General features: G+C 67.2%; 53 protein-coding genes, 2 tRNA genes and 1 pseudogene (2 of these 56 cut by a window edge). 41 read left to right on the forward strand and 15 right to left on the reverse strand.

From position 1 onward, the window contains the following. The 3 genes in view from AC5Y39_RS05475 to mnmA are tightly spaced (at most 46 nt apart) and all read left to right on the forward strand, a layout consistent with a single transcriptional unit that may run on beyond the window. On the forward strand, positions 1 to 551 hold the 3' portion of the coding sequence (locus AC5Y39_RS05475) for a lysophospholipid acyltransferase family protein (RefSeq protein WP_500016244.1). 247 nt of this gene lie to the left of the window's left edge; only the last 551 of its 798 coding nucleotides appear in the window; its start codon lies off the left edge, out of view; its stop codon occupies positions 549 to 551. Between the two features lie 46 nt (positions 552 to 597). Then, the gene (locus AC5Y39_RS05480) at positions 598 to 1,785 is read left to right on the forward strand and encodes a cysteine desulfurase family protein (protein ID WP_500016245.1); all 1,188 of its coding nucleotides are present in this window, start codon (positions 598 to 600) and stop codon (positions 1,783 to 1,785) included. Continuing rightward, the gene (mnmA, locus tag AC5Y39_RS05485; RefSeq protein WP_500016246.1) at positions 1,782 to 2,846 is read left to right on the forward strand and encodes a tRNA 2-thiouridine(34) synthase MnmA; all 1,065 of its coding nucleotides are present in this window, start codon (positions 1,782 to 1,784) and stop codon (positions 2,844 to 2,846) included. The genes AC5Y39_RS05480 and mnmA overlap by 4 nt, the downstream gene beginning before the upstream one ends. On the opposite strand, the gene AC5Y39_RS05490 is transcribed toward mnmA, so the two are convergent. Next, a complete protein-coding gene (locus AC5Y39_RS05490; RefSeq protein ID WP_500016247.1) occupies positions 2,839 to 3,480 on the reverse strand; it encodes a sensor domain-containing protein in 642 nt (213 codons plus the stop codon). The genes mnmA and AC5Y39_RS05490 overlap by 8 nt on opposite strands. 43 nt (positions 3,481 to 3,523) lie before the next feature. On the opposite strand from AC5Y39_RS05490, the gene AC5Y39_RS05495 reads away from it, so the two are divergent. Beyond that, on the forward strand, positions 3,524 to 4,534 hold the full coding sequence (locus AC5Y39_RS05495) for a uroporphyrinogen decarboxylase/cobalamine-independent methonine synthase family protein (protein ID WP_500016248.1): 1,011 nt from the start codon (positions 3,524 to 3,526) through the stop codon (positions 4,532 to 4,534). Here AC5Y39_RS05495 and AC5Y39_RS05500 read toward each other — a convergent pair. Further along, entirely contained in the window at positions 4,531 to 4,926 is a 396-nt protein-coding gene (locus AC5Y39_RS05500; RefSeq protein WP_500016249.1) for an MmcQ/YjbR family DNA-binding protein, read from the reverse strand. The genes AC5Y39_RS05495 and AC5Y39_RS05500 overlap by 4 nt on opposite strands. A gap of 58 nt (positions 4,927 to 4,984) precedes the next feature. On the opposite strand from AC5Y39_RS05500, the gene ligA reads away from it, so the two are divergent. The 9 genes from ligA (at position 4,985) to AC5Y39_RS05545 (ending at position 15,156) form a co-directional block, all read left to right on the forward strand. Continuing rightward, positions 4,985 to 7,066: an NAD-dependent DNA ligase LigA gene (gene ligA, locus AC5Y39_RS05505; protein WP_500016250.1), complete on the forward strand. Its 2,082-nt coding sequence runs from the start codon at positions 4,985 to 4,987 to the stop codon at positions 7,064 to 7,066. Between the two features lie 271 nt (positions 7,067 to 7,337). Then, the gene (locus tag AC5Y39_RS05510) at positions 7,338 to 8,426 is read left to right on the forward strand and encodes an Rv0361 family membrane protein (protein WP_500048188.1); all 1,089 of its coding nucleotides are present in this window, start codon (positions 7,338 to 7,340) and stop codon (positions 8,424 to 8,426) included. A gap of 19 nt (positions 8,427 to 8,445) precedes the next feature. Next, positions 8,446 to 9,684, forward strand: coding sequence for a hypothetical protein (locus AC5Y39_RS05515; RefSeq protein WP_500016252.1), 1,239 nt, complete (start codon positions 8,446 to 8,448; stop codon positions 9,682 to 9,684). 9 nt (positions 9,685 to 9,693) lie between these two features. Then, positions 9,694 to 10,695 (forward strand): AAA family ATPase, encoded by a 1,002-nt coding sequence (locus AC5Y39_RS05520; protein WP_500016253.1) that lies wholly within the window; start codon positions 9,694 to 9,696, stop codon positions 10,693 to 10,695. 5 nt (positions 10,696 to 10,700) lie between these two features. Further along, on the forward strand, positions 10,701 to 11,573 hold the full coding sequence (locus AC5Y39_RS05525; RefSeq protein WP_500016254.1) for a DUF58 domain-containing protein: 873 nt from the start codon (positions 10,701 to 10,703) through the stop codon (positions 11,571 to 11,573). Further along, a complete protein-coding gene (locus AC5Y39_RS05530) occupies positions 11,563 to 12,042 on the forward strand; it encodes a hypothetical protein (RefSeq protein ID WP_500016255.1) in 480 nt (159 codons plus the stop codon). The genes AC5Y39_RS05525 and AC5Y39_RS05530 overlap by 11 nt, the downstream gene beginning before the upstream one ends. Beyond that, positions 12,033 to 13,127 carry a vWA domain-containing protein gene (locus tag AC5Y39_RS05535; protein WP_500016256.1) on the forward strand — a complete coding sequence of 365 codons (1,095 nt, stop codon included), beginning with the start codon at positions 12,033 to 12,035 and terminating at the stop codon, positions 13,125 to 13,127. The genes AC5Y39_RS05530 and AC5Y39_RS05535 overlap by 10 nt, the downstream gene beginning before the upstream one ends. Further along, positions 13,124 to 14,191, forward strand: a complete 1,068-nt coding sequence (locus tag AC5Y39_RS05540) for a vWA domain-containing protein (protein WP_500016257.1) — start codon at positions 13,124 to 13,126, stop codon at positions 14,189 to 14,191. The genes AC5Y39_RS05535 and AC5Y39_RS05540 overlap by 4 nt, the downstream gene beginning before the upstream one ends. Beyond that, positions 14,188 to 15,156, forward strand: coding sequence for a hypothetical protein (locus AC5Y39_RS05545; RefSeq protein WP_500016258.1), 969 nt, complete (start codon positions 14,188 to 14,190; stop codon positions 15,154 to 15,156). The genes AC5Y39_RS05540 and AC5Y39_RS05545 overlap by 4 nt, the downstream gene beginning before the upstream one ends. A 4-nt stretch (positions 15,157 to 15,160) precedes the next feature. Here AC5Y39_RS05545 and AC5Y39_RS05550 read toward each other — a convergent pair whose 3' ends face one another. Continuing rightward, on the reverse strand, positions 15,161 to 15,820 hold the full coding sequence (locus AC5Y39_RS05550) for an ACT domain-containing protein (protein ID WP_500016259.1): 660 nt from the start codon (positions 15,818 to 15,820) through the stop codon (positions 15,161 to 15,163). A gap of 71 nt (positions 15,821 to 15,891) precedes the next feature. On the opposite strand from AC5Y39_RS05550, the gene gatC reads away from it, so the two are divergent. The 3 genes from gatC to AC5Y39_RS05565 all read left to right on the forward strand — a co-directional run bounded on the left by gatC (position 15,892) and on the right by AC5Y39_RS05565 (position 18,800). Then, a complete protein-coding gene (gene gatC / locus AC5Y39_RS05555; RefSeq protein ID WP_499907993.1) occupies positions 15,892 to 16,194 on the forward strand; it encodes an Asp-tRNA(Asn)/Glu-tRNA(Gln) amidotransferase subunit GatC in 303 nt (100 codons plus the stop codon). After that, positions 16,191 to 17,672, forward strand: coding sequence for an Asp-tRNA(Asn)/Glu-tRNA(Gln) amidotransferase subunit GatA (gene gatA, locus AC5Y39_RS05560; protein WP_500016260.1), 1,482 nt, complete (start codon positions 16,191 to 16,193; stop codon positions 17,670 to 17,672). The genes gatC and gatA overlap by 4 nt, the downstream gene beginning before the upstream one ends. Positions 17,673 to 17,768: 96 nt before the next feature. After that, positions 17,769 to 18,800: an ATP-dependent 6-phosphofructokinase gene (locus AC5Y39_RS05565; protein WP_499907995.1), complete on the forward strand. Its 1,032-nt coding sequence runs from the start codon at positions 17,769 to 17,771 to the stop codon at positions 18,798 to 18,800. Positions 18,801 to 18,822: 22 nt separating this feature from the next. On the opposite strand, the gene AC5Y39_RS05570 is transcribed toward AC5Y39_RS05565, so the two are convergent. After that, positions 18,823 to 19,539 carry an NAD(P)-dependent oxidoreductase gene (locus tag AC5Y39_RS05570; RefSeq protein WP_500016261.1) on the reverse strand — a complete coding sequence of 239 codons (717 nt, stop codon included), beginning with the start codon at positions 19,537 to 19,539 and terminating at the stop codon, positions 18,823 to 18,825. Positions 19,540 to 19,595: 56 nt separating this feature from the next. On the opposite strand from AC5Y39_RS05570, the gene AC5Y39_RS05575 reads away from it, so the two are divergent. Beyond that, complete coding sequence (locus AC5Y39_RS05575) at positions 19,596 to 20,069, forward strand: MarR family winged helix-turn-helix transcriptional regulator (RefSeq protein ID WP_500016262.1); 474 nt, start codon at positions 19,596 to 19,598, stop codon at positions 20,067 to 20,069. A 24-nt stretch (positions 20,070 to 20,093) separates the two neighbouring features. Then, complete coding sequence (gene gatB / locus AC5Y39_RS05580; RefSeq protein WP_500016263.1) at positions 20,094 to 21,596, forward strand: Asp-tRNA(Asn)/Glu-tRNA(Gln) amidotransferase subunit GatB; 1,503 nt, start codon at positions 20,094 to 20,096, stop codon at positions 21,594 to 21,596. On the opposite strand, the gene AC5Y39_RS05585 is transcribed toward gatB, so the two are convergent. Then, positions 21,593 to 22,714: a PQQ-dependent sugar dehydrogenase gene (locus AC5Y39_RS05585; protein ID WP_500016264.1), complete on the reverse strand. Its 1,122-nt coding sequence runs from the start codon at positions 22,712 to 22,714 to the stop codon at positions 21,593 to 21,595. The genes gatB and AC5Y39_RS05585 overlap by 4 nt on opposite strands. Positions 22,715 to 22,860: 146 nt before the next feature. On the opposite strand from AC5Y39_RS05585, the gene AC5Y39_RS05590 reads away from it, so the two are divergent. Then, a complete protein-coding gene (locus tag AC5Y39_RS05590; RefSeq protein ID WP_500016265.1) occupies positions 22,861 to 23,721 on the forward strand; it encodes a DoxX family protein in 861 nt (286 codons plus the stop codon). 9 nt (positions 23,722 to 23,730) lie between these two features. Here AC5Y39_RS05590 and AC5Y39_RS05595 read toward each other — a convergent pair whose 3' ends face one another. Continuing rightward, entirely contained in the window at positions 23,731 to 24,135 is a 405-nt protein-coding gene (locus tag AC5Y39_RS05595) for a PH domain-containing protein (protein ID WP_500016266.1), read from the reverse strand. Positions 24,136 to 24,357: 222 nt separating this feature from the next. On the opposite strand from AC5Y39_RS05595, the gene AC5Y39_RS05600 reads away from it, so the two are divergent. From AC5Y39_RS05600 to ilvC, 3 genes are all read left to right on the forward strand, one after another. Next, complete coding sequence (locus AC5Y39_RS05600) at positions 24,358 to 26,208, forward strand: acetolactate synthase large subunit (RefSeq protein WP_500016267.1); 1,851 nt, start codon at positions 24,358 to 24,360, stop codon at positions 26,206 to 26,208. 66 nt (positions 26,209 to 26,274) lie between these two features. Continuing rightward, positions 26,275 to 26,778: an acetolactate synthase small subunit gene (gene ilvN / locus AC5Y39_RS05605; RefSeq protein WP_500016268.1), complete on the forward strand. Its 504-nt coding sequence runs from the start codon at positions 26,275 to 26,277 to the stop codon at positions 26,776 to 26,778. 41 nt (positions 26,779 to 26,819) lie between these two features. Further along, positions 26,820 to 27,821, forward strand: coding sequence for a ketol-acid reductoisomerase (ilvC, locus tag AC5Y39_RS05610; RefSeq protein ID WP_500016479.1), 1,002 nt, complete (start codon positions 26,820 to 26,822; stop codon positions 27,819 to 27,821). A gap of 25 nt (positions 27,822 to 27,846) precedes the next feature. Here ilvC and AC5Y39_RS05615 read toward each other — a convergent pair whose 3' ends face one another. Further along, complete coding sequence (locus AC5Y39_RS05615) at positions 27,847 to 29,295, reverse strand: phytoene desaturase family protein (RefSeq protein WP_500016269.1); 1,449 nt, start codon at positions 29,293 to 29,295, stop codon at positions 27,847 to 27,849. A gap of 30 nt (positions 29,296 to 29,325) precedes the next feature. Here AC5Y39_RS05615 and serA point away from each other — a divergent pair, with 30 nt between their 5' ends. Further along, on the forward strand, positions 29,326 to 30,912 hold the full coding sequence (serA, locus tag AC5Y39_RS05620) for a phosphoglycerate dehydrogenase (protein WP_500016270.1): 1,587 nt from the start codon (positions 29,326 to 29,328) through the stop codon (positions 30,910 to 30,912). Continuing rightward, the gene (locus AC5Y39_RS05625; protein WP_500016271.1) at positions 30,909 to 31,919 is read left to right on the forward strand and encodes a 3-isopropylmalate dehydrogenase; all 1,011 of its coding nucleotides are present in this window, start codon (positions 30,909 to 30,911) and stop codon (positions 31,917 to 31,919) included. Before serA ends, AC5Y39_RS05625 begins: the two co-directional genes overlap by 4 nt. A gap of 5 nt (positions 31,920 to 31,924) precedes the next feature. Here AC5Y39_RS05625 and AC5Y39_RS05630 read toward each other — a convergent pair whose 3' ends face one another. Next, positions 31,925 to 33,091 carry an MFS transporter gene (locus tag AC5Y39_RS05630; protein ID WP_500016480.1) on the reverse strand — a complete coding sequence of 389 codons (1,167 nt, stop codon included), beginning with the start codon at positions 33,089 to 33,091 and terminating at the stop codon, positions 31,925 to 31,927. A gap of 144 nt (positions 33,092 to 33,235) precedes the next feature. On the opposite strand from AC5Y39_RS05630, the gene AC5Y39_RS05635 reads away from it, so the two are divergent. The 6 genes from AC5Y39_RS05635 (at position 33,236) to AC5Y39_RS05660 (ending at position 37,263) form a co-directional block, all read left to right on the forward strand. Further along, the gene (locus AC5Y39_RS05635) at positions 33,236 to 34,015 is read left to right on the forward strand and encodes a fumarylacetoacetate hydrolase family protein (RefSeq protein ID WP_500016272.1); all 780 of its coding nucleotides are present in this window, start codon (positions 33,236 to 33,238) and stop codon (positions 34,013 to 34,015) included. Continuing rightward, complete coding sequence (gene gltX, locus AC5Y39_RS05640; protein ID WP_500016273.1) at positions 34,012 to 35,478, forward strand: glutamate--tRNA ligase; 1,467 nt, start codon at positions 34,012 to 34,014, stop codon at positions 35,476 to 35,478. Before AC5Y39_RS05635 ends, gltX begins: the two co-directional genes overlap by 4 nt. A 94-nt stretch (positions 35,479 to 35,572) precedes the next feature. Then, positions 35,573 to 35,644: transfer RNA gene (locus tag AC5Y39_RS05645), tRNA-Gln, on the forward strand. A gap of 62 nt (positions 35,645 to 35,706) precedes the next feature. Then, positions 35,707 to 35,779, forward strand: a tRNA-Glu gene (locus AC5Y39_RS05650). Between the two features lie 137 nt (positions 35,780 to 35,916). Continuing rightward, entirely contained in the window at positions 35,917 to 36,891 is a 975-nt protein-coding gene (locus AC5Y39_RS05655; RefSeq protein WP_500016274.1) for a DUF222 domain-containing protein, read from the forward strand. Between the two features lie 12 nt (positions 36,892 to 36,903). Continuing rightward, positions 36,904 to 37,263 carry an HNH endonuclease signature motif containing protein gene (locus AC5Y39_RS05660; protein WP_500016275.1) on the forward strand — a complete coding sequence of 120 codons (360 nt, stop codon included), beginning with the start codon at positions 36,904 to 36,906 and terminating at the stop codon, positions 37,261 to 37,263. A gap of 40 nt (positions 37,264 to 37,303) precedes the next feature. Here the strand turns inward: AC5Y39_RS05660 and AC5Y39_RS05665 are convergent, their stop codons facing one another. Both AC5Y39_RS05665 and AC5Y39_RS05670 read right to left on the reverse strand, forming a co-directional pair. Beyond that, positions 37,304 to 37,801, reverse strand: coding sequence for a PPOX class F420-dependent oxidoreductase (locus tag AC5Y39_RS05665; RefSeq protein WP_500016276.1), 498 nt, complete (start codon positions 37,799 to 37,801; stop codon positions 37,304 to 37,306). A 21-nt stretch (positions 37,802 to 37,822) separates the two neighbouring features. Beyond that, positions 37,823 to 38,524 carry an IclR family transcriptional regulator gene (locus AC5Y39_RS05670; RefSeq protein ID WP_500016277.1) on the reverse strand — a complete coding sequence of 234 codons (702 nt, stop codon included), beginning with the start codon at positions 38,522 to 38,524 and terminating at the stop codon, positions 37,823 to 37,825. Positions 38,525 to 38,563: 39 nt separating this feature from the next. Here AC5Y39_RS05670 and leuC point away from each other — a divergent pair, with 39 nt between their 5' ends. The 3 genes from leuC (at position 38,564) to AC5Y39_RS05685 (ending at position 41,460) form a co-directional block, all read left to right on the forward strand. After that, positions 38,564 to 39,991 (forward strand): 3-isopropylmalate dehydratase large subunit, encoded by a 1,428-nt coding sequence (leuC, locus tag AC5Y39_RS05675; RefSeq protein ID WP_500016278.1) that lies wholly within the window; start codon positions 38,564 to 38,566, stop codon positions 39,989 to 39,991. Between the two features lie 18 nt (positions 39,992 to 40,009). Further along, positions 40,010 to 40,606 (forward strand): 3-isopropylmalate dehydratase small subunit, encoded by a 597-nt coding sequence (gene leuD / locus AC5Y39_RS05680; protein WP_500016279.1) that lies wholly within the window; start codon positions 40,010 to 40,012, stop codon positions 40,604 to 40,606. Between the two features lie 200 nt (positions 40,607 to 40,806). After that, positions 40,807 to 41,460 (forward strand): HU family DNA-binding protein, encoded by a 654-nt coding sequence (locus AC5Y39_RS05685; protein WP_500016280.1) that lies wholly within the window; start codon positions 40,807 to 40,809, stop codon positions 41,458 to 41,460. 70 nt (positions 41,461 to 41,530) lie between these two features. On the opposite strand, the gene mutT1 is transcribed toward AC5Y39_RS05685, so the two are convergent. From mutT1 to cofC, 3 genes are all read right to left on the reverse strand, one after another. After that, entirely contained in the window at positions 41,531 to 42,421 is an 891-nt protein-coding gene (gene mutT1, locus AC5Y39_RS05690; protein ID WP_500016281.1) for an 8-oxo-(d)GTP phosphatase MutT1, read from the reverse strand. Next, positions 42,421 to 44,610: an RNA degradosome polyphosphate kinase gene (locus AC5Y39_RS05695; RefSeq protein ID WP_500016282.1), complete on the reverse strand. Its 2,190-nt coding sequence runs from the start codon at positions 44,608 to 44,610 to the stop codon at positions 42,421 to 42,423. Before AC5Y39_RS05695 ends, mutT1 begins: the two co-directional genes overlap by 1 nt. Positions 44,611 to 44,683: 73 nt before the next feature. Beyond that, on the reverse strand, positions 44,684 to 45,334 hold the full coding sequence (gene cofC, locus AC5Y39_RS05700; protein ID WP_500048189.1) for a 2-phospho-L-lactate guanylyltransferase: 651 nt from the start codon (positions 45,332 to 45,334) through the stop codon (positions 44,684 to 44,686). 152 nt (positions 45,335 to 45,486) lie between these two features. Here cofC and AC5Y39_RS05705 point away from each other — a divergent pair, with 152 nt between their 5' ends. The 3 genes and pseudogenes from AC5Y39_RS05705 (at position 45,487) to AC5Y39_RS05715 (ending at position 48,676) form a co-directional block, all read left to right on the forward strand. Then, positions 45,487 to 46,467, forward strand: coding sequence for an NAD(P)H-dependent glycerol-3-phosphate dehydrogenase (locus AC5Y39_RS05705; RefSeq protein ID WP_500016481.1), 981 nt, complete (start codon positions 45,487 to 45,489; stop codon positions 46,465 to 46,467). A 6-nt stretch (positions 46,468 to 46,473) separates the two neighbouring features. Continuing rightward, a pseudogene (locus AC5Y39_RS05710) lies at positions 46,474 to 47,573 on the forward strand (cystathionine gamma-lyase). A gap of 38 nt (positions 47,574 to 47,611) precedes the next feature. Beyond that, positions 47,612 to 48,676, forward strand: coding sequence for a D-alanine--D-alanine ligase family protein (locus AC5Y39_RS05715; RefSeq protein ID WP_500016284.1), 1,065 nt, complete (start codon positions 47,612 to 47,614; stop codon positions 48,674 to 48,676). A 15-nt stretch (positions 48,677 to 48,691) separates the two neighbouring features. Here AC5Y39_RS05715 and AC5Y39_RS05720 read toward each other — a convergent pair whose 3' ends face one another. Next, on the reverse strand, positions 48,692 to 49,234 hold the full coding sequence (locus AC5Y39_RS05720; protein WP_500016285.1) for a DUF3515 domain-containing protein: 543 nt from the start codon (positions 49,232 to 49,234) through the stop codon (positions 48,692 to 48,694). A 140-nt stretch (positions 49,235 to 49,374) separates the two neighbouring features. On the opposite strand from AC5Y39_RS05720, the gene AC5Y39_RS05725 reads away from it, so the two are divergent. After that, positions 49,375 to 50,325 (forward strand): thiamine-phosphate kinase, encoded by a 951-nt coding sequence (locus AC5Y39_RS05725; protein ID WP_500016286.1) that lies wholly within the window; start codon positions 49,375 to 49,377, stop codon positions 50,323 to 50,325. A gap of 111 nt (positions 50,326 to 50,436) precedes the next feature. Beyond that, a complete protein-coding gene (locus AC5Y39_RS05730; protein WP_500016287.1) occupies positions 50,437 to 51,126 on the forward strand; it encodes a uracil-DNA glycosylase in 690 nt (229 codons plus the stop codon). A gap of 29 nt (positions 51,127 to 51,155) precedes the next feature. Here the strand turns inward: AC5Y39_RS05730 and rpmB are convergent, their stop codons facing one another. Then, positions 51,156 to 51,350, reverse strand: coding sequence for a 50S ribosomal protein L28 (rpmB, locus tag AC5Y39_RS05735; RefSeq protein ID WP_499963175.1), 195 nt, complete (start codon positions 51,348 to 51,350; stop codon positions 51,156 to 51,158). A gap of 193 nt (positions 51,351 to 51,543) precedes the next feature. On the opposite strand from rpmB, the gene AC5Y39_RS05740 reads away from it, so the two are divergent. The 3 genes in view from AC5Y39_RS05740 to AC5Y39_RS05750 are tightly spaced (at most 2 nt apart) and all read left to right on the forward strand, a layout consistent with a single transcriptional unit that may run on beyond the window. Further along, positions 51,544 to 53,187 carry a DAK2 domain-containing protein gene (locus AC5Y39_RS05740; RefSeq protein WP_500016288.1) on the forward strand — a complete coding sequence of 548 codons (1,644 nt, stop codon included), beginning with the start codon at positions 51,544 to 51,546 and terminating at the stop codon, positions 53,185 to 53,187. Between the two features lie 2 nt (positions 53,188 to 53,189). Then, on the forward strand, positions 53,190 to 55,412 hold the full coding sequence (recG, locus tag AC5Y39_RS05745) for an ATP-dependent DNA helicase RecG (protein ID WP_500016289.1): 2,223 nt from the start codon (positions 53,190 to 53,192) through the stop codon (positions 55,410 to 55,412). Then, a protein-coding gene (locus AC5Y39_RS05750; RefSeq protein WP_500016290.1) for an HNH endonuclease family protein crosses the window boundary here: on the forward strand, positions 55,409 to 55,954 show its 5' portion. The gene runs 168 nt beyond the window's last position; the window shows 546 of its 714 coding nt (coding positions 1–546); it begins with the start codon at positions 55,409 to 55,411; its stop codon lies beyond the right edge, outside the window. Before recG ends, AC5Y39_RS05750 begins: the two co-directional genes overlap by 4 nt.

Below are 55,954 nucleotides of genomic sequence, written 5' to 3' on the forward strand. Positions count from 1 at the left end.
TGGTCAGCCCCCATGTCTCGTGGCTGGACGTGTTGGTGATTTCGGCGCTCATGCGGGGTCACTTCGTCGCGAAAGCCGAACTCACTCGCTGGCCGGCACTGCGCGCCGTCGCGCGTGTGATGAACGTCATCCCGATCGACCGTGCGCAGCTGCGCGGACTGCCCGCCGTCGTGGGCACCGTGGCGGCGCGGCTGCGGTCGGGCCGGACGGTGGTCGCATTCCCAGAGGGCACCACCTGGTGTGGGCTGGCCAACGGACGCTTTCGGCCGGCGATGTTCCAGGCCGCGATCGACGCGGGCCGGCCCGTGCAGCCGCTGCGGCTGCGCTACCAGCACCGTGATGGCCGCCCGTCGACGATCCCCGCGTTCGTCGGCGACGACACTCTCGGCCGGTCCTTGCGCCGCGTGCTGTCGGCTCCCAGGACCGTCGCACACGTGTATGTCGGTGCGCTGCAATTGCCGCGCGACGACCGCGGTGACCTCGCCCGGCGCTGCCAACGGGCGGTGCGCGGCACGGCAACCTCGCGCCACGAGCAGGCACTGGCGGCCTGAGCGGCCCAGTCGGGTAATCACCGGCGACGGCTAAGCTGGACGGGCCATGAGGTCTGCCCCTGTGTATCTGGACCACGCCGCCACCACCCCGATGCATCCCGATGCCATCGAGGCGATGACGGCTGTGATGGGGACCGTCGGCAACGCTTCGTCGCTGCACTCCGCAGGTCGGGCCGCCCGCCGCACGGTGGAGGAGTCGCGGGAGCTGCTCGCCGAAAAGCTCGGCGCCCGACCATCGGAGGTCGTCTTCACAGCGGGCGGCACCGAAAGCGACAACCTCGGCGTCAAGGGAATCTACTGGGCGCGGCGCGACGCTGATCCGCGCCGCCGCCGGATCGTCGTCAGCGCCGTCGAGCACCATGCCGTGCTCGACGCGGTCGAGTGGCTGGCCGCGCACGAGGGCGCGGAGGTGACGTGGTTGCCGACAGAGTCCGACGGTTCGGTGTCGCCGTCGGCGCTGCGCGAGATCTTGCAGTCGCACGACGACGTAGCGCTGGTCTCGGTGATGTGGGCCAACAACGAGGTCGGCACGATCCTGCCGATCCACGAATTGGCCTCGATCGCAGCCGAATTCGAGGTGCCGATGCACAGCGACGCGGTTCAGGCGATCGGCCAGCTCCCGGTATCGTTCACCGGGAGCGGGTTGTCGGCAATGAGTATTGCCGCGCACAAGTTCGGTGGCCCTACCGGCGTCGGCGCGTTGGTGCTGCGCCGCGACATTCCATGCGTGCCGCTGCTGCACGGCGGCGGCCAGGAACGCGATGTGCGTTCGGGCACACCAGATGTCGCGGGCACGGTCGGAATGGCCGTTGCGGCCAGGCTTGCGGTCGACAGCTTGCAGGCTCACTGCGAGAAGCTCACGGGGCTGCGTGACCGCCTCATCGACGGGGTGCTGGCGGCGATCGACGGCGTGCGGCTCAACGGCTCTCGTCAGCACCGGCTGCCGGGCAACGCGCACTTCACGTTCGACGGGTGCGAAGGCGATGCGCTGCTGATGTTGTTGGACGCCAACGGGATCGAGTGTTCCACGGGATCCGCGTGCACCGCAGGTGTCCCACAGCCGTCCCACGTCCTGTTGGCGATGGGCGCCGACACCGCATCGGCGCGGGGCTCGATCCGGCTTTCGCTGGGCCGCACCAGCGTTGCCGACGACGTCGACGCGGTGCTCGACGTATTGCCGGGCGCGGTGGCGCGGGCCCGGCAGGCGGCATTGGCCAGCGCGGGGGCGAAATGAGAGTGCTCGCCGCGATGAGCGGCGGTGTGGATTCGTCGGTGGCCGCCGCGCGGATGGTGGACGCCGGCCACGACGTGGTCGGAGTGCATCTCGCGTTGTCGTCGGCGCCGGGAACATTGCGCACCGGCTCGCGGGGCTGCTGCTCGAAAGAAGATGCCGGCGATGCCCGCCGTGTCGCCGACAAGCTCGGAATCCCGTTCTACGTCTGGGATTTCGCGGATCGTTTCAAGCAGGACGTGATCGACGACTTCGTGTCGGCCTACGCACGCGGTGAGACGCCCAACCCGTGTGTGCGCTGCAACGAGAAGATCAAGTTCTCCGCGCTGGCCGCACGGGCGTTGGCGCTGGGGTTCGACGCGGTGGCCACGGGCCACTACGCGCGGCTGTCGGCAGGGCGGTTGCGGCGGGCCGTCGACGCGGACAAGGACCAGTCGTATGTGCTGGCCGTGCTCACCGCAGAACAGTTGCGCCATGCGCTGTTTCCGGTCGGTGACACCCCGAAGCCCCAGATCCGCGCCGAGGCCGCCGCGAGGGGGCTGGCGGTCGCCGACAAGCCGGACAGCCACGACATCTGCTTCATCCCGTCAGGTGACACGCGTGCGTTCCTCGGGTCGCGTATCGGTGTGCGCCGCGGCGCGGTCGTCGACCGAACCGGGACGGTGCTCGCCCACCATCAGGGCGTACACGGGTTCACGATCGGCCAGCGCAAAGGCTTGGGCATCGCCGGACCCGGGCCCGACGGCAGGCCGCGTTACGTCACCGCGATCGACGCCCGCACCGCGACTGTCACAGTCGGCGAGGCCGCCGATCTGGACGTCTGGCACGTGCGTGGTGAGCGGCCGGTGTTCACGTCGGGTTCGGCTCCGGCGGGGCCGGTCGAGTGCCAGGTGCAGGTGCGCGCCCACGGCGGCGTGGTGGACGCGGTGGCCGAGCTGGTGGGCGACCGGCTCGAGGCGCGGTTGCGCACGCCGCTGCGGGGGGTGGCGCCGGGTCAGACCATGGTGCTCTACCGTCGCGACCCGGACGGCGACGAAGTCATCGGCAGCGCGACGATCACCTAGCGCCCACCCGCGCCGCGATGCGTGCGGCGACGAGGTTGGGCACCACGTGGCTATAGCCGCAGTAGGTGACTTCGATGAGCACCGTGGACTCCAGCCGGTAGATGCGCCCGCAGTCGCCGAGGCTTTCGGCCTGCAAGGTCTGGTCGTCGGTGGTCCATTGGTAGACGAAGGCGTACCCGGACGGGGTGTCGCCGCATGCCTGCACCTGACCGGTGACGTTGTCGAACGCCCGCCGGGCGGCGCCGGTATCGGCGTACGCGGCGGCCGCTTCCGAGAGCAGTGCCGACTTGGGCGGCGTCTGAAAGCTGGTCTTGTGGAACTGCTTGACGTCCGGTCCGAAGACGTGGCTTTCGAGGAACACGAAATGGCAAGGCTCCGGGGCGGATTGGACGAGCAGTTCGTCGTCGACGGTGTATCTGGAGTCCATGCCCGGGATGCCGTTGAGGTCAATGCCGGCGCCGGTGATGTCGCGCAGCTCGGACGTGGTGAGCAATAGGTCGTCGACGTCCATGCCGTCGAGATAGGGACCTTCGGTCGGTGGCATGGATGCCATACCGCCGACCACGTTGGTGCAGCCGCTGGCGAGCGTCACCGCGGCCAGGCAGCTGAGCAGCGTGCGGCTGCGTCGGGCCATGATGCGGTCAGACTATCCCAGCGCCATCCAATAGTGTTGGGCAATGAGCGTTTTCGCCGCCGCCACGGGTGTGGGCTCCTGGCCGGGCACGTCCGCGCGGCAGGCCGCCGAAGTGGTGGTCGGCGAGCTGCATTCGTTGCCGCATCTGGTGGAGTTGCCGGCGCGCGGCGTCGGCGCCGACATGATCGGACGGGCTGGCGCGCTGCTGGTCGACATCGCAATCGACACCACGCCCCGCGGATACCGGGTGGCGGCCCGGCCCGGTGCCGTCAGTCGGCGTGCGCGCAGCTTGCTCAACGAGGACATCGACGCGTTCGAAGAAGCGTGGGAACGGGCCGGTCTGCGCGGCGGCGACCGCACGGTCAAGGTGCAGGCGCCCGGCCCGCTGACGCTGGCCGCACAGCTGGAACTGCCCAGCGGACACCGGGTGATCACGGACCGCGGTGCGCTGCGGGACGTGACGGCGTCGCTGGCGGAGGGCCTTGCGGCGCATCGCAGGGAGGTGGGCAGACGTCTCGACTGCCCGGTGGTCGTGCAACTCGACGAGCCGTCGCTGCCGGCGGCGGTGGCCGGCACGCTGGCCGGAGTCACGGCGTTGACGCCGGTGGCGCCGGTGGAGCAGACGGAGGCGGTGGATCTGCTCGACGCGTGTGCCGCCGCGGTCGGCGGCGACGTCGCGGTGCATTGCTGTGCCACCGGTCTGCCGTGGCAAGTGTTGCAGCGCAGCAGGATTGCCGCGCTGAGTGTCGACTGGTCCCGCTTGGATCAGGGCCACGCCGACGGCCTCGCCGAATTCGTCGACAGCGGACGCACGGTGCTGCTGGGCCTGGTGCCGTCGGTCACGCCGCAGCGCAGGCCCTCGGCTGAGCAACTGGCCGAAGCAGCGGCGACGATCACCGACCGGCTGGGATTTCCGCGGCAGATCCTTGCGCAGCGCATCGGCGTGACGCCGGAGTGCGGCCTGGCCGGCGCGGACACCGAATGGGCCCGCACGGCAACGGAATTGGCGCGGAAAGTCGCTGACGTGCTTGCCGACGATCCGGAGGCGATCTAGCGGTTGTCGAGTTCCTTGACCAGCTTGCGCGGCGCCACCAGCCGGTAGGACGCGTCGACGAGTTCGCGTACTTCGCCCCAGTCGACGCTGCCGGCCGAGAAATCCATCCCCAGCCAGCCGTGGGGACCCATGTACGCCGGGTAGAAGAAGCGGCTGTCCTGCTCGAGGGCGGGCCGGTCCGCCTCGTCGACCTTGACCAGCATCGAGTACGGAAATGCGACCATGCCGTCAGGTCCTTTCGCGTTGCCGCCGTAGATCACGAAGATCTTCGGAGCACAGAACACCGGCCGGCCCCACGAGACCTTCTCGAACGCGCCCGGAAAGCTCAGCGCGATGCCGCGCAGTTCGCGCAGGCCGAAGTCGTCGTCGCGGAACATCACCGGATGCGGCACGGCTAACAGCGTATCGGCGCCCGGGCGGGTTGTCGGAGTGCTCCGATAGCCTGCGAGAGTGGCGCAAGAGGCAACACCGGAGGTCGATCCCGTCGACCCCGACGTGCGGCGGCGGTGGCAAGACCTGGCCGACCAAGTCCGTGAACACCAGTTCCGCTACTACGTGAAGGACGCGCCGATCATTTCGGATGCGGAGTTCGACGCGCTGTTCAACGAGCTCGTCGCCCTCGAAGAGCGCTACCCGGAGCTTCGGGTTCCCGACTCACCCACCCAGCTCGTCGGGGGTGCTGGCTTCGCCACCGACTTCACCGAGGCGCAGCACCTCGAGCGGATGCTGTCTTTGGACGACGTCTTCAACACCGACGAGCTCATCGCGTGGGCCAACCGGGTGGAAACGGAAATCGGCCGTGACCCCTACTACCTGTGCGAACTGAAAGTCGACGGCGTCGCGCTGGCGCTGGTCTATCGCGACGGCCGCCTCGAACGGGCGGCCACCCGCGGCGACGGACGCGTCGGCGAGGACGTCACTCTCAACGCCAGAACCATCGACGATGTGCCCGAAAGGCTTAGTAGCTCAAGTGAATTCCCGATACCACGGGTGCTGGAGGTGCGCGGGGAGGTCTTCTTCCGGATCGCGGACTTCGAGAACCTCAACGCCGCACTGGTCGAGGAGGGCAAGGCGCCGTTCGCCAACCCGCGCAACAGTGCGGCGGGCTCGCTGCGGCAGAAGAACCCGGCGGTCACCGCCAAACGCAAACTGCGCATGGTCTGCCACGGACTCGGCTACACCGAAGGTTTCAGTCCGCAGAGTCTGCATGACGCCTACACCGCGCTGAAAGCCTGGGGGCTGCCGGTCTCCGCCCACACCAGCCGCGTGCGCGGACTGGACGCCGTTCAGGAGCGGATCACCTACTGGGGCGAACACCGCCACACCGTCGAGCACGAAATCGACGGCGTGGTGGTCAAAGTCGACGACGTCGCGCTGCAACGCCGGCTCGGCGCCACCTCCCGCGCGCCGCGGTGGGCGGTGGCCTACAAGTACCCGCCCGAGGAGGCGCAGACCAAGCTGCTCGACATCCGGGTCAACGTGGGACGCACCGGCCGGGTCACGCCGTTCGCGTACATGACACCGGTGCGCATCGCCGGCTCCACCGTCGGGCTCGCCACGCTGCACAACGCGTCGGAGGTCAAGCGCAAGGGCGTGCTGATCGGTGACACCGTGATGATCCGCAAGGCCGGCGACGTGATCCCCGAGGTGCTGGGCCCCGTCGTCGACCTGCGTGACGGCAGTGAACGCGAGTTCGTCATGCCCACCCACTGCCCGGAATGCGGCACTGCGCTGGCGCCGGCCAAGGAAGGCGACGCGGACATCCGCTGTCCCAACGCGCGATCCTGCCCAGCTCAGTTGCGAGAGCGGGTGTTTCACGTCGCGAGCCGTGGCGCGCTCGACATCGAGGGCCTCGGCTACGAGGCGGCGATCGCACTGCTCAAGGCCGGCGTGATCACCGACGAGGGTGACCTCTTCACGCTCACCGAAGACGATCTGCTGCGCACGGACCTGTTCAGGACCAAAGACGGCCGGCTGTCGGCGAACGGCGCCCGGCTGCTGGAGAACTTGCAGCAGGCCAAAAACCGTCCACTGTGGCGGGTGCTGGTGGCGCTGTCGATCCGCCACGTCGGCCCCACGGCCGCGCGCGCACTTGCCGTCGCGTTCGGCAGTCTCGACGCGATCATGGCCGCCTCCGAAGAGGAGCTGTCGGAGGTCGAAGGCGTTGGCCCCACGATCGCGGCGGCACTGACGGAATGGTTCACCGTCGACTGGCATCGAGAGATCGTCGAGAAGTGGCGCGCGGCAGGCGTGCGGATGGCCGACGAGCGCGAAGCGGGGGTGGAGCCGACGCTGCAGGGCCTGACCATCGTGGTGACGGGCTCGCTGACCGGGTTTTCGCGCGACGAGGCCAAAGAGGCGATCATCGCCCGCGGTGGAAAAGCCTCCGGGTCGGTGTCGAAGAAGACCGATTTCGTGGTGGCCGGCGATTCACCTGGCTCCAAGTACGACAAGGCCGTCGAGCTGGGTGTGCCGATCCTCGACGAGGAGGGCTTCCGCGAGCTGCTGCGGCACGGACCACCGTCGGCCTAGCCGGCAAGGCCGTCAGCCAAGTTGGTGAGCGCCGGCGCTCAGGTGCCCCATAGAATCATCCGCGTCGCATGTTTCGCTGGTGGCGAGGGTGTGGAGCGGCGCGGCTGCGCGGGCTCGGCGCGCATTGCCGAATGAGGAGGTTGACCTGAGCGGTCCCGTTCCACCGTCGCAGCCACACGGAAGCTACGGAGGGCCCAATCCGGTCGGGCCCCCAACGCGCTCCGACCAGGCCGCCGAACCCGTTCCGCAGTGGCAGCCGCCACCCCAGTTCGTGCCAGGACCGCCCGGGCAGGGCGCGCCCGGACAGTTCGGCCCGCCCACGCCGGGGTGGCCCGCTGCGCCGGCTCAGCCGCCGATGTACCCGCAGTACCAGCCACCGCGGTCGCCGAAGAAGCCACTGATCATCGCACTCGTGGTGGTCGTCGTGATCGCTGCCGTCGTCGGGGCGGTGATCTTTGCGCTGCGGTCCTCGCCGGAATCGCCAGAGGCGGCCGGCTCAGCCGCCGACGTGGTGACCGGCTACCTGCAGGCACTGGCGCGCGGCGACGCGGACAAGGCCCTGTCCTACGGCGCCGATCAACCGGGCTCCAGGCAGTTCCTCACCGACGACATCCTCAAGAAGCAGCTCCAAAAGGCGCCGATCACCAACATCAGAATTCTCAGCGACTCGACGCAGGGCAGCGACACCCCGATCGGCATGGTGCACGTGGCCGCGAGTTTCGGCGACACCGTCTCCGACGAGACGTTGTGGCTGGACCGCAAGGACGGAAGGTGGAAGCTGCGGCAAGTGGCCGTCAAGATCGACCTCAACCAGCCGCTTGTGTCGCTCGACCGCGCCGCGTTGAAGACGCTCACGATCTTCGGTCAGCCGGTGACCAAATCCGGCGTGGCGTACGTGTTCCCCGGCTGGGTGGATTTCGGCACCACCAATCCCAACATGACCGTCAGCGGGCCGTCGCTTCTGCTGAACTCGATGACCGGGATCCTCGACACCGCCCTGACGAACTTCAAGTTCGACATCAGCGATGCCGGCCGCACCGCGACACTGCAAGCCGTCAAGAACGCTCTGGCAGCGTGTGCGAGGTCGAAATCCCTTGAGCCGCAGGGTTGTCCGCAAGAGGTCTTTGATCCGCGATTGGCCGACGGCACCGCGCAGTGGAGCGAGCCCGACAGCAGCCCGATCTCGGTGGGCTACTTCGACGCCAAGGAGATGACAGTCAGCTTCTCTGGCAACGTGCAGTTCGGCTTGACCGCGCAAACCCGATCGGGCGAGAAAGTGACGACCACCGTCGATGCCCCTGTCTACGGCGACGCCGACCTCAGCCAGAATCCCCCCACTGTGAAGATGAGAACGCACTGAGCGCAACGGAGTGACATTCGTGACCTATCCAGGACCGCCGTGGGGCGGGCAGCCAGGCGACGGTTCTCCCGGCCGATACGGCGGGCCGAATCCGGTCGGTGGCGCCACGCCGGCCGGCCCGCCACCACACCCGGGGCCTGTGCCCACCGGCGTACCGCCTCAAGGGTGGGGCTCCACTCAACCGCCGATGCCGCCGGGTGCGCAGCTCCCGCCGGGTGCGCCGATGCCGCCGGGTGCGCCGATGCCGCCGTTCGGTCAGCCCCCGCAACCATGGATGGGCGGCCCAACGCCGCCGCCTCCACGCAAACGCAGGGCACTGGGCGTCACGCTGTTCACCGCGGCGGTGGTGCTCGTCGTCGCGGTCGTGGTGGCCGCAATCGTGTTGATTAGCGGGGGCAACAGCAAGTCGGGCGGCGGATCTGCCAAAGACGCCGTGCAGGCATACATGGACGCCCTCGCCCGCGGGGACGCCGACGCGGCACTGGCTTTGGGCCGATCCACCCCCGGGTCGAAGCAGTTCCTCACCGACGAGATCCTCAAGAAGCAGATCGAGAAGGCGCCGATCACCGGCATCGTCGTCACCGGCGACGACAACAAGAACGAACTCGGCAGCTCCAAAGTCGAAGTCTCCGCGAGCTTCGGCGGTACTGATTCACGAACTGAGCTGTGGGTCAAGCAGTTTCGCGACGAGTGGAAGCTCGACACCGCTGCGATCAAGTTGACCATCAGCCCTCCCAGTGTCGAGAATGCAGCGTTAAAGACCGTCACGATCTTCGGCGTTCCCACCAACGGCGCCGACAACGTGTACGTGTTTCCGGGTGCGCTGGACATCAAGTCGTCGAATGCGTACATCGACATCAAGGCCGAACCGGTGTTCCTGGAAGCGCTGAGCGGCGGCGACGCCGGGACCGGGCTGAACGCAAAGGTGACGTTGAATGGACAGGGCCGCAAGGCCATTGCCGCTTCTGTCGAAGGGTGGCTGCGCAGCTGCTTCTCGGCCACCCCGGCCGCAGGTTGCGAAAACTACACCTACCCGGCCGGTGTGGATCCCCGCTCCGTGAGCTACAAGTCGGCCGAAGGCCTGGACAAGCTCAACATCTTCCTCAACGAGTACACGATGCAGGCGCAAGTGATGGGATCGACGCGGGCCATCCTCGCCGCCAACGGCCGCAACGGGCCCACTGAGCTCGAATCGAAGGATTTCATCAACGGAACCGTCGACCTCACCAAAAACCCGCTCGCCTTCACACCAGCCTGAAAGGTGTCCATGACCGCAACGCGCGTCCAGCCCAACCGTGACGAGATGGAGTTCGCGTACCGCATCATCGGCGCAGTGTCGCAAGCCTTTTCGACAAAGGTGGTCGGGCAGTCCGGATTGCAGGAGTCACTGCTGATCGGCCTGCTGACCGGCGGCCACGTCCTGGTGGAAGGCGTGCCCGGGCTGGCCAAAACCACCGCGGCACGGGTTATGGCGAACGCGATTCACGGCACCTTCCGTCGCATCCAGTGCACACCGGACCTGTTGCCCAGCGACATCCTGGGCACTCAGGTCTACGACGCGGCCACCAATTCGTTCGCCACACAACTGGGTCCGGTGCACGCCAACATCGTGCTGCTCGACGAGATCAATCGGTCAAGCGCGAAGACCCAGAGCGCGATGCTGGAAGCCATGGAGGAGCGCCAAACCACCATCGCCGGTGAGGTGCACAAGATTCCCGAACCATTCCTCGTCGTCGCCACTCAGAACCCTGTCGACCAGGAAGGCACCTATCCACTCTCCGAGGCGCAGTCGGACCGGTTCTTGCTCAAGCACCTGCTGGCCTATCCGTCGCCCCAGGAGGAAGCCGAAGTGGTGTTCCGCATCGACGCGGGGGTTTACGACGGCGACGGCTCCGCCGCGCCGGTGATCAATCTGGACCAAGTGCGCCAGCTGCAGCAATTAGTCCGCAACATCCACATGGATCCCGTTCTGGTGCATTACGTTACGCAGCTCGTCGACGTCACCCGTAACCCGTCGCGCTACCTGAGCCCGCAACTGGCCAGGCTCATCGAGTACGGCGCCAGCCCGCGCGCCACGATCGCGTTCGCGAAGGCGTCGCGTGCGGTCGCGCTACTGTCCGGCCGCAACCACGTCGTGCCCGACGACATCAAAAAAGTCGCGCACCGCGTGTTGCGGCACCGGCTGATCCTCGGGTTCGAGGCCGGAGCCGAGGGTGTCACCCCGGACGTGATCGTCGACAACGTCCTGCGCGCCGTGCGGGTGCCCTAGCCCGAATGACCAAGCTGCTCAACCGCGCTCGAACCCACTTCGGCACGGACACCAAAGGCCTGCTGGAGGGCGGACACTACGCGCTGCTGCACACCCGCACCCTCGAGTTCGACGAGCTGCGCCCCTACGTCGCCGGCGACGACGTGCGTGACATCGACTGGAAGGCGTCGGCGCGATCGCGCTGTGTGCTGGTCAAGCGGTTCGTCACCGAACGCCACCACAAGATCGTGCTGGTGGCGGACGCCGGGCACAACATGTCGGCACTCGCGCCCAGCGGTGAGGTCAAGCGCGATGTCGCCGTCAACGTGATGGGCGCTATCGGGCTGATCGGGATCAGCCGGCACGACGAGATCGGCATGGTGGTCGGCGACACCCGCGGCTCGGCGCGAATTCCGAACCGGCGCGGCGAAACCCACGTGGAAAGCATGCTGGCGCGATTCGTCGGCCTGGCCGCATCGCCGTCGGCCGGCAGCGACGTCATCCAGCAATTGACCTACGTGCGCAACAACTTTCGTAAGCGACTGGTGCTGGTTGTGGTGTCGGACGAACCGGAGATCTCCGATCGGCTGGCGGGGGTTGTGTCCGACCTCGTCAGTCGCCACGACGTCTATTGGGCACTGATCGCCGACATGCCGGCGGTCGGCACCCCCGCGGAAGATCACGACGGATACGACGTGGCCAGCGGCCGATACGTACTCAACGGCGCCACGCTGGGTCCGCGCGTGGTGCACGCCTACCATGCCGCCGAACAAGCACGGACCGCCGCACTGGACGATTTCCTGACCGGGCATCGCATCCGCCACGCCAGGATCACCGGCAGCGGCAGCATCCGCAGCGGCGTCGTCGCACTGACTGCGGGGAACCGCCGTGCCGACTGACCGCGATCTACTGCGCTACATCGGCGCTCCGCTGCCGTACTCCCCGTGGTGGTTTGTCGCGGCAGGGTTGGTGGTCGCCGCAGTGCTGCTGTGGTGGTCGGTGATCTATGTCTGGACACTGCCGCCGGTTACGCTGCGGCGGCTTCCCGTCTTGCGTGCCATCCACGGCCGGGTGCTGCGCCGCAAGTTCGTCTCGGCCATCGGGCGCATCCGCGCCGATCACCGCGCCGGGCACATTCCCACGCGGGAAGCCTGCGCGGCAATCAGCCGCACGCTGCGCAGCTTTCTATCCGTCGCAACGGGTGTTCGGGCTCAGTATCTGACGCTCGACGAGATCAGCGCCGGGCCGCTGGCGCCCGCTGCGCCGGTGATGGCGGTTCTGGTGGACGGCCAGTTTGTCGCCGACGCGGCTGTCGACGTCGACGCGGTCGGGCGCTCGGCCGAGCAGGTGATCACCGCGTGGACCTGAGGTGGTGGCCGCTGCTGGCCGTCGGCGTAGTCGTCCTTGCCGGATGCATTGTGGCGGCTGCCATGAGCCCGATGACCAAGGCGCAGCGGTGGCTGCGGCCGTTGGCCAACGTCGAACGCCTGACCCGGCTGCCGGCATACCGCCGCGTGTATCGCACGTACTTCCTGTCGGTACTGATCACCGGCGTGCTGCTGGTCACGTTGTTTGCGGCCGCGTTGCTGGCGGCGTCGCGGCCACAGGGCTATTCGGCGACCGTGCGTGAATTCGACGCCCTCTTCCCGGAGGACATCATGCTGTGTGTCGGCCAACCCGTCACCGACCCGGCGACGGCTGATTTTCTGCAGTACTTCGCCCGTGCCGCAAAGGGATTCACCGACCAACGGCTGGGCGTGACGTCGCCGACACTGCGGGTGGTGCCGCTTACCCGCGACCACGACTTCGTGTCCCGCCGGCTCGACGAGTTCGCGAAACTACCTGCGCTGCAAGCTGATTACCAGGCCCACCGGCCGATGTCGGATGCCGACGTGCAGGCGCTCGATGCCGGCATCACGCGATTCTCCAGAACAGTGACCTACGTGGACTACGCCCGTAGCGTCGAAGACGTTCTGGCGCTGTGCATCACGGGCTTCCCACGGCCCGAGGACAAGGGCACTCACCGCCGCTCGATCGTCTACCTCGGATACAGCGCGTTCCACGGCCCCGACGAGCGCAGGCCGTCGCTGTACACCGCCGAGCAGGTGTCCGAGATGGCCGCCAGACAAGGCGTCCAGGTCAACGCGATCGCTCGCGCCGACGCCCCGAACCTGCCGTCAGGCGCCGACGACACCCTGAAGGGCATCACTGCGGGTACCGGCGGAAAGTTCTTCTCGTACAACCCTGTTGGCACGCAGGGTAGTGAGGGAACGGCGAACGGGTCGCCGCTGGCAGGACATCTCGACGAGATCCGCAGTCACCCGCCGGAAGCGGTCACTCCCGGCGGCAAGACGATCTCTGCGCGCAGCTGGGACGCGCCGAACACGGTGCTGCTGATCACGGTGGTGTGCGGGGCGCTACTGGCGACCTCATTGGCGGTGTTGCGCCGATGACGTTTCTTCCCATTGCGCGCCCGGAGCTGCTTTTCGCGCTGACCGGTCTGGTGCTGGTGATCCGGATGGTCGCCCTGTACCGGGTGCTGGTGCGCACCGGACGCGGCGGGTACCGGCGCGTCGTATTGCGCTGGAGCGGGCTGACTTTGGCGCTTCTGCTGGTGTTCTTCGCGGCGTTCCGCCCCGGTCTGGAACCTGGCGAACGGGGCCCGCAGACGCGACAGAACGCCGTCGCCGATCCGGACGTCAACGTGTTCTTGGTGATCGACCGGTCGGTCGATTCGCGGGTCGAGGACTACGCGCCCGAACAATCGAGGATGTCCGCGATCCGGGCCGATGCGCTCGCGCTGGCTGACGAGTTCCCGCGTGCGCGGTTCGCGGTGATCGGGTTCTCGGCCAAGGCTGCGCTGGAATGGCCGCTCTCCGACGATCTTTGGAGCCTGCGGTCTATGCTCAAAGGCCTCTCGCCCTACATCGTCGTTCCGCGCGACGCCGTCCACCGGGTCAATTCGGGCGCCGCCGCGCAAGAGCTCTCCAGTCAGCTGGAGCTGGCCCACAAGCTCTATCCGGGTTCGCACAATGTGGTGTTCTACTTCGGCGAAGGTGCCGGCGGCTCGGACGCGAGCCAGACCGCGTTCACTCCGCCCGACGGTGCAATCGCGGGTGGCGCGGTGCTCGGATACGGAACGGAGGCGGGCGGCCTCATCCCGGTGGGCATCGGCGCGAATGGAGCGCTCTACGCCGTCGACGAACAGACGCGGCAACCGGTGGTGTCGGCGATCGACGAGACGCGGCTCAAGACCGTCGCCACTCACCTCGGCGTGCCGTACTTCCACAGGTCGCCTCAGAACAACATCGCGATGGTGGTTCCGTCGTTGCCGCCGCCCGCCGGCGATGCCGCAGCTCAGATATCCGAGCGCATCCGCGTCATCGAACGCACCGAGCTGTACTGGGTATTCACCCTGCTGGCATGCGCGTTGCTTCTCGTCGAGGTCGTTGCCACTGTGCGCGAATTCCGCCGCAACCGGTTGAGTCACACCCTCTCGGCGAAAGTGACGCGATGATACTGCGCAGAGCCGACGGGTCGCCGCTGTCCCGCATCGGGCTGTGGTTGCAGTCGGGGCCGTCGCGGCGCAGGCTGCGTCGGCGTCTCTTCCTGTACTCCGCACCCCTGGTGGTGGTGATGCTCGCCGCAACGGGTGTGATGATCACCCTGGTGATCAAAAGCAGTTCTGCGCGAGACGATTTCGCGCAGCACAACCTCGACGCCTTGCGCTCGGACGTCTCGATGTTGCAGACCTTCGCGATCATCGAACCCGCCAAAGCCGGCTTCGCCGACGGGGACCTCAAGCTTCTCGAGGGCCGGTTGACCGACGCGGAGAAGGCGTTCGCCCGGGCGCTGACCCGCGTGGCCGGGCAGCAGTCGTGCCCGATCCGTATCAACCTGGTGTTGGTGCGAGAAACGTTGGGGGACAGAGCCGTCGGGGACCGCGATACGAAAGCAGCCGAGCCTTGGTACGAACAGGCCCGGGCGGTGGTTGCCGACGCTCCTGCGGGCTGCTTTCGCGACAGCACCGATCCCAACAGCGAACGTCGGGCCCTGCTGACCGATACCCCGGACCGACTGGACCGCAAGATCGCCGCTTTGACGACGCCGCCACCACCGCCCGCCGCGCCGCCTCAGCCGCCGCAAGCGCTTCCGCCGCAGCCGCCAGCTACCTCGCTGACTCCCACGTCTGCGCCGATTCCCGAACCACCGAGTGCACCCACGTCGCCGCCGACATCGCCGCCGGCCGCGCCGCCCCCAGCGCCCGCACCGGGATCGAACGGGCCGGTGGTCGGCCCGAGCGACTCTGCACCCGACCCGCAGGGGCCGAGCGTGCTCAACGGCGTCTCGCCGGACCGCTTACCGCTTGTCGACGGACAGTCGCCGGCCGCCAACAAACTCGAGCCAGGCAGCGGCGACCCGCTCGACAAGCTAAGGGTGCTGCTCGACGACGCCAACGCGTCCGGCGACAACAGCGAGTGACGGCCTAGCGCAGGATCGTCGCGACGATGCCGGCCAGATAGCCCAGCCGGGCCACCTCCGACGGCCGGAAATCCGGACCGCCGGGCCGGCCGAGCAGCACCGCGCAGTTCGGGTCGCCCAGCGGCGCAGCGGCCAGAGTGGTGTCCATGTCACGCCATACCTGCGGCACCCAGTCGGCGGTGCCGTCCAGCGCTGCCGGGTGCTCGAGCGGCAGCCACGGCGCCTCCTCGGCGACCGTCTCGGGAGAGCTCGGACTGCCGACGATCCGCTCGAAGCCGTGGTCGTGCAACCGCACCACCGTGCACCAGCCGACGCGCAGCACTCGCGGCGCCTCGTCGGCGAGGATCTGCAACTTGCCGCGCCGGTCCCGTCCCGCCGCGACGCGATCGATCAGCTCCAATTCGCGGTGCGCCTCCAGCAGCCCGGTGTGCGGCCGGATGCTGTCCACGCGAACGCCGTTGAGCGCTTCTGCCGCGGTGATCAGCGTGTCGGGCATCGCGCCGGGCGGCAGGTCGACGACGAGGTCGTCGATGGCCAGGCCGGAGAGTCGCTCGACCACGTCGAGCGACAGGATGTCGGCGCCCACCGAGCCGAGCGCCACAGCCAGGGAGCCGAGGCTGCCCGGTCGGTCGACCAGCTGGACTCGCAGCAGATAGGAAGGCACGGCCAACACTGTCGCACAGCAGCCTTGGCCAAGCAGGCCGGGCGAGGGGCGCCTGACTAGGCTGTCCGAACGTGGCTCAACAGATTTCTCGCGACGAGGTGGCCCGTCTGGCCAAACTGGCGCGCCTTGCGCTGACGGACACCGAGCTGGACAGCTTCGCCGGACAGCTCGACGCGATCTTGGGCTACGTCAGCCAGGTTCAAAGCGTCGACGTCACCGACGTCAAACCCACCGGGAACCCGCTCAAGGACGTCAACGTCACTCGCCCTGACGTCGTCGAGCCGTGCCTCACTCAGGAGCAGGCGTTGGCCGAGGCGCCCGAGGCTGTCGACGGGCGGTTCGCGGTGCCGCGGATCTTGGGGGAGCCGCAGTGAGCGAGCTGATTCGTCTGGATGCCGCGACGCTGGCCGAAAAGATTGCGAGCGGTGAGGTGTCGTCGGTGGAGGTGACGCAGGCCTGCCTCGACCAGATCGAGGCGACCGACCACCGCTACCACGCGTTTTTGCACGTTGCCGCCGACGGGGCGCTGGCCGCGGCCGCCCGCGTGGACGCCGCGGTGGCCGCAGGTGAGGCGCTGCCGTCGGCGCTGGCGGGAGTGCCGCTGGCGCTCAAGGACGTGTTCACCACCACCGACATGCCGACGACATGCGGCTCGAAGATTCTCGAGGGCTGGCGCTCGCCATACGACGCGACGGTCACGCAGCGGTTGCGTGCGGCGGGCATTCCGATCCTCGGCAAGACCAACATGGACGAGTTCGCGATGGGCAGTTCGACCGAGAACTCGGCGTTCGGTCCCACCCGCAACCCGTGGGACGTCGAACGCGTGCCGGGTGGCTCAGGCGGTGGCAGCGCAGCAGCGCTGGCGGCCTTCCAGGCGCCGTTGGCGATCGGCACCGACACCGGCGGCTCCATCCGCCAGCCGGCCGCGCTGACCGCGACCGTCGGCGCCAAGCCCACCTACGGCACGGTGTCGCGATACGGATTGGTGGCGTGCGCGTCGTCGCTGGATCAGGGCGGTCCGTGCGCGCGCACCGTGCTGGACACCGCGCTGCTGCACGCGGTGATCGCCGGGCATGACCACAAAGACTCGACGTCGGTAGAAGCCGAGGTTCCCGACGTCGTCGCCGCGGCGCGAGCGGGCGCGGCAGGCGATCTGACCGGCGTGCGCATCGGCGTGGTGAGCCAGCTGCGTGGTGACGGCTACCAAGCGGGCGTGCTGGAGTCGTTCAACGCGGCGGTCGAGCAGCTGACGAAGCTCGGTGCGGAGGTCAGCGAAGTGTCCTGCCCGCATTTCGCGCATGCGCTCGCGGCGTACTACCTGATCCTGCCGTCGGAGGTGTCGTCGAATCTGGCCCGCTTCGACGCCATGCGCTACGGCTTGCGCGTCGGCGACGACGGCACCCGCAGCGCCGAAGAGGTGATGGCGCTGACACGCGCGGCAGGCTTCGGCCCAGAAGTCAAGCGGCGCATCATGATTGGCACCTACGCATTGTCGGCCGGCTATTACGACGCGTACTACAACCAGGCGCAGAAGGTGCGCACGCTGATTGCGCGGGACTTGGATGCGGCGTACCAGAAAGTCGACGTGCTGGTGTCGCCGACCACGCCCACCACGGCGTTCCGGCTGGGGGAGAAGGTCGACGATCCGCTGGCGATGTACCTGTTCGACCTCTGCACGCTGCCGCTGAACCTGGCCGGACACGCGGGGATGTCGATGCCGTCGGGCTTGTCGCCCGACGACGGGCTTCCGGTGGGACTTCAGATCATGGCGCCGGCGTTGGCCGACGACCGGCTCTACCGGGTGGCAGCCGCTTACGAGGCCGCCCGCGGCCCGCTGCCGACCGCGATCTGACGCCGACGAGCAGACACCGAATCGCATAATCCCGCGCTCGGTAATGCGATTCTGCGTCTGCTCGCGCATGCCCGGGGCAGGTAGCAAGATGGCCACATGCGCATTGGGATTCTCACCGGCGGCGGCGACTGTCCGGGCTTGAACGCGGTGATCCGCGCGGTGGTACGCACGTGCGACTCCCGCTACGGCTCCTCGGTGGTCGGCTTTCTGGACGGGTGGCGCGGGCTGCTCGAGGACCGCAGAGTCCAGCTGCACAACGACGACCGCAACGACCGGCTGCTGGCCAAGGGCGGCACCATGCTGGGCACCGCGCGGGTGCATCCCGACAAGCTGCGCGCCGGCCTCGACCAGATCAAGCAGACGCTCGACGACAACGGCATCGACGTGCTGATCCCGATCGGCGGCGAAGGCACATTGACCGCCGCCCACTGGTTGTCCGAAGAGAACGTGCCCGTCGTCGGCGTCCCGAAGACCATCGACAACGACATCGACTGCACCGACGTGACATTCGGCCACGACACCGCGCTGACCGTCGCCACCGAGGCCATCGATCGCCTGCACTCCACCGCCGAGTCACATCAACGGGTCATGCTCGTCGAGGTGATGGGCCGCCACGCCGGCTGGATCGCGCTCAACGCGGGACTGGCATCCGGCGCTCACATGACGCTGATCCCTGAGCAACCGTTCGACGTCGAAGAGGTCTGCCGACTGGTCAAACGGCGCTTCCAGCGCGGGCAGTCGCATTTCATCTGTGTGGTCGCCGAGGGTGCCAAGCCGGCTGCGGGCTCGATGAAGTTGGCGGAGGGCGGCATCGACGAGTTCGGCCACGAGAAGTTCACCGGGGTGGCCGCGCAGCTGGCCGTCGAGGTGAACAAGCGCATCAACAAGGAAGTGCGGGTGACCGTGCTCGGGCATGTGCAGCGCGGCGGTACGCCCACTGCGTACGACCGCGTGCTGGCCACCCGCTTCGGCGTCAACGCCGCCGACGCCGCGCACGCCGGCGAGTACGGGATGATGGTGTCGCTTCGCGGGCAGGACATCGGGCGGGTGCCGTTGGCCGACGCGACGCGGCAGCTCAAGCTGGTGCCGCAGAGCCGCTACGACGACGCGGCGGCGTTCTTCGGCTAGGGTCTCAGCTTGCGCGTCGAGGTCACTCGCTCTTGAAGGCTTCGCGGCGGATCATCTGCCAGATTGTCGGGGTGCCTTCAGTGGTCGAAACGATCACGGCCTTGCCGACCGTGCCGGCATCGCCTGCCAGCCTGGTCATGTAGTCGGCGAGGTCGATACGGGCGGTGAAGCCGCCCACCGGTTCGACTTCGCCCGCAATGTATTTCGTCGGACCATCGGTGTCGAACAGGCCCGATGGCCGCACGATCGTCCAGTCCAGGCCGCTTTCACGGACGATGTCTTCCATGCGGCGCTGGTCATCGTAGGTGCTCTTGCCGATGGTGCGCTTGATGATCGGCTCGACAATCCGCAGTGCAAACGGGTTGTCGATACGGTTCGGATAACGGTGTGCGCCTGTCGAACTCACCACGACGAGTCGTCGCGGTCCGTTCTGCTTCATGGCGGCGATGATGTTCTGCACGCCCACCGAGTACGTGTCTATGGGACGCGTGCTGAACGGCACGCCCAAGGTCGACAACACAGCGTCGGCGCCATCGATCACCTCGACGATTGAGGCGGCGTCGCGGACGTCGGCGGCCGCGACGGTCAGCGCGGCGTCGGTGATCGGAAAGTCGTCCGGGTGACGGGTCACTGCCACGGCGGCGTGACCGCCGTCGAGCACGCGCTGGGTGAGCAGCCGTCCGGTCTTCCCGTTGGCGCCGAATATCGCGATCTTCACATCGCCTCCTTCATTAGTCACAGACTGTTGATTATCATATTAGTTGATAATCATCCCGGGGTGCTAGCGTTTGGATCATGAGCGAGCCATCGACCGGCATCTCCGAGCTACATCAACGGATCCCCTTCCTGCTGTCACAGCTCGGCGTCTACCTCGCCGAAGACTTCGCCCGCAGACTGGAACCGTTCAGGGTCCGGCCGCGCACCTACGCGGTGCTGATGTCACTGAATGCCGACGACGGACAGTCGCAGCGCGAGCTGTCGACCCGGCTCGGCATTCATCGCAACGTGATGGTGAGCGTCATCGACGAGCTGGAGCACCAGGGGCTGGTCAAGCGGATGCCCCACCCGGCCGATCGGCGGGCATTCGCCGTCACCCTGACCGACAAGGCCCGCGATCTGCTGCCTTCGCTCGATGCGCAGGGTCGCGCACAGGAGGACGAGATCACTGCGACGCTGACGGCCGCGGAACGCAAGACCGTGCTGCGTCACCTGCAGAAAATGTCGGCCGCAGCCGGACTCATCCCGGGTGTGCACCCCAAACTCGGGTAAGCGCACCGAACTAGACTCGGCCACATGACTGTCGCCGCTCCCGACCTGCTCGACTACGACGACGTCGTGGCGCGCTTCGAGCCGGTGCTCGGCCTCGAGGTGCACGTCGAGCTGTCGACGGCCACGAAGATGTTCTGCGGCTGTCCGACCACGTTCGGCGCCGAACCCAACACCCAGGTGTGCCCGGTCTGCCTAGGGATGCCGGGGGCTCTGCCCGTGCTTAACGAGGCCGCGGTGGAGTCGGCGATCCGCATCGGGCTGGCACTGAACTGCGACATCGTCGATTGGTGCCGGTTCGCCCGGAAGAACTACTTTTATCCGGACATGCCGAAGAACTACCAAATCTCTCAGTACGACGAGCCGATCGCGGTCGACGGCTATCTCGACGTGCCGCTGGACGACGGCAGCACCTTCCGGGTCGGCATCGAGCGCGCGCACATGGAAGAAGACACCGGCAAGCTGACCCATCTGGGCAGTGAGACGGGTCGCATCGCGGGAGCCACGCAGTCGCTGCTGGACTTCAACCGCGCCGGCGTGCCGCTGATCGAGATCGTCACCAAACCGATCGTCGGCGCCGGTGAGCGGGCGCCGGAGATCGCACGGGCCTACGTGACGGCACTGCGAGATTTGTTGCGCGCGTTAGGCGTTTCCGATGTGCGGATGGACCAGGGTTCGCTGCGCTGCGACGCCAATGTCTCGCTGATGCCAAGGGGCGCAGCAGAATTCGGTACTCGCACCGAAACGAAGAACGTGAATTCGCTGAAGAGCGTCGAGGTCGCAGTGCGCTATGAGATGCGCCGGCAGGCCGCGATCCTGACCGCCGGCGGACGCGTGCACCAGGAGACACGGCACTTCCACGAAGACGGCTACACCTCGCCGGGCCGCAGCAAGGAATCCGCCGAGGACTACCGGTATTTTCCGGAGCCGGACCTCGAGCCCGTCGCGCCCAGTGCAGACCTGGTGGCGAAGCTACGGGATACGCTGCCCGAGCTTCCGTGGTTGCGGCGCAAGCGAATTCAGCAGGAGTGGGGCGTCTCCGACGAAGTGATGCGCGACCTGGTCAACGCCGGAGCCGTCGAGCTCGTCGCCGCGACCGTCGAGCACGGCGCGTCCAGCGAGTCCGCCCGGGCGTGGTGGGGCAACTTCCTGGTGCAGAAGGCCAACGAGGCGGGAATTCCACTCGACGCGTTGCCGATCACGCCGGCGCAGGTGGCCGAGGTGGTCAAGCTGGTCGACGACGGCAAGCTGTCGAACAAGCTGGCGCGCCAGGTCGTCGAAGGTGTGTCGGCCGGTGAGGGCGAACCCGAGCAGGTGATGAAGGCCCGCGGGCTGGAGCTGGTGCGCGACGACTCGGCGCTGCAGGCCGCGGTCGACGAGGCGCTGGCCGCCAATCCCGACGTGGTCGAGAAGATTCGCGGGGGCAAGGTACAAGCGGCCGGCGCGATCGTCGGCGCGGTGATGAAGGCCACGAAAGGCCAGGCCGACGCGGCCCGGGTGCGCGAGCTGGTGCTCGCCGCCTGCAGTTAGACCAGGTCGTCCTTCGGCCGCGGGAAGCCGCCGCCGGTCTTGAACAACGGGAACACCACGTCGTCGAGCTTCATCGCGTCGCCGAACGTCTTGTTCACGGTCGCGCCCCAGATGTTGCCGTCCGGCGAGACGGCCAGCGCCCAGGCGTGCCCGTGCTCGTCTTGACGCATGACTTCCGGCTCGCCTGTCACCGCGCCCGACTCCGGCGCCATCCGCACGGCGACGGTTTGCTTGGTGTTGACCAGATTCACCAGAATCGTGCCGGCCAGCGCCGCACACCCCGCCACGCCCGGCTTGTCCGGCCACGTCCACACGGTGGAGGTCTTCGAGTCGGCGGTGATGCGCTGCAACCGGTCTGCGGTCGGCGTGCGGTCGGTGACGTACAGCGACCCGTCGGTCGGGTCGGTGCACAGCCCGCCGGCCGACCCCATGTTGGACATCGCGGTGGTAATCGGAGCCTGGTTGACGGTGGTCGGCTGCTCGATTCGGATGAGCTTGCCTGCAAGCGAATCCGGATCGGCGGCCAGTGCCGGATTACCGGCATCACCGGTGAGCACCACCAGCGTCGTGGGGCTGGTGAAGATCAATGCACCGGTGTTTCCGTTGGCGCCCTTGGGAATTCCGGTGAGGATGTCCTTGGGCACGTCACCGTCGGCGATCCGGATCACGCGGTTGTCAGTGGGGGTGCTGACGTACGCGTACATCAGTCGGTCTTGGGCGTAGGTCGGCGACAACACGATGTCCATCAGGCCGCCGTCACCGGAACCGTCGACCGGGAGCACGACTTTGACCTTGGGCTCGGCGTTCACGGACACCTCTTTGACCGCGCCGGTGGTGCGCTCGGCCACCAGCGCCGACTTGCTGTCCGGCAACATGATCAGCCCGCTGGTGGATTCCAGGCAGCCCTGCATGACCCCGGGCGCGGGGCACTGTTTGGGGAACGGGTTGTCCGGCAGCGGGGGAGGCGGCGGCGGGCTGCTGGTAGGCGGCGCCACCAACTTGGGTTCGGTGGTGAACGGCTGCGACGCGGCGTCGTCGAACCGGGCGCAACCGCTGACTACCAGCGCGGCAGCAAGCGTCGTCGCCAGTACCGCTCGCACCGGTCCGCGCATCCGCATGCCCGCCAGGTTACGGACCGCCGGGGCGGGCCCGCCACGCCGACACCCTTCCCGCGGAACCCTCGCAGGCCTCGGACTGGTAAAGGTGCGGTGACGGCCCGGCACCAATCCACGGATCGGGGGTGACTTGCCCTTACCCTGGCCCAATGCACCCGCATGACTCGCGCGCATGGCAACGGCCGGACAATGCGTCCCAGGCTTCTGCTCTTCGCTCAAGCGGCTCATCGCAGCCCTCGCGCCCCGCTTCGGCCCGCCTAGTCGACCCCGAAGACGACCTGCCGTCAGCCACATACGGTGGCGACTTCGAAACCACCACGATCCCGCACTACAACTCCGTCGATTCGGTTCCCTCGGGACTTCAGCTGCTCGCCGACCCGGAACCATTGCCGTACGTCGACCCTGACGGGTCGGGCCGGCACGGCGCGGTGCAGTCGGCAACAGAGTTCGACGACGACGTCGACCCGCGCGTCGCGGCGGCCGGCCGGCGCGGCACTCAAGACCTGGGCCTGCTGCTGTTGCGGGCAGCGATCGGGGCGATCCTGATCGCGCACGGACTGCAGAAAGCGTTCGGTCTCTGGGGCGGTCAGGGGCTCGACGGTTTCAGGAACTCGCTGAGCGACATGGGATATCAGCACGCCGGCCTGCTGACCTACCTGGCGGCGGGCACGCAGCTGTCCGCCGGGGTGCTGCTGATTCTCGGCTTGTTCACGCCGTTGGCCGGAGCTGCCGCACTGGCGTACCTGGTCAACGGGCTGGCGGCCAGCGTCGCGATGCAATACGACGCCGGCTACATCGGCTTCTTCCTCCCCGACGGCAACGAGTATCAGCTGCTTCTCATCGTGACGACGGCGGCCGTGATCCTGGCCGGTCCGGGCCGTTACGGACTGGACGCCAGCCGTGGCTGGGCGCGCCGGCCGTTCCTCGGGTCACTCGGGGCCCTGATTCTCGGGATCGGCGTGGGAGTGGGCACCTGGATCCTGCTCAACGGCAGCAACCCCCTCACCTGACCCGCTCTTTCAACCCGCGACTGAGCCGTACGGGTTCGGCACCCGCCCGCCGCTGACCTGCGCCAGCAGCGGCAGCGTGGAGAACGTGACTGCGGGCAGCCGCAACTGCTCGCCCGAGGTCAGCTCGGCCCGTGCCCAGGAGCCCTTGACGAAGCGCAGTCCCTTGACGTCCGACCAAGGCACAGTGCGAGAGCCCACAAGCGTGCGGGCCGTGACCGTCTGTGCGTCGGCCACCGTACGCAGCCGCACGATCATCACCGACGCGAGCACCGGGAGCGCCAGCAGCGGTGCGGTCAGCGGCGCGGCGAGCACCACGGCCAGCAAGCCGACCGCGGCGAAAGCAGAGGCCACATGCGCCATCGGCGAAAGCCGCAGCACGACCTGCGCGGGGTGGTCAGGGTCGTCGGTGCTCATTGCGCCATCATCCCACCAGCGGTCGAATTTGACGGTTGACCAGTGCGGAAGCTAACGTCGGAGGCTATGCAGGCCCATGGATTGCTCGTAGTAATTGGTCGGCGCGTCTGTGCATAGCCGGTTATAGCGAGCATCCACCGACGCGCAACCCTCGCAGCAGCTGACGCTGACGGGGGTTTTTTCTTGCCCATCGCCGAATTCAACAGGACTGAAGAGGACATCGTGAGCGCACCTACCACGCGACCGCAGGAGTGGTCCGCGGCCGAGCATCCGCCCAACGGCGGGGCCGACGCGGCGGGCCATCGTGCCGCCACCACGAAAAAAGTTGCGCCGCAACAACTCACGGGAGCTCAAGCGGTTGTGCGCTCTCTCGAGGAGCTGGGCGTCGACGTGATCTTCGGAATCCCAGGCGGCGCAGTGCTTCCGGTGTACGACCCGCTGTTCGATTCGCGCAAGCTGCGCCACGTGCTGGTGCGCCACGAGCAGGGTGCCGGCCACGCCGCCAGCGGCTACGCCCACGTGACCGGACGTGTCGGTGTGTGCATGGCCACCTCCGGCCCCGGTGCCACCAACCTGGTCACCCCGATCGCCGACGCGCAGATGGACTCCATTCCCGTCGTGGCGATCACCGGTCAGGTCGGGCGGTCGATGATCGGCACGGACGCCTTCCAGGAGGCGGACATCTCGGGCATCACGATGCCGATCACCAAGCACAATTACCTGGTCAACAACGGCGACGACATCCCGCGCGTGATCGCCGAGGCGTTCCACATCGCGTCGTCGGGCCGGCCGGGCGTGGTGCTCGTCGATATCCCGAAGGACGTGCTGCAGGGCCAGTGCACGTTCAGCTGGCCGCCGGCGATGGAGCTGCCCGGCTACAAGCCGACCACCAGACCGCACGCCAAGCAGATCCGGCAAGCGGCCAAGCTGATCGCGGCTGCTCGCAAACCGGTCCTGTACGTCGGCGGCGGTGTGATCCGCGGCGACGCCAGCGCCGAGCTGCGGGAACTGGCGGAGCTGACCGGCATCCCGGTGGTCACCACGCTGATGGCGCGCGGCGCGTTCCCCGACAGCCATCCGCAGCATCTGGGCATGCCGGGTATGCACGGCACCGTCGCCGCAGTGGCGGGTCTGCAGCGCAGCGACCTGATCATCGCGCTCGGCGCCCGCTTCGACGACCGCGTCACCGGCAAGCTGTCGTCGTTCGCGCCGGAGGCCAAGGTGATTCACGCCGACATCGACCCGGCCGAGATCGGCAAGAACCGCAACGCCGACGTGCCGATCGTCGGTGACGTCAAGGCGGTCATCATCGAGCTCACCGAGGCACTGCGCAAGCTGGGCCACCGCGGCGATATCCATGACTGGTGGACGTACCTGCAGGGCGTGCAGCGCACGTATCCGCTCAGCTACGGTCCGCAGAGCGACGGCAGCCTCAGCCCCGAGTACGTGATCCAGACGCTGGGCAAGATCGCCGGACCTGATGCCGTGTACGTGGCCGGTGTGGGGCAGCACCAGATGTGGGCAGCGCAGTTCATCTCCTACGAGAAGCCGCGCACCTGGATCAACTCCGGTGGCCTCGGCACCATGGGCTACGCCATCCCCGCGGCGATGGGCGCCAAGCTGGCGCGCCCCGACGCCGAGGTCTGGGCGATCGACGGCGACGGATGCTTCCAGATGACCAATCAGGAGCTGGCCACCTGCGCTATCGAGGGCGCGCCGATCAAGGTCGCCATCATCAACAACGGCAACCTGGGCATGGTGCGCCAATGGCAGACGCTGTTCTACGACGAGCGTTACAGCCAAACCGATTTGGCCACCCACTCGCACCGCATCCCCGATTTCGTGAAGCTGGCCGAGGCGCTGGGTTGTGTCGGATTGCGGTGTGAGCGTGAAGAAGACGTGGCCGACGTGATCCAGCAGGCGCGTGCGATCAACGACCGGCCGGTGGTGATCGACTTCATCGTCGGTGCCGACGCCCAGGTGTGGCCGATGGTCGCGGCCGGCACGAGCAACGACGAAATCCAGGCGGCACGCGGCATCAGGCCGCTCTTCGACGAGGAGGACCTGGTCTGATGAGCGCTTGCGCGAAGAAGCAAGAACAGTGCATGAGCCGCTTGCGCGAAGAACATGGAGCTTGAGATGGCCATCTCCACCCACACTTTGAGCGTGCTCGTCGAAGACAAGCCCGGTGTGCTCGCCCGCGTCGCCTCGCTGTTCTCGCGACGCGGTTTCAACATCCAGTCACTGGCCGTCGGTGCCACCGAGCAGAAGAACCTGTCGCGGATGACGATCGTCGTGGCCGTCGAGGACATGACGATCGAGCAGGTGAGCAAGCAGGTTCACAAGCTGATCAACGTCATCAAGGTGGTCGAGCAGGATCCCGCGAACTCGGTCGACCGTGAGCTGGCCATGATCAAGGTGCGCGCCGATACGGGCACCCGTAGTCAGGTCATCGAGGCGGTAAACCTGTTCCGCGCCAAGGTCATCGACGTATCGACTGAGTCGTTGATCATCGAATGCACCGGCACGCAGGAAAAGCTCGACGCGCTGCTGCGCGTGCTCGAGCCGTACGGCATCCGGGAGATCGTCCAGTCCGGTGTGGTCTCCATGACCCGTGGTCCGCGCAGCATCACCCAGCGGTAAGCAGACAAACAGAAAGAGAAATTGCACTGATGGCAGTTGAGATGTTCTACGACGACGACGCTGACCTGTCGATCATCCAGGGCCGCAAGGTCGGCGTCATCGGCTACGGCAGCCAGGGTCACGCGCACTCGCTGAGCCTGCGCGATTCGGGCGTGGACGTGAAAGTCGGTCTGCGCGAAGGCTCTAAGTCGCGGGAGAAGGTCGCCGAGCAGGGTTTGGAGGTCGGCTCGCCGGCTGAGGTGGCCAAGTGGGCCGACGTGATCATGCTGCTGGCGCCCGACACCGCGCAGGCGGACATCTTCTCCAGCGACATCGAGCCACATCTCGAAGACGGCAATGCGCTGTTCTTCGGGCACGGACTGAACATTCACTTCGGGCTGATCAAGCCGCCCGCGAACGTGACCGTCGGCATGGTGGCGCCCAAGGGGCCGGGCCACCTGGTGCGCCGCCAGTTCGTCGACGGCAAGGGTGTGCCGTGTTTGGTTGCGGTGGAACAGGATCCGAAGGGCGAAGGTCTGGCTCTGGCGCTGTCGTACGCGAAAGGCATCGGCGGTACCCGTGCGGGCGTCATCAAGACGACGTTCAAGGACGAGACCGAGACAGACCTGTTCGGTGAGCAGGCGGTGTTGTGCGGCGGCACCGAGGAACTGGTGAAGACCGGCTTCGACGTGATGGTCGAGGCAGGGTATGCACCCGAGCTGGCGTACTTCGAGGTGCTGCACGAGTTGAAGCTGATCGTCGACCTGATGTACGAGGGCGGCATCGCGCGGATGAACTATTCGGTGTCCGACACCGCCGAATTCGGCGGGTACCTGTCGGGCCCGCGGATCATCGACGCGGCCACCAAGGAGCGAATGAAGCAGATCCTGGCCGAGATTCAGGACGGCACGTTCGTCAAGAAGCTGGTCGCCAACGTCGAGGGCGGCAACAAGGAGCTCGAGGAACTGCGCAAGCGCAATGCCGAGCACCCCATCGAAGTCACCGGTAAGAAGCTGCGCGCGCTGATGAGCTGGGTGGACCGGCCGCTGACGGACACCGCGTAGGCGGTGCCTCGTGGATTTCGGTGCGCTAGCGTGCGTTGAGCGCCGGTAAGCGCACCGCAATCGCTTTGATGCCGAATTCGCGGCGCAGCGCCGTGCGGGCGGCGTAGTAGCCCGACATGCCGTGCACCCCAGCGCCCGGCGGCGTCGCCGAGGAGCACAGGTACACACCGGGAAGCGGTGTGGACCAAGGGTTCACGCGTGCCACCGGCCCGGCGAGCGCACGCCACGCGTCATTACCGCCGACGGCGATGTCGCCGCCGACGTAGTTCGCGTTGTGGGTGACCATCTGCGCGGCAGGCACGCTGCGGGCGGCGACGACGACGTCGCGGAACCCCGATGCAAAGCTCTCGACGACGGCGGTGACGGCCTCGGTTTGGTCCACCGTCGAGCCCGCCGGCACATGAGCGTAGGTCCAGAACGGCCGTCGGCCGGCGTCGTCGATGCGCGACCGATCAACTACATGAGGTAGTGCTGCGAGCACCATCGGCCGCTCGGCATGCCGGCCTGCGGCCACTTGCGCCTCGGCGTAGGCCATGTCGGCGCGGTCGCCGCCGAGGTGAAAGGTGGCCGCCGATGCCAGCCGCGGGTCCGACCACGGCACGTCGTCGTTCAGTACGAAATCGACCTTGGCCACGCCCGACCCGAAACAGTACTGCCGCAAGCTCTTTGCGTACCGCGACGGCAGCCGCGAACCGTAGATTCTCAGCAGTGCGGTCGGTGCCGTGTCGAACAGCACGACGCCCTCTGGTGGCTCGGTCACCTCCGCATCGGTGGTCAGCACCCCGCCGTGCTCCCGCAGATCAGCGATCAACGCGTCGGCGATCGCTTGGCTGCCGCCGACCGGTATCGGCCAGCCCACCGAGTGTCCGAGGCTGGCGAGCAGCATCCCGGCAGCCGCCGATGTGATCGAGGGCAGAGGCGAAATCGTATGTGCCGCAACGCCAGTGAACAACGCCTCAGCATCGCGGCCGGCGAAGGTGGCGTTCCATGCGGAAGTACCCTGCCACGCCATTCGCACCCCGAGCCGCAGCAGCGTCAGCGGATCCGTGGGCAGCGACCGCTTGTCGCCGAGCAGGAACTCGACCACGCTGTCGGCTCGGCGCACCAGCGGTTCCAGCAGCCGCCGCCACGACTTGCCGTCGTCGAGCCCCTCGGCGGTGCGGTCGAGATCGCGGTAGGCGATCGCAGCGGGCCGGCCGACGAACGGGTTCGCGTACGAGATTTCCGGCACTTGCAGCTTCACGCCCCGAGCGGTCAGGTCGAAGTGCGCGAAGAACGGTGACCCCAGCGCCAGCGGATGCACCGCCGAGCAGACGTCATGGGAAACGCCGGGGTAGTCGGGGTCGACGAGCGTGCGGGCGCCGCCTCCGAGCGTCGGTTGCGCCTCCAGTACCTGCACCGACAGCCCTGCGCGTGCACAGACGACAGCTGCTGCCAACCCATTGGGGCCACTGCCCACCACGGTCACGTCCACCCGCCAAGTAGACCCTATTAGGCTGGCCGAGTGAGCCTGCCTGTTGTGTTGATCGCCGACAAACTCGCCGAATCCACTGTCGCCGCGCTGGGCGACGAGGTCGAGGTCCGCTGGGTCGACGGACCCAACCGCGAAAAGCTGCTGGCCGCCATTCCCGAGGCCGACGCACTGCTGGTGCGCTCGGCCACCACGGTCGACGCCGAGGTACTCAATGCCGGCACCAAGCTCAAGATCGTCGCGCGTGCCGGAGTCGGCCTGGACAACGTCGACGTCGAAGCCGCCACCGCGCGCGGCATCCTCGTCGTCAACGCGCCGACGTCGAACATCCACAGTGCCGCCGAGCATGCGATCGCGCTGCTGCTGGCGGCCGCGCGGCAGATCCCGGCAGCCGACGCCTCGCTGCGCGAACACACCTGGAAGCGCTCGTCGTTCAACGGCACGGAGGTCTTCGGTAAGACGGTCGGCGTGGTGGGACTCGGCCGTATCGGCCAGCTCGTCGCTCAGCGCCTCGCGGCGTTCGGCACCAAGGTGGTGGCTTACGACCCGTACGTGTCGCACGCGCTGGCCGCCCAGCTGGGGATCGACTTGCTGACCCTCGACGAGCTGTTGGCGGTGGCCGACTTTATTTCGGTGCATCTTCCGAAAACCCCTGAGACCGCGGGGCTGATCGGTAAGGAGGCGCTGGCGAAGACCAAGCCGGGCGTGATCATCGTCAATGCCGCGCGCGGTGGACTGGTCGACGAACAGGCACTGGCCGAAGCCATCGCGAGCGGACATGTTCGCGGCGCCGGGCTCGACGTCTTCGCGAAAGAGCCGTGCACCGACAGCCCGCTCTTCGACCTGCCGCAGGTCGTGGTCACGCCGCACCTCGGCGCGTCGACGGTCGAGGCGCAGGACCGCGCCGGCACCGACGTCGCCAGGAGCGTGAAGCTCGCCCTTGCAGGCGAATTCGTGCCCGACGCGGTGAACGTCGGCGGGGGCGTGGTCAGCGACGAAGTGGCGCCGTGGCTGGACCTGGTGCGCAAGCTCGGACTGCTGGTCGCGGCGTTGTCGCCCGAACTGCCGGCATCGGTATCGGTTCAGGTGCGCGGTGAGCTGGCGTCCGAAGATGTTGGGGTGCTTCGGCTTTCGGCACTGCGCGGCCTCTTCTCCGCCGTGATCGAGGATCCGGTGACGTTCGTCAACGCGCCGGCGCTGGCGGCCGAGCGCGGTGTGGAAGCAAGCATCAGCACCGCACCGGAAAGCCCGAACCACCGCAGCGTCGTGGACGTGCGTGCGGTCACCGCCGACGGTTCTGTGGTCAACGTCGCCGGGACCCTGTCGGGCCCGCAGCTGGTGCAGAAAATCGTCCAGATCAACGGCCGCAACTTCGATCTGCGGGCAGAGGGCGTGAACTTGATCATCAACTACGTCGACCAGCCCGGAGCGCTCGGGCGAATCGGCACGCTGCTGGGTGAGGCGAACGTCAACATCCATGCGGCGCAGCTGTCGGAGGACGCAGAGGGTCCGGGCGCGACGATCCTGCTGCGCCTCGACCAGCGCCCGCCCGACGAGGTGCTGTCGTCGATCGCGCCGGCCGTCGGCGCGAATCTGCTCGAGGTGGTGGACCTCTCGTGAAGCTGGCGATCATTGCCGGCGACGGGATCGGGCCGGAGGTCATCGGCGAGGCCGTCAAAGTGCTCGACGCCGTGGTTCCCGATGTCGAGAAAACGTACTACGACCTCGGCGCCCGGCGTTATCACGAAACCGGTGAGGTGCTGCCGGAATCGGTGCTCGACGAATTGCGCGGTCACGATGCGATCCTGTTGGGCGCCATCGGCGATCCGTCGGTGCCCAGCGGTGTGCTCGAACGGGGGCTGCTGCTCAAGATCCGCTTCGTGCTGGACCACCACATCAACCTGCGTCCCGCGCGGCTGTACCCCGGTGTGAGCAGTCCGCTGGCCAGCAAGCCGGACATCGATTTCGTGGTTGTCCGCGAGGGCACCGAAGGCCCCTACACCGGCACCGGCGGGGCGATTCGGGTCGGGACCCCGCACGAGATCGCCACGGAGGTGAGCGTCAACACCGCTTACGGTGTGCGCAGGGTGGTCCAGGACGCGTTTGCGCGGGCCGCGGGCCGCCGTAAACAACTGACTCTGGTGCACAAGAACAACGTGCTGACGTTCGCGGGCGATTTGTGGTGGCGGACGGTGCAGGAGATCGGCCAGGAGTATCCCGACGTCGAAGTGGCCTATCAGCACGTCGATTCCGCGACGATCCACCTCGTCACCGATCCCGGTCGGTTCGACGTGATCGTCACCGACAACCTGTTCGGCGACATCATCACCGACTTGGCGGCCGCTGTGTGCGGCGGCATCGGTCTGGCGGCCAGTGGCAACATCGACGCCACGCGCAAGAATCCGTCGATGTTCGAACCGGTGCACGGCAGCGCCCCCGACATCGCCGGCAAGGGGCTCGCCGACCCGACCGCCGCAGTGATGTCGATCGCGCTGCTACTCGACCACGTCGGTGAACCGGATGCTGCTGCGCGCGTGGACAAAGCGGTCGAGGGGCACCTGGCCAGCCGCGGCGACGCGACGTTTTCCACGACGGAGATCGGCGAGCGCATCCTGGCGCAGCTGTAGAGCGGTCAGCCGTTGGCTTCGGGCGGTGCCGTCGCCGCCGCCTTCACCGGAACCAGGGGCAGCGCAATCAACGGAAAGATCGCGCAGACTGCGAAGGCGAGGGGATAGCCGGCAGCGCTGATCAGGCCGCCGAACAGAGGCGGCGCGATGCCTGCCGTCAGCAACTGGCTGGTGTTCTGGGTGCCGAGCGCGCGGCCGCTCCAAAACGGGCCGGCAATCTCGGCGATCGCGGTGAACGCCAGGCCGTTGTCGCTGACCGTGATGACCGAGGCGACGATCATCACGGCGACCGCCAGCGGAGATCTCAGGTGGTCGGTGAGGGCCAACGCCGCCATGGCGGCCGCCGCGCCGACAGCGATCAAGCGGATGGGCCGAAGCCGCGATCCCACTCGGTCCGACCACCGGCCGGCCGCGATTCGGCCAGCAGCGCCGAGAACCTGCGCGACCGTGACCAGTACGCCTGCCGCGCCCGCCGACCAGCCCCGGTCAGTCATCAGCCAAACCAGCGTGAAGGTCCACACCACCACCTGCGGCACCACGAGAAGCACCGAGACCGCGTGGATGCGCCACAGGACCGAGGACTCCCGGTAGGGGTTGGCCAGGTCGCGCTGGGCCGCGTTCTCGCGCGGGGGGCGTGGCGGGTCCAGCACGCCCACGGCGCTGACCACCGCAGAGAGCGCGCACACGACCGCGGGAAACAGCAGGGCCGCGCCGATGCCTTGGCCATGCGCAAGCCGCGGAATTACCAACGCACCCAACGCAACTCCGAGCGGCTGTGCGGTCTGCCGAATCCCCATGGCCAGGCCACGCTGCTCAGCTGGGAACCAGCCGACGACCAGTCGCCCACTGGCAGAGTTGCTGCTCGCCGCCGCCATCCCGCCGAGCAACAGGAAAACGCCCATGAGTACCAGCCCGTGCGATGCGGCTGCGGCGAACGAGGCGGCCGCCGTCAAGGCCGAACCGACTGCGAGGACCAGTCGCTCACCGAGGCGGTCGACCGCGTATCCCCACGCGATCAGCGTGACGACCATGCCGATGCTGGGCATCGCGGACAGCAATCCGGCGTCGGCGAGGTCAAGTCCGCGACGTTCATGCAACGTCGGGATGAGGAAGGCGACGCCATTGATGAACACGTTGGCGAACATGGTCGACGACAACGCGATTGCGAGCATCGTCCAGCGTCGTGCGGTGCCGATCGAGTGGATGCTCACCGGCTTATCGTCGCACCGATGTCCCAAGATGCAGAATCGCCTTCTCGGTATGTGGACAGTAGAGGCCGACGCGGCGCATGCTCACCCGCCGTTAGGCTGTTCGGAATGCGCCTTGGTCGAATAGCCAGCCCGGACGGTGTCGCGTTCGTCGCGATCGAAGGGCACGATGCCGACGCGATCGCACGCGAGATCGCCGAGCATCCGTTCGGCACGCCGACGTTCACGGGCCGGCAGTGGCCGCTGGCGGACGTGCGACTGCTGGCGCCGATCTTGGCCAGCAAGGTGGTCTGCATCGGGAAGAACTATGCGGCGCATATCGAGGAGATGGGCGGCGGGCAGGTCGACGACCCGATCATCTTCATGAAGCCCAATACGGCGATCATCGGGCCGAACGTGCCGATCCAGCTGCCGGCGAACGCGGATCCGGTGCACTTCGAAGGTGAGCTGGCCGCCGTGATCGGGCGGCCGTGCAAGGACGTTCCCGCCTCGCGCGCCAGCGAAAACATCCTCGGCTACACCGTCGCCAACGACGTGACTGCGCGTGACCAGCAGCGCAAAGACGGACAGTGGACACGCGCCAAAGGCCATGACACGTTCTGTCCGGTCGGGCCGTGGATCGCCACGGATGTCGACCCGTCAGATCTGGCGATCCGTACCGAGGTGAACGGCGAGGTCCGTCAAGACAGCCGCACGTCGTTGATGATTCATGATGTCGGGGCGATCATCGAATGGGTGTCGGCAGTGATGACTTTGCTGCCCGGCGACCTGATTTTGACCGGAACACCCGACGGTGTGGGGCCGATCGAACACGGCGACACGGTCAGCGTGACAGTCGAAGGCATCGGGACATTGACGAATCCCGTTGTGCGCAAGGGGAACTCATGACCGTTAGGGTGCGTTTCTGTCCGTCGCCAACCGGGGTGCCGCATGTGGGGCTGATCCGCACCGCATTGTTCAACTGGGCTTATGCGCGGCACTGCGGCGGGGTGTTCGTGTTTCGGATCGAGGACACCGATGCCCAGCGTGACAGCGAGGAGAGCTACCTGGCGCTGCTCGACGCGCTGCGGTGGCTGGGTTTGGACTGGGACGAAGGGCCGGAGGTCGGCGGGCCGTATGGCCCGTACCGGCAGTCCGAGCGGCTCGAGCTCTACCGCGACGTCCTGCGCCGGCTGCTCGAGGCGGGGGAGGCATACGAGGCTTTCTCGACGCCCGAGGAGGTCGAGGCGCGACATGTGGCTGCCGGGCGCAATCCCAAACTGGGATATGACAATTACGACCGCGACTTGACCGAGTCGCAGCGTGCGGCGTACCGAGCGGAGGGTCGGCGCCCGGTGGTGCGGTTGCGCATGCCCGACACCGAGCTTGGCTGGCACGATCTGGTGCGTGGTGAGATGTCTTATGCCGGAGGAAGTATCCCGGACTTCGCGTTGACCCGGGGCACCGGAGAACCGCTGTACACGCTGGTCAATCCGGTCGACGACGCACTGATGAAGATCACCCATGTGCTGCGCGGAGAGGACCTCATGCCGTCCACCCCGCGCCAGATTGCGTTGTACCAGGCGCTGATGCGGATCGGCGTCGCAGATCGTCTGCCCGAATTCGGTCATCTGCCAACGGTTCTCGGCGAGGGCACGAAGAAGTTGTCCAAGCGCGACCCGCAGTCCAACCTATTCGCCCATCGCGAGCGTGGCTTCATTCCAGAAGGCCTGCTGAATTACCTTGCGCTGCTGGGCTGGTCGATTGCGCCGGACCGAGACGTGTTCACGCTCGCCGAGATGGTGTCTGCGTTCGACGTCGCCGACGTCAATGCGAACCCTGCCCGATTCGACCAGAAGAAGGCCGACGCGATCAACGCCGAGCACATCCGGCTGCTGGATCCCGACGATTTCACGGCGCGGCTGCGCGGTTTCTTCACCGAGCGCGGACTCGAATTGGGCGTTTCCGGGGAGCAGTTCGGCGAGGCGGCGCGACTGGTGCAGACCCGCATCGTCGTGCTCGGGGACGCGTGGGGATTGCTGAAGTTCTTGAACGACGACGCCTACGTCATCGAAGAGAAGGCCGCCGCTAAGGAGTTGGGCCCACCGGCCGGCCCGGTGCTGGACGCTGCGGTGTCGGCACTCGACGGGGTGGGGGACTGGTCGGTGGAGAACGTCGAGGCGTCGCTGAAGGGTGCGCTGGTCGACGGGCTGGGCCTCAAACCCCGCAAGGCGTTCGGTCCGATCCGGGTTGCGGTGACCGGCTCGACGATCAGCCCGCCGCTGTTCGAGTCGCTGGTGCTACTAGGGCGTGAGCGCAGCATGAAGCGGCTGCGCGACGCGCGGGGCCTGGTCGGCGACCCTGGGGAATGACGAGGCATCCCGAGACGTTTGGTAATCTGCACGACAGCCCGATGATCGCCGGTAAACTGCTCTTAGGTCTCTGACCAGCGATTATGGCCACCATTGGGGTATGGTGTAATTGGCAACACAGCTGATTCTGGTTCAGCCGTTCTAGGTTCGAGTCCTGGTACCCCAGCTCAATCGTGGATTAGTGTCCGCGTCGGTGCGTCGGCTATGCTGACAACCCGGATTGTTCACGGCCCCGTCGTCTAGCGGCCTAGGACGCCGCCCTCTCACGGCGGTAGCGTGGGTTCGAATCCCATCGGGGCTACAAAATTCGGCATTGCCGTCAGCGGCCACAGCATGACCATCTGACATTTCGGCCACCGCGAATCAGCTTTGTCCCCAGACCATTCCGGTTGTGGATGAGTGACTGCTGCTGTCGCGGTGAAGCGATAACATTCGCTCATGTGTTCGAATGCGGTACTTGCGGCGTTGGACCGGCTGGAAGCCGGGGCCGACGCGCTGGGCGGGCTGTCGTTCGACGCGTTGTCGGCGCTGGATTGTGTGGCGGTCACGGAGCGGCTCACGACGATCGCGCGCAAGTGTGCCGCACCGCAGTACGAACTGATCAACCAGCTCATCGAGCGGGCGGTGCCCGCCGATATCGGTGGGCCGCTTCCCCGGGTCCTGGCTGATCGACTCAAGATCCGCCCGGAGGCCGCGGGGCGGTTGATCAGGGATGCCCGACACCTCGGGCATCGGCGGTCGGTGACCGGTGAAGGGCTGCAACCGTGGTGGCCCACCACTGCCGCGCAGGTGCGCAACGGTGCGATCGGGGCCGAGCACGTGGCGGTGATCCATGGCTACTTTCATCAGCTGCCGGCCAGCGTGGGGTTCGACCAGCGTGAGCGCGCCGAGCAGATGCTAGCCACGATGGCCGCCGAGCTGCGCCCCGATCAACTGCAGAAGGCCGCCAATCACATGGCCGCACTGATCAATCCCGACGGTCACTTCTCCGACGCCGATCGCGCCCGTAAGCGCGGCTTTCGCTGGGGACGGCAAGGCTCCGATGGGATGACCAAGGGCACGCTGATCGCCGATCCGCAGCTGCGGGCGACGTTGGATGCGGTGATCGCCAAACTCGGCGCGCCGGGCATATGCAATCCGGCAGAGTCGACCCCCACAGTGGACGGTGAACCTCCCGAAGAGGCGGTGCGCCGTGATACCCGCAGCCGGGCGCAGCGGGCTCATGACGCGCTGACGGCGATGGGCCGCGCGGTGCTGGCGTCCGGCTCGCTGGGTCAGCACCGCGGGTTGCCCGCGACGATCATCGTGCGCACTACCGTGCAGCAGCTGGAGTCAGGAGCGGGGAGGGCCGAGACTGGTGGTGGCAGTTGGCTGCCGATCCGCGATGTCATCAAGATGGCCAGTGCGGCCTAGCACTATTTGGCCGTGTTCGACAAACATTCCAATCGGCCGCTGTATCTGGGGCGCACCCGCATTGCGAGTGCCGATCAGCGGGTCGTGCTGCACGCGCGCGATGGTGGGTGCACCGCGCCGGGTTGTGACAAGCCCGGCTACGAATGCGAAGTGATGCACCTCAAGGCGTGGGCGCGCGGAGGCCTCACCGAACCCAACAACCTGGCGTTCGGCTGCCACACCGACCACAAACTCCACGACGAAGGCTGGAGCGCCCGCCTGAACGACAACGGCATCGTCGAATGGACGCCCCCGCCACATCTGCGCCGAAAACCCGGCACCAACAATTACTTTCACCCCCGCCGCTATCTCGAAGACGATGACGATCCGTAGGGGCGAATCGCACTCCGAGATCAGAGCCGACGATTGACTGCTACGCGGTCGGCGCCGTCGATCCGGCCAGCGGCATCGGAGGCATCCCCAACTTTCGGTGATCCCATGAGCGAACGCGGTTGACAGCCAACCGAATTGCGATTCGCTTGTTCATCATCATGTCCACCGCCGGCTTCGCCTCGTCGGTGTACGGGCCGGTGTAGCGTTCCCAGACACTGACGCCGACGCGGAAGATCGCGTCCGGATCGTCGACGATTTCGCCGGTGCCTTCGAACGACACGCCACGCAGCGTGTCGTACGTGTCGCCGTCCTCCAACAGGAACGTGATGCGGGGATCGCGGCGCACATTGACAGCCTTCTGCGACTTGGCTTTGGTTTCGAACCAGATTTCGCCGTCGACGACGCCGTACCACATCGCCGTCAGGTGCGGTTGTCCGTCGCGTCCGATGGTGGCCAGCGTTCCATTGCGGCTCTTGGCGACGAACTCGTCGATCTCGGCCTGCGACATCACAATCTGCGCCCGTTGGTTAGTGCCCATGGCGGTCAGTCTGTCAGGCGATCAGAGCCGCCGCGTCAGTGCCTCGGAGGCGGCCAGCAGATCGGCCGCCCAGCGTGCACCGGGCCGCCGGCCCATTCGGTCGATCGGGCCGGACACCGACACAGCGGCAATCACGTTGCCCCGGCCGTCGCGCACGGGCGCGGAGACACTCGCCACACCGGGTTCACGCTCTGCGGCGCTCTGCGCCCAGCCCCGTCGGCGCACCTCGGCCAGGGTCCGCTCGGTGAACTTCGCCGACGGCAGCACCGCCTGCTGGGTGGCCGCATCGCTGTATGCCAACAAGACTTTCGCCCCGGAGCCTGCGGTCATGGGTAGCCGGGTGCCCACCGGAACCGTGTCGCGAAGCCCCGCAGGCGGTTCCATTGCGGCGATGCAGACCCGCCAGGTTCCCTCGCGCCGGTACAGCTGCACGCTTTCGCCGGTGAGCTCGCGCAGCCGCGGCAGCACTGCCGCACCGGCGGCGACAAGCGGATCCGCTGCCTGCCCTGCCAGCTCGTTCAGCGCCGGGCCCAGTCGCCACCGGCCCTGGCCGTCGCGGGCCAGCAGCCGATGCTTTTCCAAGCCTGCGGCCAGTCGGTGAGCTGTCGCGCGCGGCAGCCCGGTGCGCTCGCACAACTCCGCCAGTCCGCACGGGGAATCCGCCACGGTGTGCAAGACCCCCACCGCTTTGTCCAGCACTCCGATGCCGCTATCCTGTCTCATATCGAGATACTAACGTCCCAGATTGTGAGATAGCCAGTCATGAGCCCTGATCGTCCGCGCACGATGGCAGAGAAGGTGTGGGACGCGCACGTCGTCGCCCGTGGATCGGGTAGCGGCGCCTCGCGCGAGCCCGACCTCATCTACATCGACATGCATTTCATCCACGAGGTCACCAGCCCGCAGGCATTCGACGGACTACGTCTTGCCGGACGAAAGGTGCGGCGGCCGGATTTGACGATCGCGACCGAGGACCACAATGTGCCGACGGTCGACATCGACAAGCCGATCGCCGACCCGGTCTCGCGCACTCAAGTGGAGACGTTGCGGCGCAATTGCGCTGAGTTCGGCATCCGCCTGCATCCGATGGGGGATGCCGAGCAAGGCATCGTCCACGTCATCGGACCGCAACTCGGTCTCACGCAGCCCGGCATGACCATCGTCTGCGGCGACAGCCACACGTCCACGCACGGCGCCTTCGGCGCGTTGGCCATGGGCATCGGCACATCGGAAGTCGAACACGTTCTGGCTACGCAGACTTTGCCGTTGCGGCCGTTCAAGACAATGGCGGTCAACGTCGACGGCCAGCTGCCGCCCGGTGTGACGGCCAAAGACATCATCTTGGCGGTGATCGCCAAGATCGGAACGGGTGGCGGCCAGGGATACGTCATCGAATACCGCGGCAGCACCATCGAATCGCTGTCGATGGAAAGCCGGATGACGATCTGCAACATGAGCATCGAGGCCGGCGCACGCGCAGGCATGGTGGCACCAGACCAGACGACCTACGACTATCTGCGCGGTCGTCCGCATGCGCCGTCCGGCGACCAGTGGGATCTCGCGGTCGCCGAATGGGACCGGCTGCGCACCGACGAGGGTGCCGAATTCGACACCGAGGTGTACGTCGACGCTTCGACTCTGAGCCCGTTTGTCACCTGGGGCACCAATCCGGGCCAAGGCGTTCCCCTGTCGGAGGCGGTGCCCGACCCGGAGTTGATGACCGACGAGGCCCAGCGCCGCGACGCCGAAAAAGCCTTAACGTACATGGATCTGCGCCCCGGTACGCCGATGCGCGATATCGCCGTCGATGCGGTATTCGTCGGCTCCTGCACGAACGGGCGAATCGAAGATCTGCGGGTGGTCGCCGACGTGTTGCGCGGCCGCAAAGTTGCCGACGGCGTCCGGATGCTCGTGGTGCCAGGTTCCATGCGGGTGCGCGCGCAAGCCGAATCCGAAGGACTGCACGAGATATTCACCGCTGCCGGAGCGGAGTGGCGTCAGGCCGGCTGCTCGATGTGTCTGGGCATGAACCCGGATCAGCTCGCGCCCGGCGAGCGGTGCGCGTCGACGTCGAACCGCAATTTCGAGGGCCGCCAAGGCAAGGGCGGCCGGACACATTTGGTGTCACCGGCGGTTGCCGCCGCAACAGCCGTCCGCGGCAAATTGTCCGCCCCCGCGGACCTGAACTGAATTCTGAGGAGATCAGCAATGGAAGCGTTTCGTACCCACACCGGGATCGGAGTTCCGCTGCGGCGGTCCAACGTCGACACCGACCAGATCATCCCTGCGATGTATCTGAAACGAGTCACCCGAACCGGATTCGACGACGGGTTGTTCGCCGCGTGGCGCAACGATCCCAATTTCGTATTGAACATCGCACCCTTCGACAAGGGGTCGGTGTTGGTGGCCGGGCCCGACTTCGGCACGGGTTCGTCACGCGAGCATGCCGTGTGGGCGCTGATGGACTACGGCTTCCGGGTGGTGATCTCGTCGCGATTCGCCGATATTTTCCGCGGCAATGCGGGTAAGGCGGGCTTGCTGGCAGCCGAAGTCGCCCAGTCAGATGTCGAACTGCTCTGGAAGCTGATCGAGCAGAATCCGGGCTTGGAAATCACTGTCAATCTTCAAGATCGGACAGTGGCAGCAGCAACCGTGGTGGTGCCGTTCACGATTGACGACTACACCGCCTGGCGACTGCTCGAAGGACTCGACGATATAGGCCTTACGCTGCGAAAAGTCGATCAGATCGACGCCTTCGAAGCGGCTCGGCCGGCGTGGAAACCAACCACGTCGGCGGTGATCTGAGCGATCAAGATCGGCCAAATCGGTGGCGTCGCGCGCCGTTTCGGCGCCACCCGGCCACCTGCCAAGCGCGGCAAGCGGATTGCGGATAATTCGTCCGAATTTGCTTGAAATTGCGCGTGGCTCTTGGAAATCAGCAGGTCGAGGGTTTACCGTGTCCTCTAGTCGGTCCAGATTGGGACCGCTGGCTTCGGAGGGTATGCATGAACAAGGCAGAGCTCATCGACGAACTGACAAAGAAATTGAGCTCGGATCGTCGCCACGCGACAGAGGCCGTGGAAGGCGTCGTCGACAGCATCGTGCGCGCGGTGCAGAAGGGCGAGAGCGTCACCATTACCGGTTTCGGTGTATTCGAACAGCGTCGCCGCGCGGCGCGCGTCGCGCGCAATCCGCGCACCGGTGAAACGGTCAAAGTGAAGCCCACTTCTGTTCCGGCTTTCCGTCCCGGCGCACAGTTCAAGGCGATTGTGTCTGGCGCACAGCGACTCCCGGCCGAAGGTCCTGCGGTGAAGCGCGGATCGAGTGGAGGCGGTCGCTCGGGCAGGAAGGCTGCCGCGTCGAAGGCGACCAAGCGTGCGCCGGCCAAGAAGGCCACGGCGAAGAAGGCGGCCAAGAAGGCGCCGGCCAAGAAGGCCGCAACCAAGCGGACCGCTACTAAGTCGGCCGCCAAGAAGACCACCGCGAAGAAGGCGGGGACCAAGCGGACGGCCACCAAGTCGGCGGCCAAGAAGACCACCGCCAAGAAGGCTCCTGCGAAGTCGACCGCGCGCAAGGCCACCACCAAGCGGGCGGCCACCAAGGCGCCGGCCAAGAAGACTGCGGCCAAGAAGGCTCCGGCTAAGCGCGGCCGCAAGTAAATTCACCGACGCTGACCGCCGCGGGTGCGAACCACCCGCGGCGGTTTGCGTTGCCGGGATCCGCGTGCCGTCAGCGCGGCGCTGGGCTGGGGATGTGGTCAGCCGCGACGAGCTTGCCGCCGTGCAGCGACAGCACCCAGGTACTGCCCTTGGCGTTTCGGCTCTTGGCCGGCCGGATTCCGTCGCGCTCACACCACCACTGGATGAGATCCGGAATGACCTTGCCTTGACTGCAAATCACCGGGGTGCCGTCCTGCTCGGCGATTTCCAGTACGCGCCGACGCGCTTTGTCGCGATCATGCCAATACGCTTCTTCCGTCAGAGTGGGCTCTGCGGCGATTTCGGCGTGCAGCTCGTCGGCAAGCGGTGCAACGGTCTGGATGCACCGGGCACGGTCTGCGGCGTACACCGAGGTGGGGCCGAACGCCAGCAGCTGGCCTACCAGTAATTCGGCTTGTGCGCGACCGTGCTTGTCCAGCGGCCGCTTTCGGTCGTCACCCTTGTACCGCTTCTTGCTGCCCGCTGTGCCGTGGCGGACGATCAGCACTGTCTTGGTGTCGGCGGGCAGCTCGCTGAAGCGCCGCAAGATCTTCCGGTCATGGGGATAGGACACCTTGCCCATCGCGTCGGTGGCCGACAGCCACACGAGGTCGTCGACTTCGTCGTTGGGCGTGAAGAGCCCGCCTAAACCGCGCGCGGCCCAGTACCGCACGCGTTTGACGCCTTGGTCGATCGGATAGCGCACCGTGCCCAGTGCGCGCCCCAGATGCGCGAGTTGGCCCGTCTCCTCGAAGACTTCGCGCACCGCCGCCGCCGGTTCGGTCTCACCTGGATCCAATTTGCCCTTGGGCAGCGACCAGTCGTCATAGCGGGGCCGGTGGATCAATGCCACTTCGACGTCCGCAGAGCCGTCGACAAAACGCCACAGCACCGCACCGGCTGCACGAATCGGTTTCGCCATCAGGGATGCCGGTGCCGCTCCATCAGCGAGACCTGGTGATCACGCACGGTATGACCTGCCTGAGGTGCCGCAGTCCACTGACCGTCGGATCCGAGTTCCCAGCAGCGCGTCGACGGATCCAGCGCCGAGGTGAAGATGTCGTTGAGTTGGGCGGTCAGCTTGGGGTCCTTGACCTGAGCCAGCACCTCGATGCGCCGGTCGAGATTGCGGTGCATCATGTCGGCGCTGCCGATCCAGTACTCGTCGATGGCATTGAAGTGGAAGATCCGTGAGTGTTCGAGGAAGCGGCCCAGAATTGAACGCACACTGATGTTTTCGGAGTAACCGGCAGCCCCAGGCCGCAATGCGCAAATGCCGCGGACCACCACGTCGATGCGCACGCCGGCCCGGGATGCGCGGTACAGCGCATCGATCACCTGCTCGTCGACAAGCGCATTGGCTTTGAGCCGGATTCGGCCCTGCGCACCCGCGCGCGTCGCGTCGATCTCCCGCTCGATCCGCTCGATGATCCCTTTCCGCACCCCATATGGCGCTACCAATAGGTTGCGGTACGACATCTTGCGCGAGTAGCCGGTCAGCGAGTTGAACAGGTCGGTCAGGTCTGCGCCGATGTCGGGGGCGGCAGTGAGCAGCCCGATGTCCTCATACAGCCGTGCGGTTTTCGGGTTGTAGTTGCCGGTGCCGACGTGACAGTAGCGCCGGATGACCGATCCTTCGCGGCGCACCACGAGGCAGGTCTTGCAGTGCGTCTTCAATCCGATGAGTCCGTACACCACGTGCACGCCCGCCTGCTCCAGCGTGCGCGCCCATTTGATGTTGGCCTGCTCGTCGAACCTGGCTTTCAGCTCGACCAGCGCCACCACCTGTTTGCCGGCTTCCGCGGCGTCGATCAACGCATTGACTATCGGTGAATCACCAGACGTGCGGTACAGAGTTTGCTTGATGGCCAACACGTTTGGATCCGCGGCCGCCTGTTCGATGAAGCGCTGCACGCTGGTGGAGAACGAGTCGTACGGGTGGTGCACCAGCACGTCGCCGTCGCGCAGGGTGGAGAAAATACTCTTGGGTGTTTCGCGTTCACCGAACGCCGGGTGCGTCGCCGGAACGAACGGCGGGTCTTTGAGCGCCGGGCGATCGACGCCGTAGATCTGCCACAACGACGACAAATCCAGCAGGCCCGGGACTTCGATCACGTCGCCCGGGTGGACTTCTAGCTCACGCAACAGCAACTCGAGCATGTGCTCGGTCATGTCGTCCGAGACTTCCAGCCGCACCGGGGAACCGAACCGCCGCCGGGCCAGCTCACGCTCGAGTGCCTGCAGCAGATCTTCGTCGCGGTCCTCTTCGACCTCGAAATCAGCATTGCGGGTGATGCGGAAGGCGTGGTGCTCGACGATCTCCATGCCCGGAAACAGCACAGTCAAAAAGGCCGCGATCAGCTCTTCCATCGGCAAGAAACGCACGGCGCCGTCGACGCCCCGGCGGCTGCCCAATTGGACGAACCGGTCGACGTTGTCGGGCACTTTGACTCGCGCGAAGTGTTGGCCGCCGTCCTCGGGATGCTTGACGGTGATCGCCAAGTTCAGGCTCAGGCCGCTGACGAACGGGAAGGGGTGAGCGGGATCGACCGCCAGCGGCGTCAGCACGGGGAAGACTTGTTCGTGGAAATAGGCGGACAACTCGTCGCGCTCGACGTCGTCGAGGTCGTCCCACGTCACGATGACGATGCCCTCGTCGGCGAGCGCCGGGCGAACGGAATCCAGGAACACTCTGGCGTGACGGCTGGCGAGTTGCTGGGTGCGTTCGCCGATCCGCCGCAGCTGTTCTCGCGGCGACAGTCCGTCTGCCGAGCGAACGGACAATCCCATTTCGTCGCGGCGTTTGAGCCCGGCCACCCGCACCATGTAGAACTCGTCGAGGTTGGACGCGAAGATCGCCAGGAACTTGGCGCGTTCGAGCAGGGGCAGCGACGTATCGTCGGCCAGCGCGAGGACACGGGCGTTGAAGTCCAGCCAGCTCAGTTCTCGGTTGAGGTAGCGGTCTTCGGGCAGGGCATCGACGACCGCTTCCGCGGTGGCCGCCGGCGGCGCCTCCGGGGCTGAGTCAACCGCGCCAGGCCTGGCAGCGGAACGCCACTGTGTTTCTGGCGCACTGACGTCGGCTTCGGTTTCAGTCACCTTGTCGATCATTCCTCATCGGCGGCGGAACGGGCCACTCACCGCCGAAGATGTGACGATCGGCAACCCGCTGTCCTATTTCCGTTCACCTGCCCAGCGCGATCGCTCGAGCGGTGGCCGGACCAACGCCGAGTCGACGGGCGGCTTGTAGGTCATCGGGAGTATCGATGTCGCAGCGCAATCCGGGCCATGCGCCGGTCAGCTGGACTGCACCCGAATCACGGTGCCGCCGAGCCGAATCCGCGCCGAAGGCAGGCTTCAGCGCGGTGCCGAACGCAAACAGTGCCACCGTTCCGCTGCCGTGCCGGTCGGCGACGAAGCTTCGTCGATGTGCGCGCGCCGCGGCGATCGCCTGGCTGAGCTCCTGCGTTTGCAGCGCTGGCAAATCCCCTTGCAACACAACCTTGTTCGGCGGCGGATCCGGTGAGGCCGCGATCACCGATTCGGCGGCCAGGATCGCATTGTTGAGCGGGTCGGGGTGGCCGGGCGGTGTGGGATCAGCCAGAGTGTCTGCGCCGAGCTGCCGCGCCGCCTCCGCGACCACCTCATCCGGTGTCACCACCGTCATCGCCGCCAGCGACGGCTCCTTCGCCGCCGCGGCGATGGTGTCGAGCAGCATGGCCAGCACCACCCGCTCGCGGGTCGGCGCCGAGAAGACCGGTGCCAGCCGGGTCTTGGCCACCGCGAGCCGCTTGACGGCGATGATCAGACCGACGTCACCGCCCATAGTGGTCATCCTGCCAGCCCGGGATGTGCGGTTAGGGTAAGGCGGTGGGGACGGAGCGAGGCTTGTCCGAGCGACCAGAGGGCACGGAGCGAGGCTTGTCCGAGCGACCAGAGGGCATGCAGCGAGGCTTGTCCGAGCGACCGGCTTGTGACGTCGCGGTGATGGGGGCGGGTGCTTGGGGCAGCGCGCTGGCCCAAGTGCTCGCCGATGCCGGCAATTCGGTGACGGTGTGGGCAAGACGCCCCGACATCGCCGACGAGATCAACTCCGAACATCGCAACCGCCGCTACCTGGGCAACGCGAAGTTGCCGACGGACGTGCGGGCCACCGCCGATCCGGCCAAGGCGCTGACCGGTGCGACAACTGTGCTGCTGGCGGTCCCGGCGCAGGTGCTGCGTGCCAACTTGTCCGAATGGACGGGGCTGATCGACGCAGACGCGACACTTGTCAGCCTGGCCAAGGGTATCGAGATGGGCACCCTGATGCGGATGAGTCAGGTTGTGGTGCAGGTGACGGGCGCAGACCCGTCGCGTGTCGCGGTGCTGTCGGGACCGAACCTGGCCAGCGAGATCGTCGAGCGCCAACCTGCCGCGACCGTGATTGCATGCAGCGATTCCGGCCGCGCGGTGGCTGTGCAGCGAATGCTGAGCGCCGGCTATTTCCGGCCGTACACCAACGCCGACGTGATAGGCGTCGAAATCGGTGGTGCGTGCAAGAACGTCATCGCGCTCGCGTGCGGTATGGCGGCGGGGGTGGGGTTGGGCGAGAACACGGCCGCGGCCATCATCACTCGCGGCCTCGCCGAGATCATGCGCCTGGGCATCGCGGTCGGCGCGAAGCCGGCGACTTTGGCGGGCCTGGCCGGTGTGGGTGATCTGGTGGCTACCTGTACGTCGCCGTATTCGCGCAACCGCACCTTCGGCGAGCGGCTGGGTCGCGGCGGCACCATGGAGTCGGCCATGGAGGCGGCCGCCGGGCACGTCGCAGAGGGCGTGACCTCGTGCCAATCAGTGTTGGCGCTGGCGTCGAGCTATGACGTCGAAATGCCGTTGACAGATGCGGTGAATCAGGTGTGCCACCACGGTCTTTCCGTGCACGACGCGATGGCGCTGCTGCTCGGGCGACGCACCCGGCCGGAGTGAGCGACGGTGCCGGCCCCGTACGGTGACTCCACTCGCTGTGTGAAAGCCGTTGGCGGACAACCGGTTCCAGGAGAGCCGCTGGGACCTCCACCGGTGCCGGTGTCGGCGTATCACCTTTCGCCCGACGAATCAGACGAGTTCGACACTTACGGTCGCGCGTCCAATCCCACGTGGCGCCAACTTGAGTCAGCGATCGCGCGGCTTGAGGGTGCGGCACAGGCGTTGGTGTTCGGCTCGGGCATGGCGGCGATCACCGCGGTGCTGCGCGTATTGGCCCGGCCCTCAGAAGTGCTCGTGGTGCCCGCCGACGGCTACTATCAGTGCGCCGATATGCGGCGGAATACCTTGGCGCACAAGGTGTCGCCGTACGCGAAGCGGCGACAGATCAGATGTACGACGCGGCCGTCGGCGCCGACGTGGTGCTAGCCGAGTCGCCAGCCAATCCGCTGCTCGATGTCGTGGACCTGCACCGGTTGGCGACGATCTGCCGCGGCCGCGGTGCGACGCTGGTCGTCGACAACACCACCGCGACACCTTTGGGTCAGCAGCCGCTGGCGCTGGGCGCAGATGTGGTGGTGGCCAGCGCGACGAAGGCTCTGGCCGGACACAGCGACGTGGTCGCCGGATATGTGGCGGCCAGCCGGCCGGAGATCCTTGCGGCGGTGGCCGCAGAGCGCTTGCTGAGCGGGCCGATTCTCGGTGCGTTCGACGCCTGGCTGGTGTTGCGCAGTCTTGGCACCGCCGGCCTGCGGTTCGAACGCCAGTGCCGCAACGCCGAAGCGCTGGCCGCCGCGCTGCGATCTCATCCCGCGGTCCGCTCGGTGCGGTAGTCCGGTCTTTCGGACGATCCGGCCTATCCGACTGCGTCCCGGCAGATGCGCCGTTTCGGCGGGGTCCTCGCGTTCGAACTCGCCGACGCCGCCGCGGTGAACCGTCTGGTGTCGCGCAGCAATCTGCTGGTTGCCGCGACCAGCTTCGGGGGCATTCACACGTCGGTCGACCGACGCGCGCGATGGGGCGACCCGGTGCCCGACGGATTCGTGCGGCTGTCGGCGGGCATCGAGGACACCGACGACCTGGTGGCCGACGTCGAAGGCGCGCTGTGAGCGGCTGCCGGCCGCGCGACCGGTAGCCTCTCTAGCTTGTGACTGCCAGCAAGGGCCGCCGCGTGCGCGTCGCCGTGATCTACGGCGGACGCAGCAACGAGCATCAGATCTCCTGCGTATCGGCCGGCAGCATCCTGCGCCACCTCGACCCGAGCAGGTTCGACATCGTGCCGGTTGGTATCACCCGTGAGGGCACCTGGCTGCTCACCGGCGCGGACCCCGACAGCCTGGCGATCAAGGATCGCCAGCTTCCCGAGGTCACGGCGTCGTCGGGAACCGAGGTCGCGTTCGGCGAGGCGCTGACGTCCGTCGACGTCGTCTTTCCTGTCCTTCACGGCCCGTATGGCGAGGACGGCACCATCCAAGGGCTGCTCGAGCTGGCCGGTGTGCCCTACGTCGGGGCGGGCGTGTTCGCCAGCGCGGCCGGCATGGACAAGGAATTCACGAAAAAGCTGTTGGCCGCCGACGGGTTGCCCATCGGCGACTACGCGGTGCTGCGGGCACGGCACAGCTCGTTGACCGAGCAGGACAGAGAGCGGCTGGGTCTGCCCGTGTTCGTCAAACCCGCCCGCGCCGGCTCTTCGCTCGGCGTGAGCCGTGTGACGAGCTGGGAGCAACTGCCCGCAGCCGTTGCCGAGGCCCGTCGGCACGATCCAAAAGTGTTGGTGGAGAAAGCAATCGTGGGTCGCGAGTTGGAATGCGGCGTGCTCGAGTGGCCGGACGGCACGGTCGGTGCCAGCGCAGTGGGGGAGATCCGCGTCCAGGGGGTACGCGATCGCGAGGACGGCTTCTACGATTTCGTCACCAAATACCTCGACGATGTCGCCGAACTCGACGTACCCGCGAAGATCGACGACGACATCGCCGACGAGATTCGGGTGCTGGCCCGTCGGGCCTACGACGCAATCGACTGCCAGGGTCTGGCTCGTGTCGACTTCTTCCTGACCGAGAAGGGGCCGCTGGTCAACGAGCTCAACACGATGCCGGGCTTCACGACGATCTCGATGTATCCGCGGATGTGGGCGGCCGCCGGAGTCGACTATCCGACGCTGCTGTCCGCGATGGTCGACACGGCACTGGCCCGCGGTGTCGGCTTGCGTTGACTCGCTGCGCCCCGTCTACCGCGGCGGCCCTGGCCGGATCGGCACGGCGGGCAGTTTGGCGGCAATCACGTCGGACATCTCTTGGATCGGCGTGGCGCCGGTGCCCCGCGGGACGGTGAGGGCGACATACACGGGGCGATCGACCACGAACCAGGTGCTGCGGCCGGTCCCCGGTTCGGCCACCCCGAACCATTGCACGGTGTTGACGGTGTTGATGGTCGCACCGACGACGAAGTCCGCGGGCTGGCCGACCCCGCAGCGCAACAGGATCGGCTCGGCGTCGGATTCCGAACGCCACGCCGCGGTGGCCGGTGGCACAGGGTCGGCCGGGGTGGTCCGCTGGTAGTCGCCGAGTCGCTGGGGCAGCGCATTCATCAATGTCGCGCATTCGGGGCTGTTCGCCTGGGGAACCGGGACGGCGGGGACCACCAGCGGTCGCGGCTGCGCTGTGCGCGCCCGCCAGACCGCGACCACCAGCACCGCAACCGCGGCCGCCACGGCCACACCGACCGCTGCCAGCAGCAATGCCCGCGGCGGCCCGTCCCTCAGCTGGGCCAACGTAGCGTGACCGCTTCGACCACCCGCGACTCTCCTCTTCGTCGGCCGCATCTGCGCAATACACTGGCCGGTGCCCCGGGCCCGGCAGAGGTAAAAGCTACCGCAGGCAAGGCCGGCGTTCAGCGGATGGAGACTGCGACGTGAGCGACGATCCGACGCTGGCCGACCTTGGGGAGTTCGCGGTGATCGACCGCCTGCTGGTCGGGCGCGGACAGCTTCCGCACACGCTGCTGGGGCCGGGCGACGACGCGGCGGTGCTGGCCGCCCCGGACGGCCGGGTGGTGGTCTCCACCGACATGCTCGTCGAGTCGAGGCACTTTCGGCGCGACTGGTCGAGTCCGCGTGACATCGGCCGAAAAGCCATCGCGCAGAACGCCTCTGACATCGAGGCCATGGGTGCTGCCGTAACCGGGTTCGTGGTGGCGTTCGGCGCGCCGGCCGACACGTCAGCAGCTGCGGTCGCCGAGCTCGCCGACGGCATGAGGGAGGAGGCCCGCCGCGTGGGAGCCGGCATTGTGGGTGGCGATCTGGTGAGCGCCCCGCAGTGGGTGGTGTCCGTGACCGTGCTCGGCGATCTTCACGGCCGGCCGCCGGTGGCCCGCAGCGGCGCGGTCGCCGGTTCGGTGGTCGGGGTGTGCGGCGAGCTCGGCCGCTCGGCGGCCGGATATGCGTTGTGCGACCTGAACTTTCCGGGCTTTCACGAGTTGCGGCGCAGGCATCTGGTGCCGCAGCCGCCCTACGGTCAGGGCCTGGCTGCGGCCAAAGCCGGCGCCTCGGCGATGACCGACGTGTCAGACGGGCTCGTCGCCGACCTGCGTCACGTCGCCCATGCGTCCGGCGTCGGCATCGAGTTGTCGACGACTGCGCTGGCATCCGATCACGACGCGCTCCTGGAAGCCGCGCAAGTGGTCGGCGTCGATGTGTGGTCGTGGGTCCTCGGCGGCGGGGAGGACCACGCGCTGGTCGCGACGTTCGACGGCCGGGTCCCTGAGGGATGGCGGGTTATCGGCACCGTGGTGGACGGGCCGCCCCGGGTCTTGGTCGACGGTGCGGATTGGCGCGGACACGCGGGCTGGCAATCGTTTCAATAACCATCGGGCGCGTTACCGTGACGCCGTGACCGTCTTCGCGATCGCTGCGCTGAAGATCACCGACCGCACGGTGGTCCTTCTGGTGAAAGGGCTGGCGTAACTTTGACGGCCGTGACGGCACGCCCGCTGAAGGAACTCGTCGACGAGGGCTGGGCGCAGGCGCTGGAGCCGGTGGCGGATCAAGTGGCGGCGATGGGGGAGTTCCTGCGCGCCGAGCTGGCGGCCGGCCACCGTTACCTGCCCGCTGGTAGAAACGTGTTGCGCGCGTTCACTTTTCCCTTCGAAAAGGTCCGCGTGCTGATCGTCGGCCAAGATCCGTATCCGACGCCCGGGCATGCTGTCGGCTTGAGCTTCTCCGTGGCTGCGGACGTCAGACCGCTACCGCGCAGTCTTGAGAACATCTTCGCCGAGTACAGCGCCGATCTGGGCTATCCGGCGCCGTCGAACGGCGATTTGACGCCGTGGGCCGAGCGCGGAGTGCTGCTGCTGAACAGGGTGCTGACGGTGCGCCCGGGAAACCCGGCATCGCATCGCGGCAAGGGTTGGGAAGTGGTCACCGAATGCGCGATCCGGGCGCTGGCGGCGCGCCCGCAGCCGCTGGCGGCGATCTTGTGGGGTCGAGAGGCGGCGACACTGAAGCCGATGCTGGCCGAAGGTGGATCCCGGGTGGCCACCATCGACTCGGCCCATCCGTCGCCGCTGTCGGCGCATCGAGGATTTCTGGGCTCGCGACCGTTCAGCCGAGCGAACGCGCTGCTGGCAGAACTGGGCGGCGAACCCGTGGACTGGCGACTGCCGTGAACGTCAGGCGCAGCAGGGTGCCGTAACCGTCAGCCGCGGACGACCTTGCCGGCCTTCAAGCAGGACGTGCACACGTTCAGCCGCTGCTTGTTGCCGCCGGGGCGGGCAACGGCGCGCACGGTCTGGATGTTGGGATTCCAGCGACGGCTGGTCCGGCGGTGCGAGTGCGACACCGACTTGCCGAAGCCCGGACGCTTCCCGCAGATATCGCAGACGGCAGCCATAGCAGAAACTCCATTCGGATCGTTACGTCTGTGTCGTCGCGGTGGCCAGCAACTGCAGAGCAGGTGACGTCGACAACCGCACCAGAATACCGGCCACCCCGGTGATCACCAAAAACGCGGCAGCCGCTACCGCCGCGGGGCTGTCAGCCCGACTGGCTAGGCTCGCAACGAGTGCGCCGCGCGAGGAGGTGTGATGTCGGGTCGGCGGTTGGATGCATCCGGCCTGCTCGACTGGGCACACGCGGCGGTCGGCGGTCTCGTGGTGCACGCCGAGGAGATCAACCGGCTCAACGTCTTCCCGGTCGCAGACGCCGATACCGGGACGAACATGCTGTTCACCATGCGGGCCGCGCTGGCCGAAGCCGAGCGGCACGCGCAGAGATCCGGCGACGTGAGCCAGGTCGCGGCGGCCTTGGCCCGCGGCGCACTCCATGGCGCCCGCGGCAACTCGGGCGTCATCCTGTCCCAGATCCTGCGGGCGCTGGCCGACGTCACGGCAGCTGCTGCTGCCGACACGGAAAGTCAGCTCGCCGACGTCAGCCCGGTGCTCTTCGGCGCCGCCCTGCGCCACGCGGTCGCGCTGGTCGTCGGGTCGATGGGCGAGGAGGTGCAGGGCACCATCGTTTCGGTGCTGCAAGCGGCTGCCGCCCGGGCCGAACACTGCGCCGCCGACGGCGACGACCTGCCCGGCACTGTGCTCGCCGCGGCCGATGCGGCCGTCGTCGCGCTCGAGAAAACCCCCGACCAGCTCGGCGTGCTCGCCGAGTGCGGAGTCGTGGACGCCGGCGGGCGCGGGCTGCTGGTGCTGCTCGATGCGTTGGCCGCGGTGCTCACCGGGCACACACCGTCTCGGGGCGAGTGCGTTCCGTCGCCGCCGGCGGAGCGCGCCACCGTGGAACCGAACGCCGACGTGCGGGCGCCTCACTACGAGGTGATGTACCACATCGACACCAGCGCCGAGCGAATCGACGGCCTGCGCAAACGGCTGGAAGAGCTGGGTGATTCGGTGGCCATCGCGGGCGACGGTGGCGACCGCTACTCGGTGCACGTCCACGCCGACGACGCCGGGGCGGCGATCGAGGCCGGGCTTGCGATCGGCACGCCCAGTGAGATCCAGATCTCCACGCTGCGCGGGGGCGCCGCGCCCAGCCGGTGGGTGCGGCGTCGGGCGGTGCTCGCGGTCGTCGACGGTGACGGTGCCGCGCAGCTGTTCGCCGACGAAGGCGCCCACGTGCTTCGGTGCGCCGACGACAAGACGGACCCGTCGGCAACGATCAGCGCCACTGAGCTGTTGCGCGCGGTCGTCGACACCGGAGCCGGCCAGATCATGGTGCTGCCCAACGGTTTCGTCGCCGCCGAGGAACTCGTCGCCGGCTGCACCGCGGCCACCGGCTGGGGACTCGACGTCGTCCCGTTGCCCACGGCGTCGATGGTGCAGGGACTGGCCGCGCTCGCCGTGCACGAACCGGGCCGCGCCGCCGTCGACGACGGGTATGCGATGGCGCAGGCCGCCGCAGCCACCCGCTACGCATCGGTGCGCGTCGCCACCGAAGAGGCGCTCACTTTCGCCGGGCCGTGCAGACCCGGTGACGGGCTCGGCATCGCCGGCGACGAGGTGCTGGTGGTGCGCCACGACATCGCGTCGACGGCCCGCCGAGTGCTCGACCTCCTGCTTGGCACGGGCGGTGAACTGGTCACGGTGCTGATCGGGGCGAATGTCGACGACTGCGTGGGCGGCGACCTCGAAGCGCACGTGCATCGTCATCACCCGGGTACGGAGTTGGTGACCTATCACACCGGTCACCGCGGGGATGCGCTACTGATCGGGGTCGAGTAGCGGTGGCCACGCTCGACGACCGGCTCGACTACGTCCTCGGCCGCAACACCGCCAGAAAGATCGAAGAACACTTCGGGATGCGAACGGTCAACGACCTGCTCCGGCACTACCCCCGCAAGTACAGCGAGGGAATGTCGGTGCGCGGCGAGGACGACGAATTCGACCTGGAAGAAGGCGAACACGTCACGTTCGTCGACGAGATCACCGAAACCAAGTCGGACTGGATGAAACCCAAGCCGGGCAAGCGCAGGCGCAAGTGGTTGCAAGTGACGCTGGGAACACACCGGCCGAGGGTGACCGCCACGTTCTTTAACGCCGACTGGATGCTCGACAAGCTGGTCAAAGGCGCCCGCGTCATGCTGTCCGGCGAGGTCGAATACTACCGGGGCGCAATGAAATTGAGCCATCCGGCGTTCTTGGTGCTCAGCTCGCCCACGGGCAAGACCGCCGGTACCAAGTCACTGAAAACCATCGCCGATGCGTCGGGGGCCACCGGTGAGGAGCAGCTGCTCGCGGCGTTCGAGCGGGAATTCTTCCCGATCTACCCGGCCAACGCCAAAGTGCAGAGCTGGGACATCTACGCCTGCGTGCGCCAAGTGCTCGACGTGCTTGACCCGATCGAGGAACCGTTGCCCGAAGACGTTGTGCGCCAACGCCTTTTGATGTCAGAAGACCAGGCGTTGCGGGCCATCCACCTGGCCACGAACTCGGCGGAACGCGACCGTGCCGCCGAGCGGCTCACATTCGACGAGGCGGTCGGGCTGCAGTGGGCCTTGGTGGCCCGCCGACACGGCGAACGTAGCGACAGCGGGCCGCGGGCACCACGAAGGGACGACGGACTGGTCGCCGCGATGCTGCGGCAGTTGCCGTTCGAATTGACTCAGGGCCAGCGCGACGTGCTCGACGTGCTGTCCGCGGAATTGGCCGGCAGCCGACCGATGAACAGGATGCTGCAAGGGGAGGTCGGCTCCGGCAAGACCATCGTCTCGGTGCTGGCCATGCTGCAGATGGTCGACGCCGGATATCAGTGCGCGATGCTGGCACCCACGGAAGTGCTTGCGGCCCAGCACGCCCGCTCGATCCGCGACATCCTCGGCCCGCTGGCGATGGCGGGTCAACTCGGCGGCGATGACGGCGGCACCCGGGTGGCGCTGCTGACCGGATCCATGTCGCCGCAGCAGAAGCGGCAGGTGCGTGAGGAGGTCGCGTCCGGTCAGGCCGGCATCGTGATCGGAACCCACGCGCTGCTACAGGACGCTGTCGAGTTCAACAGCCTCGGCATGGTCGTCGTCGACGAGCAACACCGGTTCGGAGTCGAGCAGCGGGATCGGTTGCGCGCCAAGGCTCCCGATGGTCTGACCCCGCACCTGTTGGTGATGACCGCCACGCCCATTCCGCGCACGGTCGCGCTCACCGTGTACGGCGACCTCGAGACGTCGACACTTCGCGAGTTGCCCCGCGGGCGCCAACCCATCACCACCAACACGATCTTCGTCAACGACAAGCCGAAGTGGCTCGACCGCGCGTGGCAGCGCATCACCGAAGAAGTCCGGGCCGGGCGGCAGGCCTATGTGGTGGCGTCGCGCATCGACGAGAGCGACAACCCCGGCACCGGGGGACCGCCGGCCACCACGGTCCTCGAGCTGTACACGTCTCTGCGGCGCGGGTCTCTGTCGGGTCTGCGGCTGGGCCTGATGCACGGCCGGCTGTCGCCTGACGAGAAGGACGCCGTGATGGCCGGTTTCCGCAACGGGCAGATCGACGTGCTGGTGTGCACCACGGTGATCGAGGTGGGCGTCGACGTCCCCAACGCGACAGTGATGTTGGTGATGGACGCCGACCGGTTCGGGATCAGCCAACTGCATCAACTGCGCGGCCGCATCGGCCGCGGCCGGCATCCGAGCCTGTGTCTGCTCGCCACCCGGCTCCCGGAAGGATCCCCGGCCGGGCGGCGACTGAAGGCGGTCGCCGGCACGCTGGACGGCTTCCAGCTCGCCGACCTCGACCTCGAGGAGCGCCGCGAGGGAGATGTGCTGGGGCACAGCCAATCTGGGCGTCCCATCACGCTGAAGTTCCTGTCACTGTCGAAACACCGGGAGATCATCGAAGCCGCCCGAGCAATCTGTGAGTCGCTTTACCCCGAGCACCCGCACCATCGCGGAATGGCAATGCTGGCAGCGCAATTCATCGAATCCGACCGCGTGGAATTCCTGGACAAGGCATGAGCCGACGCACCTGGGCGCTGTTGGCGGCCGCCGTCATGGTCGCCATGCTCGTCGCCTTGCAGGCCGGCACCACCGCATGGCGGCACCGCTCCGAGGCGTTCACCGCCCAGGCGGACGTGCCCACCGTCGCCCCCGGCACCGATGTGCTCGCCGGCATCGCGGTCATCCCGATCCGGGTGCGCAGCAACGACTACAGACGTGCGGCGTTCGGCGAGAATTGGACCGACGACAACGACGCACCGCTGGGTCACAACGGCTGCGACACCCGCAACGACATCTTGGACCGCGACCTCGTCGACAAGACATACGTCTCCATCAAGCGCTGCCCACACGCGGTGGCCACCGGCATACTTCACGACCCGTACACCAATGCCACGGTTGCGTTCGTGCGCGGCGAGCAGACCGGCGCGGCGGTGCAGATCGACCACATCGTGCCCTTGGCGCTGGCATGGGACTTAGGGGCTCGGGCGTGGCCCGACGGCATGCGGGTGCGGTTCGCCAACGACCCCGCGAACCTGATCGCGGTCGCCGGGCAGGCGAAC

It is taken from the genome of Mycobacterium sp. NGS39 (assembly GCF_059812765.1).

What these genes read in the sequence shown, in the direction of transcription:
- leuD (WP_500016279.1), top strand. Translation starts at nt 40,010, where the DNA reads ATGGAAGCGTTTCGTACCCACACCGGGATCGGAGTTCCGCTGCGGCGG.
- AC5Y39_RS05635 (WP_500016272.1), top strand. Translation starts at nt 33,236, where the DNA reads ATGCGCCTTGGTCGAATAGCCAGCCCGGACGGTGTCGCGTTCGTCGCG.
- rpmB (WP_499963175.1), bottom strand. Translation starts at nt 51,350, where the DNA reads ATGGCTGCCGTCTGCGATATCTGCGGGAAGCGTCCGGGCTTCGGCAAG.
- AC5Y39_RS05595 (WP_500016266.1), bottom strand. Translation starts at nt 24,135, where the DNA reads ATGAGCACCGACGACCCTGACCACCCCGCGCAGGTCGTGCTGCGGCTT.
- AC5Y39_RS05590 (WP_500016265.1), top strand. Translation starts at nt 22,861, where the DNA reads ATGCACCCGCATGACTCGCGCGCATGGCAACGGCCGGACAATGCGTCC.
- ilvN (WP_500016268.1), top strand. Translation starts at nt 26,275, where the DNA reads ATGGCCATCTCCACCCACACTTTGAGCGTGCTCGTCGAAGACAAGCCC.
- leuC (WP_500016278.1), top strand. Translation starts at nt 38,564, where the DNA reads ATGAGCCCTGATCGTCCGCGCACGATGGCAGAGAAGGTGTGGGACGCG.
- AC5Y39_RS05480 (WP_500016245.1), top strand. Translation starts at nt 598, where the DNA reads ATGAGGTCTGCCCCTGTGTATCTGGACCACGCCGCCACCACCCCGATG.
- gatB (WP_500016263.1), top strand. Translation starts at nt 20,094, where the DNA reads ATGACTGTCGCCGCTCCCGACCTGCTCGACTACGACGACGTCGTGGCG.
- mnmA (WP_500016246.1), top strand. Translation starts at nt 1,782, where the DNA reads ATGAGAGTGCTCGCCGCGATGAGCGGCGGTGTGGATTCGTCGGTGGCC.
- AC5Y39_RS05705 (WP_500016481.1), top strand. Translation starts at nt 45,487, where the DNA reads ATGGGGGCGGGTGCTTGGGGCAGCGCGCTGGCCCAAGTGCTCGCCGAT.
- AC5Y39_RS05670 (WP_500016277.1), bottom strand. Translation starts at nt 38,524, where the DNA reads ATGAGACAGGATAGCGGCATCGGAGTGCTGGACAAAGCGGTGGGGGTC.
- AC5Y39_RS05490 (WP_500016247.1), bottom strand. Translation starts at nt 3,480, where the DNA reads ATGGCCCGACGCAGCCGCACGCTGCTCAGCTGCCTGGCCGCGGTGACG.
- AC5Y39_RS05740 (WP_500016288.1), top strand. Translation starts at nt 51,544, where the DNA reads ATGTCGGGTCGGCGGTTGGATGCATCCGGCCTGCTCGACTGGGCACAC.
- AC5Y39_RS05495 (WP_500016248.1), top strand. Translation starts at nt 3,524, where the DNA reads ATGAGCGTTTTCGCCGCCGCCACGGGTGTGGGCTCCTGGCCGGGCACG.
- cofC (WP_500048189.1), bottom strand. Translation starts at nt 45,334, where the DNA reads ATGACCACTATGGGCGGTGACGTCGGTCTGATCATCGCCGTCAAGCGG.
- mutT1 (WP_500016281.1), bottom strand. Translation starts at nt 42,421, where the DNA reads ATGGCGAAACCGATTCGTGCAGCCGGTGCGGTGCTGTGGCGTTTTGTC.
- AC5Y39_RS05685 (WP_500016280.1), top strand. Translation starts at nt 40,807, where the DNA reads ATGAACAAGGCAGAGCTCATCGACGAACTGACAAAGAAATTGAGCTCG.
- AC5Y39_RS05540 (WP_500016257.1), top strand. Translation starts at nt 13,124, where the DNA reads ATGACGTTTCTTCCCATTGCGCGCCCGGAGCTGCTTTTCGCGCTGACC.
- ilvC (WP_500016479.1), top strand. Translation starts at nt 26,820, where the DNA reads ATGTTCTACGACGACGACGCTGACCTGTCGATCATCCAGGGCCGCAAG.
- AC5Y39_RS05585 (WP_500016264.1), bottom strand. Translation starts at nt 22,714, where the DNA reads ATGCGGATGCGCGGACCGGTGCGAGCGGTACTGGCGACGACGCTTGCT.
- AC5Y39_RS05630 (WP_500016480.1), bottom strand. Translation starts at nt 33,091, where the DNA reads ATGCTCGCAATCGCGTTGTCGTCGACCATGTTCGCCAACGTGTTCATC.
- AC5Y39_RS05695 (WP_500016282.1), bottom strand. Translation starts at nt 44,610, where the DNA reads ATGATCGACAAGGTGACTGAAACCGAAGCCGACGTCAGTGCGCCAGAA.
- AC5Y39_RS05655 (WP_500016274.1), top strand. Translation starts at nt 35,917, where the DNA reads ATGTGTTCGAATGCGGTACTTGCGGCGTTGGACCGGCTGGAAGCCGGG.
- AC5Y39_RS05520 (WP_500016253.1), top strand. Translation starts at nt 9,694, where the DNA reads ATGACCGCAACGCGCGTCCAGCCCAACCGTGACGAGATGGAGTTCGCG.
- AC5Y39_RS05525 (WP_500016254.1), top strand. Translation starts at nt 10,701, where the DNA reads ATGACCAAGCTGCTCAACCGCGCTCGAACCCACTTCGGCACGGACACC.
- AC5Y39_RS05575 (WP_500016262.1), top strand. Translation starts at nt 19,596, where the DNA reads ATGAGCGAGCCATCGACCGGCATCTCCGAGCTACATCAACGGATCCCC.
- gltX (WP_500016273.1), top strand. Translation starts at nt 34,012, where the DNA reads ATGACCGTTAGGGTGCGTTTCTGTCCGTCGCCAACCGGGGTGCCGCAT.
- AC5Y39_RS05545 (WP_500016258.1), top strand. Translation starts at nt 14,188, where the DNA reads ATGATACTGCGCAGAGCCGACGGGTCGCCGCTGTCCCGCATCGGGCTG.
- AC5Y39_RS05565 (WP_499907995.1), top strand. Translation starts at nt 17,769, where the DNA reads ATGCGCATTGGGATTCTCACCGGCGGCGGCGACTGTCCGGGCTTGAAC.
- AC5Y39_RS05665 (WP_500016276.1), bottom strand. Translation starts at nt 37,801, where the DNA reads ATGGGCACTAACCAACGGGCGCAGATTGTGATGTCGCAGGCCGAGATC.